General features: G+C 66.1%; 63 protein-coding genes (1 of these 63 cut by a window edge). 29 read left to right on the top strand and 34 right to left on the bottom strand.

Going from position 1 to position 53,062, the window contains the following annotated elements; all coding sequences use genetic code 11:
- Positions 1-85 precede the first annotated feature (85 nt).
- Both QQW98_RS05245 and QQW98_RS05240 read left to right on the top strand, forming a co-directional pair.
- Complete coding sequence (locus QQW98_RS05245) at positions 86-1,873, top strand: AMP-dependent synthetase/ligase (RefSeq protein WP_290136871.1); 1,788 nt, start codon at positions 86-88, stop codon at positions 1,871-1,873.
- A 130-nt stretch (positions 1,874-2,003) separates the two neighbouring features.
- Positions 2,004-2,276 (top strand): cupin domain-containing protein, encoded by a 273-nt coding sequence (locus tag QQW98_RS05240; RefSeq protein WP_290136484.1) that lies wholly within the window; start codon positions 2,004-2,006, stop codon positions 2,274-2,276.
- A 6-nt stretch (positions 2,277-2,282) separates the two neighbouring features.
- Here the strand turns inward: QQW98_RS05240 and QQW98_RS05235 are convergent, their stop codons facing one another.
- From QQW98_RS05235 to QQW98_RS05215, 5 genes are all read right to left on the bottom strand, one after another.
- The gene (locus QQW98_RS05235; protein WP_290136483.1) at positions 2,283-2,804 is read right to left on the bottom strand and encodes a hypothetical protein; all 522 of its coding nucleotides are present in this window, start codon (positions 2,802-2,804) and stop codon (positions 2,283-2,285) included.
- Between the two features lie 136 nt (positions 2,805-2,940).
- The gene (locus tag QQW98_RS05230; protein WP_290136482.1) at positions 2,941-3,111 is read right to left on the bottom strand and encodes a CsbD family protein; all 171 of its coding nucleotides are present in this window, start codon (positions 3,109-3,111) and stop codon (positions 2,941-2,943) included.
- 139 nt (positions 3,112-3,250) lie between these two features.
- Positions 3,251-4,051 carry a bifunctional sulfur carrier protein/thiazole synthase protein gene (locus QQW98_RS05225; protein WP_290136481.1) on the bottom strand — a complete coding sequence of 267 codons (801 nt, stop codon included), beginning with the start codon at positions 4,049-4,051 and terminating at the stop codon, positions 3,251-3,253.
- A gap of 58 nt (positions 4,052-4,109) precedes the next feature.
- A complete protein-coding gene (gene thiS, locus QQW98_RS05220) occupies positions 4,110-4,319 on the bottom strand; it encodes a sulfur carrier protein ThiS (RefSeq protein ID WP_290136480.1) in 210 nt (69 codons plus the stop codon).
- Positions 4,320-4,335: 16 nt separating this feature from the next.
- Complete coding sequence (locus QQW98_RS05215) at positions 4,336-4,707, bottom strand: MerC domain-containing protein (protein ID WP_290136479.1); 372 nt, start codon at positions 4,705-4,707, stop codon at positions 4,336-4,338.
- Positions 4,708-4,831: 124 nt separating this feature from the next.
- On the opposite strand from QQW98_RS05215, the gene QQW98_RS05210 reads away from it, so the two are divergent.
- The 4 genes from QQW98_RS05210 to rpsI all read left to right on the top strand — a co-directional run bounded on the left by QQW98_RS05210 (position 4,832) and on the right by rpsI (position 7,420).
- On the top strand, positions 4,832-5,890 hold the full coding sequence (locus QQW98_RS05210) for a COX15/CtaA family protein (protein ID WP_290136478.1): 1,059 nt from the start codon (positions 4,832-4,834) through the stop codon (positions 5,888-5,890).
- A complete protein-coding gene (cutA, locus tag QQW98_RS05205) occupies positions 5,887-6,210 on the top strand; it encodes a divalent-cation tolerance protein CutA (protein WP_290136477.1) in 324 nt (107 codons plus the stop codon). Before QQW98_RS05210 ends, cutA begins: the two co-directional genes overlap by 4 nt.
- 200 nt (positions 6,211-6,410) lie before the next feature.
- Complete coding sequence (gene rplM, locus QQW98_RS05200; protein WP_290136476.1) at positions 6,411-6,890, top strand: 50S ribosomal protein L13; 480 nt, start codon at positions 6,411-6,413, stop codon at positions 6,888-6,890.
- Positions 6,890-7,420: a 30S ribosomal protein S9 gene (gene rpsI, locus QQW98_RS05195; RefSeq protein ID WP_290136475.1), complete on the top strand. Its 531-nt coding sequence runs from the start codon at positions 6,890-6,892 to the stop codon at positions 7,418-7,420. Before rplM ends, rpsI begins: the two co-directional genes overlap by 1 nt.
- A gap of 78 nt (positions 7,421-7,498) precedes the next feature.
- Here rpsI and QQW98_RS05190 read toward each other — a convergent pair whose 3' ends face one another.
- Genes QQW98_RS05190 through QQW98_RS05175 form a run of 4 tightly spaced genes read right to left on the bottom strand, consistent with a single transcriptional unit; the run spans position 7,499 to position 9,782 of the window.
- On the bottom strand, positions 7,499-7,699 hold the full coding sequence (locus tag QQW98_RS05190; protein ID WP_290136474.1) for a hypothetical protein: 201 nt from the start codon (positions 7,697-7,699) through the stop codon (positions 7,499-7,501).
- 52 nt (positions 7,700-7,751) lie between these two features.
- The gene (locus QQW98_RS05185; RefSeq protein WP_290136473.1) at positions 7,752-8,633 is read right to left on the bottom strand and encodes a metallophosphoesterase family protein; all 882 of its coding nucleotides are present in this window, start codon (positions 8,631-8,633) and stop codon (positions 7,752-7,754) included.
- Positions 8,630-9,472: a diacylglycerol kinase family protein gene (locus QQW98_RS05180; protein ID WP_290136472.1), complete on the bottom strand. Its 843-nt coding sequence runs from the start codon at positions 9,470-9,472 to the stop codon at positions 8,630-8,632. Before QQW98_RS05180 ends, QQW98_RS05185 begins: the two co-directional genes overlap by 4 nt.
- A gap of 46 nt (positions 9,473-9,518) precedes the next feature.
- Positions 9,519-9,782 carry a hypothetical protein gene (locus QQW98_RS05175; protein WP_290136870.1) on the bottom strand — a complete coding sequence of 88 codons (264 nt, stop codon included), beginning with the start codon at positions 9,780-9,782 and terminating at the stop codon, positions 9,519-9,521.
- A gap of 213 nt (positions 9,783-9,995) precedes the next feature.
- Here QQW98_RS05175 and QQW98_RS05170 point away from each other — a divergent pair, with 213 nt between their 5' ends.
- Entirely contained in the window at positions 9,996-10,307 is a 312-nt protein-coding gene (locus tag QQW98_RS05170; protein ID WP_290136471.1) for a UrcA family protein, read from the top strand.
- Between the two features lie 80 nt (positions 10,308-10,387).
- Here QQW98_RS05170 and QQW98_RS05165 read toward each other — a convergent pair whose 3' ends face one another.
- The 3 genes from QQW98_RS05165 to QQW98_RS05155 form a co-directional block, all read right to left on the bottom strand.
- Positions 10,388-11,128: a LytR/AlgR family response regulator transcription factor gene (locus tag QQW98_RS05165; protein WP_290136470.1), complete on the bottom strand. Its 741-nt coding sequence runs from the start codon at positions 11,126-11,128 to the stop codon at positions 10,388-10,390.
- Complete coding sequence (locus tag QQW98_RS05160; protein WP_290137080.1) at positions 11,121-12,368, bottom strand: sensor histidine kinase; 1,248 nt, start codon at positions 12,366-12,368, stop codon at positions 11,121-11,123. The genes QQW98_RS05165 and QQW98_RS05160 overlap by 8 nt, the downstream gene beginning before the upstream one ends.
- A gap of 79 nt (positions 12,369-12,447) precedes the next feature.
- A complete protein-coding gene (locus QQW98_RS05155; RefSeq protein ID WP_290136869.1) occupies positions 12,448-13,965 on the bottom strand; it encodes a fumarate hydratase in 1,518 nt (505 codons plus the stop codon).
- A gap of 206 nt (positions 13,966-14,171) precedes the next feature.
- Between QQW98_RS05155 and QQW98_RS05150 the strand changes: the two genes are divergently transcribed.
- From QQW98_RS05150 to QQW98_RS05130, 5 genes are all read left to right on the top strand, one after another.
- Positions 14,172-14,780, top strand: a complete 609-nt coding sequence (locus QQW98_RS05150; RefSeq protein ID WP_290136468.1) for a protein-L-isoaspartate O-methyltransferase family protein — start codon at positions 14,172-14,174, stop codon at positions 14,778-14,780.
- 1 nt (position 14,781) lies between these two features.
- Complete coding sequence (locus tag QQW98_RS05145) at positions 14,782-16,230, top strand: TolC family outer membrane protein (RefSeq protein WP_290136467.1); 1,449 nt, start codon at positions 14,782-14,784, stop codon at positions 16,228-16,230.
- Between the two features lie 51 nt (positions 16,231-16,281).
- Positions 16,282-16,740, top strand: a complete 459-nt coding sequence (locus QQW98_RS05140; RefSeq protein WP_290136466.1) for a DUF2497 domain-containing protein — start codon at positions 16,282-16,284, stop codon at positions 16,738-16,740.
- A 74-nt stretch (positions 16,741-16,814) separates the two neighbouring features.
- Complete coding sequence (locus tag QQW98_RS05135) at positions 16,815-18,920, top strand: alpha/beta hydrolase family protein (RefSeq protein ID WP_290136465.1); 2,106 nt, start codon at positions 16,815-16,817, stop codon at positions 18,918-18,920.
- A gap of 10 nt (positions 18,921-18,930) precedes the next feature.
- Positions 18,931-19,341, top strand: a complete 411-nt coding sequence (locus QQW98_RS05130; RefSeq protein WP_290136464.1) for a (2Fe-2S) ferredoxin domain-containing protein — start codon at positions 18,931-18,933, stop codon at positions 19,339-19,341.
- Positions 19,342-19,345: 4 nt separating this feature from the next.
- Here the strand turns inward: QQW98_RS05130 and QQW98_RS05125 are convergent, their stop codons facing one another.
- On the bottom strand, positions 19,346-19,681 hold the full coding sequence (locus tag QQW98_RS05125) for a hypothetical protein (protein WP_290136463.1): 336 nt from the start codon (positions 19,679-19,681) through the stop codon (positions 19,346-19,348).
- 125 nt (positions 19,682-19,806) lie between these two features.
- Between QQW98_RS05125 and QQW98_RS05120 the strand changes: the two genes are divergently transcribed.
- The 3 genes from QQW98_RS05120 to xth are packed head-to-tail and all read left to right on the top strand — an operon-like array spanning position 19,807 to position 21,396.
- Positions 19,807-20,235 (top strand): CBS domain-containing protein, encoded by a 429-nt coding sequence (locus QQW98_RS05120; protein WP_290136462.1) that lies wholly within the window; start codon positions 19,807-19,809, stop codon positions 20,233-20,235.
- 31 nt (positions 20,236-20,266) lie between these two features.
- The gene (erpA, locus tag QQW98_RS05115; protein ID WP_290136461.1) at positions 20,267-20,602 is read left to right on the top strand and encodes an iron-sulfur cluster insertion protein ErpA; all 336 of its coding nucleotides are present in this window, start codon (positions 20,267-20,269) and stop codon (positions 20,600-20,602) included.
- An 8-nt stretch (positions 20,603-20,610) separates the two neighbouring features.
- Positions 20,611-21,396 (top strand): exodeoxyribonuclease III, encoded by a 786-nt coding sequence (xth, locus tag QQW98_RS05110; protein WP_290136460.1) that lies wholly within the window; start codon positions 20,611-20,613, stop codon positions 21,394-21,396.
- A 61-nt stretch (positions 21,397-21,457) separates the two neighbouring features.
- On the opposite strand, the gene QQW98_RS05105 is transcribed toward xth, so the two are convergent.
- The 10 genes from QQW98_RS05105 to QQW98_RS05060 form a co-directional block, all read right to left on the bottom strand.
- On the bottom strand, positions 21,458-22,153 hold the full coding sequence (locus tag QQW98_RS05105) for a cell wall hydrolase (protein ID WP_290136459.1): 696 nt from the start codon (positions 22,151-22,153) through the stop codon (positions 21,458-21,460).
- Positions 22,154-22,361: 208 nt separating this feature from the next.
- On the bottom strand, positions 22,362-22,712 hold the full coding sequence (locus QQW98_RS05100; protein WP_290136458.1) for a DUF1491 family protein: 351 nt from the start codon (positions 22,710-22,712) through the stop codon (positions 22,362-22,364).
- A 10-nt stretch (positions 22,713-22,722) separates the two neighbouring features.
- Positions 22,723-23,199, bottom strand: coding sequence for a PaaI family thioesterase (locus QQW98_RS05095; protein WP_290136457.1), 477 nt, complete (start codon positions 23,197-23,199; stop codon positions 22,723-22,725).
- Entirely contained in the window at positions 23,189-23,659 is a 471-nt protein-coding gene (locus QQW98_RS05090; RefSeq protein ID WP_290136456.1) for a PTS sugar transporter subunit IIA, read from the bottom strand. Before QQW98_RS05090 ends, QQW98_RS05095 begins: the two co-directional genes overlap by 11 nt.
- Before the next feature lie 117 nt (positions 23,660-23,776).
- Positions 23,777-24,352 carry a ribosome hibernation-promoting factor, HPF/YfiA family gene (gene hpf / locus QQW98_RS05085; protein ID WP_290136455.1) on the bottom strand — a complete coding sequence of 192 codons (576 nt, stop codon included), beginning with the start codon at positions 24,350-24,352 and terminating at the stop codon, positions 23,777-23,779.
- Positions 24,353-24,408: 56 nt separating this feature from the next.
- On the bottom strand, positions 24,409-25,098 hold the full coding sequence (gene dnaQ, locus QQW98_RS05080) for a DNA polymerase III subunit epsilon (protein ID WP_290136454.1): 690 nt from the start codon (positions 25,096-25,098) through the stop codon (positions 24,409-24,411).
- A gap of 48 nt (positions 25,099-25,146) precedes the next feature.
- Positions 25,147-25,740, bottom strand: a complete 594-nt coding sequence (gene coaE / locus QQW98_RS05075) for a dephospho-CoA kinase (protein ID WP_290136453.1) — start codon at positions 25,738-25,740, stop codon at positions 25,147-25,149.
- Positions 25,737-26,591, bottom strand: coding sequence for a shikimate dehydrogenase (gene aroE / locus QQW98_RS05070; RefSeq protein ID WP_290136452.1), 855 nt, complete (start codon positions 26,589-26,591; stop codon positions 25,737-25,739). The genes coaE and aroE overlap by 4 nt, the downstream gene beginning before the upstream one ends.
- Complete coding sequence (locus tag QQW98_RS05065; protein ID WP_290136451.1) at positions 26,588-27,166, bottom strand: Maf family protein; 579 nt, start codon at positions 27,164-27,166, stop codon at positions 26,588-26,590. Before QQW98_RS05065 ends, aroE begins: the two co-directional genes overlap by 4 nt.
- Complete coding sequence (locus QQW98_RS05060) at positions 27,163-28,005, bottom strand: pyruvate, water dikinase regulatory protein (protein ID WP_290136450.1); 843 nt, start codon at positions 28,003-28,005, stop codon at positions 27,163-27,165. Before QQW98_RS05060 ends, QQW98_RS05065 begins: the two co-directional genes overlap by 4 nt.
- 335 nt (positions 28,006-28,340) lie before the next feature.
- On the opposite strand from QQW98_RS05060, the gene hemE reads away from it, so the two are divergent.
- From hemE to QQW98_RS05035, 5 genes are all read left to right on the top strand, one after another.
- Positions 28,341-29,363 (top strand): uroporphyrinogen decarboxylase, encoded by a 1,023-nt coding sequence (gene hemE, locus QQW98_RS05055; RefSeq protein ID WP_290136449.1) that lies wholly within the window; start codon positions 28,341-28,343, stop codon positions 29,361-29,363.
- A gap of 20 nt (positions 29,364-29,383) precedes the next feature.
- Positions 29,384-29,824, top strand: coding sequence for a CopD family protein (locus QQW98_RS05050; RefSeq protein WP_290136448.1), 441 nt, complete (start codon positions 29,384-29,386; stop codon positions 29,822-29,824).
- 191 nt (positions 29,825-30,015) lie between these two features.
- Entirely contained in the window at positions 30,016-31,272 is a 1,257-nt protein-coding gene (rho, locus tag QQW98_RS05045) for a transcription termination factor Rho (RefSeq protein WP_290136447.1), read from the top strand.
- 12 nt (positions 31,273-31,284) lie between these two features.
- Positions 31,285-31,800, top strand: coding sequence for an AAA family ATPase (locus tag QQW98_RS05040; protein WP_290136446.1), 516 nt, complete (start codon positions 31,285-31,287; stop codon positions 31,798-31,800).
- On the top strand, positions 31,797-32,330 hold the full coding sequence (locus tag QQW98_RS05035) for an AAA family ATPase (protein WP_290136445.1): 534 nt from the start codon (positions 31,797-31,799) through the stop codon (positions 32,328-32,330). The genes QQW98_RS05040 and QQW98_RS05035 overlap by 4 nt, the downstream gene beginning before the upstream one ends.
- On the opposite strand, the gene QQW98_RS05030 is transcribed toward QQW98_RS05035, so the two are convergent.
- Together QQW98_RS05030 and QQW98_RS05025 are read right to left on the bottom strand one after the other, a co-directional pair.
- Positions 32,331-33,911, bottom strand: a complete 1,581-nt coding sequence (locus QQW98_RS05030) for an FMN-binding glutamate synthase family protein (protein WP_290136444.1) — start codon at positions 33,909-33,911, stop codon at positions 32,331-32,333.
- A 12-nt stretch (positions 33,912-33,923) separates the two neighbouring features.
- Positions 33,924-34,622 carry a dienelactone hydrolase family protein gene (locus QQW98_RS05025; protein WP_290136443.1) on the bottom strand — a complete coding sequence of 233 codons (699 nt, stop codon included), beginning with the start codon at positions 34,620-34,622 and terminating at the stop codon, positions 33,924-33,926.
- Positions 34,623-34,719: 97 nt separating this feature from the next.
- Between QQW98_RS05025 and QQW98_RS05020 the strand changes: the two genes are divergently transcribed.
- From QQW98_RS05020 to QQW98_RS04995, 6 genes are read left to right on the top strand one after another with little or no spacing between them, the layout of a single operon-like run.
- A complete protein-coding gene (locus QQW98_RS05020; RefSeq protein WP_290136442.1) occupies positions 34,720-34,977 on the top strand; it encodes a DUF6489 family protein in 258 nt (85 codons plus the stop codon).
- Between the two features lie 16 nt (positions 34,978-34,993).
- Positions 34,994-36,265 carry a tRNA uridine-5-carboxymethylaminomethyl(34) synthesis GTPase MnmE gene (gene mnmE / locus QQW98_RS05015; protein ID WP_290136441.1) on the top strand — a complete coding sequence of 424 codons (1,272 nt, stop codon included), beginning with the start codon at positions 34,994-34,996 and terminating at the stop codon, positions 36,263-36,265.
- Positions 36,266-36,325: 60 nt separating this feature from the next.
- Complete coding sequence (mnmG, locus tag QQW98_RS05010) at positions 36,326-38,182, top strand: tRNA uridine-5-carboxymethylaminomethyl(34) synthesis enzyme MnmG (RefSeq protein WP_290136440.1); 1,857 nt, start codon at positions 36,326-36,328, stop codon at positions 38,180-38,182.
- Positions 38,179-38,802 carry a 16S rRNA (guanine(527)-N(7))-methyltransferase RsmG gene (gene rsmG / locus QQW98_RS05005; protein WP_290136439.1) on the top strand — a complete coding sequence of 208 codons (624 nt, stop codon included), beginning with the start codon at positions 38,179-38,181 and terminating at the stop codon, positions 38,800-38,802. The genes mnmG and rsmG overlap by 4 nt, the downstream gene beginning before the upstream one ends.
- Positions 38,799-39,575, top strand: coding sequence for a ParA family protein (locus tag QQW98_RS05000; RefSeq protein ID WP_290136438.1), 777 nt, complete (start codon positions 38,799-38,801; stop codon positions 39,573-39,575). The genes rsmG and QQW98_RS05000 overlap by 4 nt, the downstream gene beginning before the upstream one ends.
- A complete protein-coding gene (locus tag QQW98_RS04995; protein ID WP_290136437.1) occupies positions 39,572-40,501 on the top strand; it encodes a ParB/RepB/Spo0J family partition protein in 930 nt (309 codons plus the stop codon). Before QQW98_RS05000 ends, QQW98_RS04995 begins: the two co-directional genes overlap by 4 nt.
- Positions 40,502-40,580: 79 nt before the next feature.
- On the opposite strand, the gene QQW98_RS04990 is transcribed toward QQW98_RS04995, so the two are convergent.
- Together QQW98_RS04990 and QQW98_RS04985 are read right to left on the bottom strand one after the other, a co-directional pair.
- Positions 40,581-41,336 carry a glycine zipper 2TM domain-containing protein gene (locus tag QQW98_RS04990; RefSeq protein WP_290136436.1) on the bottom strand — a complete coding sequence of 252 codons (756 nt, stop codon included), beginning with the start codon at positions 41,334-41,336 and terminating at the stop codon, positions 40,581-40,583.
- 147 nt (positions 41,337-41,483) lie between these two features.
- Positions 41,484-41,972, bottom strand: a complete 489-nt coding sequence (locus QQW98_RS04985) for a GAF domain-containing protein (RefSeq protein ID WP_290136868.1) — start codon at positions 41,970-41,972, stop codon at positions 41,484-41,486.
- Positions 41,973-42,033: 61 nt separating this feature from the next.
- Here QQW98_RS04985 and QQW98_RS04980 point away from each other — a divergent pair, with 61 nt between their 5' ends.
- Positions 42,034-43,473 (top strand): PQQ-dependent sugar dehydrogenase, encoded by a 1,440-nt coding sequence (locus QQW98_RS04980; RefSeq protein WP_290136435.1) that lies wholly within the window; start codon positions 42,034-42,036, stop codon positions 43,471-43,473.
- 39 nt (positions 43,474-43,512) lie between these two features.
- Here the strand turns inward: QQW98_RS04980 and QQW98_RS04975 are convergent, their stop codons facing one another.
- A complete protein-coding gene (locus tag QQW98_RS04975; RefSeq protein WP_290136434.1) occupies positions 43,513-45,252 on the bottom strand; it encodes an acyl-CoA dehydrogenase in 1,740 nt (579 codons plus the stop codon).
- A 74-nt stretch (positions 45,253-45,326) separates the two neighbouring features.
- On the opposite strand from QQW98_RS04975, the gene QQW98_RS04970 reads away from it, so the two are divergent.
- Positions 45,327-46,289, top strand: coding sequence for an L-threonylcarbamoyladenylate synthase (locus QQW98_RS04970; protein ID WP_290136433.1), 963 nt, complete (start codon positions 45,327-45,329; stop codon positions 46,287-46,289).
- An 18-nt stretch (positions 46,290-46,307) separates the two neighbouring features.
- Here QQW98_RS04970 and QQW98_RS04965 read toward each other — a convergent pair whose 3' ends face one another.
- The 6 genes from QQW98_RS04965 to QQW98_RS04940 all read right to left on the bottom strand — a co-directional run bounded on the left by QQW98_RS04965 (position 46,308) and on the right by QQW98_RS04940 (position 52,054).
- Positions 46,308-46,967, bottom strand: a complete 660-nt coding sequence (locus tag QQW98_RS04965) for a GIN domain-containing protein (protein WP_290136432.1) — start codon at positions 46,965-46,967, stop codon at positions 46,308-46,310.
- Between the two features lie 180 nt (positions 46,968-47,147).
- Positions 47,148-47,675 carry a CarD family transcriptional regulator gene (locus tag QQW98_RS04960; protein WP_290136431.1) on the bottom strand — a complete coding sequence of 176 codons (528 nt, stop codon included), beginning with the start codon at positions 47,673-47,675 and terminating at the stop codon, positions 47,148-47,150.
- A gap of 221 nt (positions 47,676-47,896) precedes the next feature.
- Positions 47,897-48,682 (bottom strand): YihY/virulence factor BrkB family protein, encoded by a 786-nt coding sequence (locus QQW98_RS04955; protein WP_290136430.1) that lies wholly within the window; start codon positions 48,680-48,682, stop codon positions 47,897-47,899.
- 65 nt (positions 48,683-48,747) lie between these two features.
- The gene (gene fdxA, locus QQW98_RS04950; RefSeq protein WP_290136429.1) at positions 48,748-49,086 is read right to left on the bottom strand and encodes a ferredoxin FdxA; all 339 of its coding nucleotides are present in this window, start codon (positions 49,084-49,086) and stop codon (positions 48,748-48,750) included.
- The gene (locus QQW98_RS04945) at positions 49,083-49,427 is read right to left on the bottom strand and encodes a S4 domain-containing protein (protein WP_290136428.1); all 345 of its coding nucleotides are present in this window, start codon (positions 49,425-49,427) and stop codon (positions 49,083-49,085) included. The genes fdxA and QQW98_RS04945 overlap by 4 nt, the downstream gene beginning before the upstream one ends.
- Positions 49,424-52,054, bottom strand: a complete 2,631-nt coding sequence (locus QQW98_RS04940) for a helicase-related protein (RefSeq protein WP_290136867.1) — start codon at positions 52,052-52,054, stop codon at positions 49,424-49,426. The genes QQW98_RS04945 and QQW98_RS04940 overlap by 4 nt, the downstream gene beginning before the upstream one ends.
- A 169-nt stretch (positions 52,055-52,223) precedes the next feature.
- Here QQW98_RS04940 and QQW98_RS04935 point away from each other — a divergent pair, with 169 nt between their 5' ends.
- Positions 52,224-53,062, top strand: partial view of a M23 family metallopeptidase gene (locus QQW98_RS04935; protein ID WP_290136427.1) — the 5' portion only. The gene runs 748 nt beyond the window's last position; the window shows 839 of its 1,587 coding nt (coding positions 1-839); it begins with the start codon at positions 52,224-52,226; its stop codon lies off the right edge, out of view.

The raw sequence follows: 53,062 nt of genomic DNA, 5'->3' as shown, positions 1-53,062 counted from the left end.
AACCCCGCCATCCGGTTGCCATTGCAACTATTGCATGTCGCACAGAACGAGAGGTGCCGCTTTGGCCGTCATCGACATCGAAGCCATGGACCGGGTCAGCAGCCTGGTCGAACTGTTCTTCCAGCGCGCCGACGCCAAGGGCGACGCCCCGTTCCTCGGCGCGAAGCGCGAGGGCGGCTGGCAGACGATGAGCTGGCGCGAAGTGGCGGACCAGGTCTGCAACCTGGCCGAAAACCTGCGCAGCCTGGGGCTGGAGGCTGGCGATCGGGTCATGATCGTGAGCGAGAACCGCCCTGAATGGTGCATCGCCGACCTCGGCATCATGGCCGCCGGCTGCATCACCGTGCCCGCCTACGTCACCAATACGGAACGCGACCACCAGCACATCCTCGACAATTCGGGCGCGCGGGCCGTCATCGTGAGTTCCGACAAGCTCGCCCAGCCGTTGATCCCCGCCATGATGCGTTCCGGCGCGGCGGAACACATCATCCCGATCGACGGCGTGAAGCGCAGCCAGTCGATGGGCTTCACCTGCCACGCATGGAGCCAGATGGTCAGCGGCGACGCGGCCGCCAACCGCAAGGCGGTGGACGAGCGGATGAAGGGCATCGGCCGGGCCGACACCGCCTGCATCATCTACACCAGCGGCACCGGCGGCGCCCCGCGCGGCGTGTTGCAGCACCACGGCGCCATCCTGACCAACGCGACCGGCGCGGCCGACATCCTGCAGGAAGACTTCGGCATCGATGAAGAGCGTTTCCTGTCCTTCCTGCCCCTCTCCCACGCCTACGAGCACACCGGCGGGCAATTCCTGCCGATCGCGGTCGGCGCGGAAATCTACTATGCCGAAGGGCTGGAGAAGCTCGCCAGCAATATCGAGGAAACGCGCCCGACGATCATGGTCGTGGTCCCGCGCCTGTTCGAAGTGCTGCGCACGCGCATCATCAAGCAGGTCGAGAAGCAGGGCAAGGCGGCCAATTACATGATGGATCGCGCGCTCGGCATCGTGGAGCATTCCCGCGACGGCAAGACGCGGCTGCGTGACAGGCCGATGGACTTCATCCTCGAAAAGACGCTGCGTCCGAAGATCCGCGACAAGTTCGGCGGGCGGATGAAGGCGATGGTTTCGGGCGGCGCGCCGCTCAATCCCGAAGTCGGCAATTTCTTCCAGGCGATGGGCCTCACCATGCTGCAGGGCTACGGCCAGACCGAAGCCGCGCCGGTAATCAGCTGCAACCGGCCCGCTGCCGGGCTCAAGATGGACACGGTCGGCCCGCCGATGCGCGGGGTCGAGGTGAAGATCGCCGACGACGGCGAGATCCTCGTGCGCGGGGAACTGGTGATGCAGGGCTATTGGCAGAACCCGGCGGAAACCGCGCGCACGCTGCAGGACGGTTGGCTTCACACCGGCGATATCGGCCATTTGGACGACAAGAACCGCATCGTCATCACCGACCGCAAGAAGGACATGATCGTCAACGACAAGGGTGACAATGTCGCCCCGCAAAAGGTCGAAGGCATGCTGACCCTGCAGCCGGAGATCGCGCAGGCGATGGTGGCGGGCGACAAGCGGCCCTACATCGTCGGGCTGATCGTGCCCGATGCCGAATGGGCGGTGGAATGGGCGCGCGCCAATGGCGAGAAGTTCGACATGGAAGCGCTGCAGCAGCTGCCCGCCTTCAAGACCGCCGTGCGCGCCGCCGTCGACCGGGTGAACAAGGAACTGTCGGTGATCGAGAAGGTCCGCCAGTTCGCCTTTGCGGACGAGCCCTTCGCCATCGAGAACGAGGAAATGACCCCCTCAATGAAAATCCGCCGCCACAAGATCCGCGACCGCTACCAAGAACGGCTGGACGGGTTGTACCGGAGTTAGCTTGCGACAATCACTACCGAAAATCGTCGCCTGCACTGCGTTGGCGCTCCTGGGCGGCTGTGCGACCGCGACCGCTCCAGGAAGCGATTCCCTGCCCGGCGCACTAGAGGCCGGGTGGGCTGGCGAGAGCGTGTGCGAGGGCCTTTACCAGACTTCCGACCGCCGGGTCTTGCGCTGCACCTTTCCGCCGGGTGTCGGGCACGAGCGGCATTTCCACCCCGCCCATTTCGGCTACGCCCTCAGCGGGGGGACGATGAAACTCGTGTCCGCGGACGGAGAGCGCACGGCGACCATCGAGACCGGCTCCAGCTATTCGAGCGAGGGTGTCGCCTGGCACGAAGTGGTCAATGTCGGCGACACTACGGTCACCTACCTGATTTTCGAAGAGCTGAACGGGGAGTAGCCCGGCTCAGGCCGCGTCCAGCTCGACCTGTTCCGGGAAGAACTGCGGCTCGGTCTCGCTCCAGCCGGGCGCGGTGGCGGCGGCTTCGCTGAGCGATTGCAGCAGGTCCTTGCGGCGCGGCGGGTCAATCTGCGGCAGGGCGGCGGCCGCGCAGAAGGCGGCCGGCAGCCACGGGCGCACGGCAGCACCCAGCAGGCGTTCGTACAGGAAGCGAAAGGCCGAAAAGCTCTGGATCGCGCCGCACGACAGGTCGAACCGGGCAAGGCCGATCAGCTCCGCCATGAAGCAATCGAGCTCGTCGAGCGAATAGGCCGCCGGGATCGTGCCGCGCAGCGCCTTCAGCTGCTGGTAGGCGATGTAGTGGCGACGCGTTGCAGTCGCATCCTTGCCCATCGGGTCGCGGAAGGCATCGCGCCGGGCGAGGCCGATGTCGAGCGCGCGTTCGATATAGGCCTGCTCGGCCCCGCTGAAGCTGGCGAACTCCCGCCACTCCGCGATTGCCAGCGATCCGTTTGCCATAACGCCCATCGTCGCATTCCCCCCTGAAATTCCAAGGGAGACTGTCGCGCAATATGGTTAGCGAAGCGTAAACGCGCGTCGGGGGGCATACGGAAAGGGCCGCGGTAATCCCCGCGGCCCCATTCGTGTCAGCTATGGCTTTCGATCAGATGTCGTTGCCGAGCGCGCCTTCGACTTCGCCCTTCACCTGCTGGGCTTCGCCCTTGCGTTCCTGAGCGCGGCCTTCGGCGCGGGTTTCGGGATTGCCCGATTCCTGCTTCACGTTGCCGATGGCTTCGTTGGTGTTGCCTTTGATCTTCTCGGTCAGTTCGCCCATGATATGTCTCCGTTCTTCGAGGGTGCAGCGGGCCTGGGGGGCGGTCCGGTGCAAGTCGCCGGGGGGCGGCTCGAATAGTTAACGGTTTGAAACGGGGCGATGTTCCGCCTGCTTGCGACGGATGGAAAGCCTGTTGCGCTCAGATGAGGCCGGCGAGCGGGCTGCTGGGATCGGCGTATTTCCGCGTGGCCATACGGCCCGCAAGATAGGCCTCCCGCCCGGCTTCCACCGCCAGCTTCATCGCGCGGGCCATGCGCACCGGGTCCTTCGCTTCGGCGATGGCCGTGTTCATCAGGACGCCGTCGCAACCCAATTCCATCGCCACGGCCGCATCGCTCGCCGTGCCGACCCCTGCGTCGACCAGCACCGGCACGCTCGCGCCTTCCACGATGAGGCGGATCGTGACGCGATTCTGGATGCCGAGGCCGCTACCGATGGGTGCGCCGAGCGGCATGATCGCGACCGCGCCGGCATCTTCCAGCTGCTTCGCCGCGATCGGATCGTCGGCGCAGTAGACCATCGGTTGGAAACCCTCTTTCGCCAGCACCTCGGTCGCTTTCAGCGTCTCGCGCATGTCGGGATAGAGCGTGCGCGCTTCGCCGAGCACTTCCAGCTTCACGAGATCCCAGCCGCCCGCCTCGCGCGCCAGGCGCAGCGTGCGGATCGCCTCGTCCGCCGTAAAGCAGCCCGCGGTGTTCGGCAGGTAGGTGACCTGCTTGGGATCGATGAAGTCGGTCAGCATCGGCGCCTTGGGGTCCGAAACGTTGACCCGGCGCACCGCCACGGTGACAATTTCCGCCCCGCTGGCGGCCAGCGCGTCGGCGTTCTGGCGGAAATCCTTGTACTTCCCCGTGCCTACGATCAGGCGCGAGGTGAAGGTCCGTCCGGCTACGGTCCAGCTATCGGTGGCTTGCTTGTCGGAATTGGGGCTTTGGGTCATGGGTGCGCGATAGGCGCAGGGCCCGGCCAAGCCAACCCTCTTGCCCGCCGCTTACTCCCTATCCGCCGCCGACGAAGTGGACGATTTCCAGCACGTCGCCGTCGCCGAGCGGGGCAGCGCCGAGCGTGGAGCGCGGCACGATCTCCCCGTTCCGCTCGACCGCGATCTTCGCGGGATCGATCTCCAGCTCCAGCGCAAGTGCGCCGATCGTCGCCGCCACAGTGGAGCGCGGTTCGCCGTTCAGGATGATGCTGCGGGGTTCGGCCATGTTGCCGAGATAGGCGCTAGTGGGAGTGACGCAAGTTCAGGATGTGGCCGATGGCCACCAGGGTCACGCCGATCACGGTCAGCACCGCCTCGTCCGTGCCGTGCCCCACGGCCAGCGCGCCACCCATGAAGGTCAGGCCCATCATGGCGACCACGAAAGGCAGCGGGCGATTGTGCCGCACGGCGCCGATGCCGATGGCCACCGCGACGATGAGCATGGCGATGGCGAGGCCGATTTCGTGAAAGATCGGATCGAGCAGGAACGAACCGCCCAGACCGATTCCGGCCACCAGCAGCACGCTCAGAACGCAGTGCACCGCGCACAGGGCGGATAGCCAGATGCCGGCACGGTCGAGCCTGCGGCGAATCGGGGTCTGGGTCTGCGTCATGACTTGGTGGCCTATTTATGTGATACCATAACACGTTTCAAGGGCGCCACGGTTCCGGGCGAAATGCGCAAGCCGCGCAGGTAACGCTCTTGCGCGGGGGCGCGGCGCTCCCCATGGATGCCGCATGGGCGCAGCGACCGGGCAGATATCCGCAGATTCGATAGCGACAGGCGGCGCGCGGCCTTGGCCAATCGCGCGCTGGCTGCTGATCGTCGCCGCGATGGTCGTGCTGATCGTGGCCGTGGGCGGGATCACCCGCCTCACCGAATCGGGCCTGTCGATCACCCAGTGGCAGCCGGTGACCGGCACGCTCCCCCCGCTGACGGAAGCGCAGTGGGAAGCCGAATACGCCGAATATCGCGCCACGCCCGAATACCGGCTGGAGGCGGGCCCGGCGGGCATGACGCTGTCCGATTTCAAGTTCATCTTCTTCTGGGAATGGTTCCACCGCCTGCTCGGCAGGCTGATCGGCATCGCCTTTGCCGTGCCGCTGGCGGTCTTCTGGGTGCGCGGCATGATCCCGCGCGGGTACAAGCCGCGCCTGCTGGCGCTGCTCGCGCTCGGCGGGCTGCAAGGCACGTTCGGCTGGCTGATGGTCCGCTCCGGCCTGTCGGGCGAGATGACCGACGTCAGCCATTTCTGGCTTTCCATCCACCTCCTGACCGCGCTCTTCACGCTGGCCGGTCTGGTGTGGACGGCCCTCGACCTGCGCGCGCTGGCCCGCGACGGGGCCTCCCGCCCGGCGCGCCTGACCGGCTTCGCGGCGATCGTCGGGCTCGTGCTGTTCGTCCAGTTGCTGCTGGGTGCGTGGGTCGCGGGGCTCAACGCCGGGCTCGCGTCCGACACGTGGCCGCTGATGCAAGGGCGCCTGGTCCCCGAAGTCGACTGGTCGCGCGGCGCATGGAGGGCCTTCACCCACGATCCGTTCTGGCTCCATTTCCTCCATCGCTGGTGGGCATGGGCTGCGGTCGCCGCCCTGGTCGTGCTGGCGCGCAAGGCCAGGCCTGCCGACCGCCGTGCATCGGTGGCGGTCCACGCCGCGTTCGGGACGCAGATCCTGCTCGGCATCTTCACCGTGACGAGCGGCGTGGCCCTGTGGCTCGCCGCCTCGCACCAGGTGGTGGGCGCGCTGCTGGTGGCGGCGACCGCCTGGGCCGCCCATGCCATTGGCAGGCGCGCATGAGCAGCGCCATGATCTGGTGCCCTTTCGCGACGCTCGAGGATGCAAGGGCGGCCGCGCGCGAATTGCTCGACCGCAATCTGGTGGCCTGCGCCAACATCGCTCCCGGTGTCGAATCGCTCTTCCGCCGGGAAGGGGAGGTGCAAACCGCGCGCGAGGTCGGGGTCTTTTTCAAGACGAGCGAGGCACGGCTCGCGGCGGCGTGCGAAATCCTCGCCGAAATCCACCCTTACGACGAGCCTGCCGTGATCGGGTGGCAGGCCGATGCCGTGCCGGGCGTGACGGGGCAGTGGCTGGACAGCGCGACGCTCCAGGACCTTTAATGATCGTCCCGGCGCCCAAATAAGGCGCGCGATTTTCGCGACGGTATTATTTTACCTCTCCGCAAACCCGCTGTTTCGCTTGACTTGCGGCGCTTTTCTGCAAGAAGCGCGCCTTCGAAACGGATGGCAGCCCGGATTCGCGCACGCAGTCCAGCCGCCCGCCGCTCGCCCATTCATTCCAGCAACGGAAACCACCAGCCATGAAGGCGCTCAGCAAGCAGACCCGGTCGATCAAGCCGGCCGAGGTCGAGAAGAACTGGCACATCATCGATGCCGACGGCCTCGTCGTCGGCCGCCTCGCCGCGATCATCGCCAATCACCTGCGCGGCAAGCACAAGCCGAGCTACACCCCGCATGTCGATTGCGGCGACCATGTCATCGTCATCAATGCCGACAAGGTGAAGTTCACCGGCAAGAAGATGAACGACAAGGTGTATTACAAGCACACCGGTTATGTCGGCGGCATCAAGGAAACGACTCCGGCCAAGGTGCTGGAAGGCCGCTTTCCGCACCGCGTGCTGGAAAAGGCCGTGGAGCGCATGATCCCGCGCGGTCCGCTCGGCCGCCAGCAGATGAAGGCGCTGCACCTCTACAACGGCACGGAGCATCCGCACGACGGGCAGAAGCCCGCCACGCTCGACGTTGCCTCGATGAACCGCAAGAACAAGGCTTCCGCGTGATGGCTGACGAAAAGAACACCGTGTCCGACCTGTCGGACCTGAAGGACATCGCCGGCGACGCTCCGGCAGCCGATGCAATCGCCGCGGCCGAAGGCGCTGCCGAAACCAGCTCCGCCCCGCTGCGCGAGCAGGAAGTCGACGCCCAGGGCCGTGCCTATGCCACCGGTCGCCGCAAGGATGCGGTCGCCCGCGTCTGGCTGAAGCCCGGCAGTGGCCAGGTCACCGTCAACGGCCGCGACCAGGAAGTCTACTTCGCCCGGCCGACCCTGCGCCTGGTTCTGAACCAGCCGTTCCAGGTGACCGAGCGCGAAGGCCAGTACGACATCGTCGCCACCGTCAAGGGCGGCGGCCTGTCGGGCCAGGCGGGCGCCGTGAAGCACGGCATCAGCCAGGCACTCGCCAAGTACGAGCCGGCCCTGCGCAGCACCGTAAAGGCCGCCGGCTTCCTCACCCGCGACAGCCGCGTGGTGGAGCGCAAGAAGTACGGCCGCGCCAAGGCGCGTCGCAGCTTCCAGTTCAGCAAGCGCTGATCCTTCCGCGCGATACGGATACGAAAAGGGCGGCTCCTCGCGGGGCCGCCCTTTTTCCGTGTCCGGTCCGGATGCGCGTTATTTTTGCAGCGACATGATCCCCCAGGCGAGCAGCGTGCCGATGCCGAACAGCGGCCACGACCACAGCACCGTGTGATCGACGATCTCGATCGGCCTGATATCCAGCTGGCCGCCCGATGCCCCGCCCGAGCCTGCAAAGATGCACACGACCCACGTCAGCAGTCCACCGAGCGGGATGGCCTTGAAGAAATTGATCATTTCGCCCCCACGATGGTCGGAGGCAAACTCGCACACGGCGGTTAAGAACGCGTTAGTGAACCGGCGGGTCGGTGCGCGGTATGCGGCCAACCGGGGCCACGGGCTCGCCCGGCTCGCGCGGGGGGAGCGCATCTTCGGGCACGTCGTCGATCATCATATCGCGGCTGGAAACGTGCTCCAGGTTGCGGACGGACACGTTCAGCTCCTGCCCGTCCCAGCGCAATTCGTTGAAACTGGGCGGGGTCGAGCGCGTCCGCTTGGACAGGGTGCCGGCTCCGATCATCCGCACCGGACCGTTGGGCGTCGGCTCGACCAGGTCGAAGGCGTCGTGCACATGGCCCGACAGGACCGCGAGCACGTTGCGCTTCGCAAGCTCCGCCAGCGCCCGCTCGCCATTTTTGGTCAGGGCGGTGCCTTCCGTGCCCACCTCGCGCAGCGGATGGTGCACTGTCACCAGCGCGCTTGTGCCGGGCGGCAGGGCGTCGATCGCATCGAGGCATTTCTTCAACGCCCGGTCGGTGACCCAGCCCTTCGACCAGTTGAGGCGCGGTTGCGCGCGTACCGCGGTCTTGAGGGGGATCACCGCGATGCCGGGCAGGTCGACCTCGCGCTCGACCAGCTGCTCCATCCCCTTGAACCGACTGTACGGCGCGAAGAACCGCTCGATCGGATTGAAATAGGGCATGTCGTGGTTGCCGACCTCGACCGTGACCGGCGCTTCCAGCGACAGGATCCAGTCCTTGGCAGCGGCGAATTCGCGGTGCCGGGCGCGCATGGTGAGGTCGCCGGTGATCGCCACCGCGTCGGGGCACTGACGCGCGATCTCGTCCCTCGCCCAGTCGAGCGCCTCGTTGTCCTCCAGCCCGAAATGAATGTCGGAAAAGTGGAACAGCAGTGCTTTATCGCGGCCTTGCGGGCCGTTGCCATCGGTCATGCGCGGGTCGCTACCAGATCGACACCGGACCGCGCCACGACAAATGTTTCCTCGCGCTTGCCCTCCTGCGGCTCGCCATCGACCGACAGGGCGATATCCTCGTCCGCGCCCAGCGACACGCTGTCGGCATGGCCCAGTACCTCGTGCGGTCCTTCGCGGAATTCGCGCTTCAGCATGGCCCACCCCTGTTCGAGGTAGCCGCCCAGCGTCGCGGCCGTGAAGGCAACGATGCGGATTCCCTCCTCGCTCGGTTCGAGTTCGATGAGTGGATAGCCGGTGTCGCGGCCGAGTGCAGGTTCCACGCAGTGCACGAAGGGTCCCACAATGGTGGCGCTTGCCGCATCGGCTGCATCACCGACCAGCTGGCCGATGGACAGGTCGCGCATGTCCTCGCGCACGTCGTACCACTTGGCGCCGGGTCCGGCGGATATGCCGACGAGCGCCTGCCGTTCGCCATGGCAGATGATCGGCATGTCGCGCGCCGTCACCTCGCCTGCCAACCGCGCGACGATCTGGCATTCGTCCACTTCGCCGTGGAGGCGACCGGAGAGCAGGTTCATCGTTCCGCCGGGCAGCACCAGCACCTTGCCGCCCCATCCGCCAAGCCCGGCCACGATCGAGCTGATCGTGCCGTCGCCGGTGAAGATCGCTGCCAATCGGATCTCCGCTTCGTCGAATTGCGCGGGTGTGGGCGCCTCGTCCGTGGGGATGCGCACCATGCGGCGTGCCGGAAAGCCGGCGGCGTCGAAGGCTTCAGCCAGCGCCTGCACGGCGTCCTCGCTGAAGCTTCCGCTCTTTTCGTTGACTATCAGCCAGATGGGTTGCGGCTCTATGCGCATGCACGGGGAACGAGCCGCGGTTCGCGCGGTTCCGCTCCGCCCGCGGTCAGATCCGCTGCGACAGCACGAGCCAGGCCGCCACCCCGTTCGCCCCGCTGTAGATGGCGTAAGCCCAGATCACGCCCGGCGAACCGTTCGCCGCAAAGAGCATCGCGGCGAGGAGCACGGCGAACTCGAAGCCGAGCGAAACCATGCCCTTGCCGCCGAACAGGCCGGGGAACTGCGCCACCAGCTCGTGCCCGCTGTCCAGCACGGCGCGGTTGAGCGCGAAGTTGGCGATGCCCAACGCGAAGATGATGGCCACGATCATGCCGCCATCATGCATATTTTTCGTCGCCTGTCATCGGCCGCTGGTGGAGCGGATCGGGGCGTTGGGCGGAAGCGCGGGTCCTTGGTCGATGCGGCGCACGCGGTGATCGAGCAACAAAAGCCAAGTGGCGCCCCGTTGTCTAGGAACATTCCTGCGCCGCGGCTCTCCCAGGCCCTTCTTGCCGCGGCGCACCCTGAAACGAGGAGACGACCAATGAAAACTATCGCCCTCTTTGCCGCAGCAGCCGGCATCACCCTCTCCCTGGCAGCCCCCGCGACCGCGGGCACCCGCTCCATCGAGCGCACCGTGCACGTGGACACGTCGGATCTCGACCTGTCGCAGGCGAAGGATCGCGCGAAGCTGGAGCAGCGCGTCGACATCGCGGCGCGCAGCGCATGCGGCTTCGGCCAGACAAGCATGCGGCAGATCGACCAAGCCGCGGCGCGCGCCTGTTACGAGGGGGCCAAGGCAAAGGCGCAGCTGCGCATCGCCGCGATCGAGCAGGAGCTTGCCAAGGGCGGCTGAGCCCGCCCGGCCCTATCCTGTCCCAAGCAAAAAGGCGCCCCGCAGCGGGCGCCTTTTCCTTCCGCCAAGCGGTGGGCGCGTCAGCGACCGGCCATCGACTTGACCCTGGCAAGATAGGTCCGCCCGATGCGGATCGGCTCGCAGTGGTCCATTTCCGCACACCACACGCCCATGCCCTCGTGCCGCAGGCCGGTGATTTCGCCGCGCTTGAGGATGGTGGAGCGGTGGACGCGGATGAATTCGTCGGGATCGAGCTTCGCTTCCAGCCCGGCGATGGTCTGCAGCATCAGGAAACTGTGGTCGCCGACATGCAGGCGGACGTAATCGCGCTCCGCGTCGATCCGCCAGACGTCGGCGGTGGGGATCCGTTTGAGTTCCGAGCGATGCGGCACCCAGAATTCGCGTAGCCAGCTTTCGCCGCCGCCCGCCCCGCTCCGCCGCCGGTCGAGGGCGCGGCCGATGGCGCGTTGCAGCCGCTCCGCCGTGACCGGCTTCAGGACATAGTCGATGGCTTCCAGGTCGAAGGCCTCGACCGCGAAATTGTCGTGCGCGGTGACGAAGATGACCGCCGGTGAATTCTCCAGCTTGCCGAGCGCGGCGGCGACCGTCAGCCCGTCCATTTCGGGCATCGTCATGTCGAGCAGGACGAGATCGGGCTTCAGCGCCTCGACCAGCCGCAGGGCGGACGCGCCGTCGCTGGCGGTGCCCTTGACCTCGATATGGTCGATCCCGGCGCAGATGACCTGCAGCCGCTCCACCGCCAACGGCTCGTCGTCGACGATCAGCGTGGTCAGGGTCCGAATGGTCGTATCGTCAGACATCGGTATTCACCGGGATCCGCAAGTGGGTGGCGTAGCCATCGCCCGTCACGCCGGAGACGATGTGTGCTTCCTCCCCGAAACGGGCGTGGAGGCGCTGGCGGACGTTGGCGAGGCCGATGCCGGTGCCGTGGGCTTCGCCCGCGCCGTCTTTCAGCCCGGGGCCGTTATCGGTCACGCTGACAACCAGCCGGCCGTATTCCTGCCGCGCCGAAATGGTGATTGTGACCGGCCCCGTGCTGCGCGCCACGCCGTATTTGACCGAGTTTTCGACCAGAGGCTGCAGGATCATGCCGGGCACGCGCAGGTCGAGCAATTCTTCCGGCACGTCGATCGCCGTGCGCAGGCGCTTGGGAAATCGCATTTCCTCGATCTCGAGATAGAGCCTCTGCAGCGCGATCTCCTCTTCGAGCGTAACGTCCGCGGTCGGCGCATCGTTCAGGCTCTGGCGGTAGAATTCGGCAAGCGTCTGCAGCATCGCCTCGGCCCGGTCGTTCTTGCCCGTCAGGATCAGGCTGGAGAGCGAATTCAATGTATTGAACAGGAAATGCGGGTTCACCTGGTAGCGCAGCGATCGCAGCTCTGCCGCGCGGGCGGCGGCGCGGAATTCCGCCTCGCGCCGCTCCGCCATCCGGGCCCGCTCGCCCGCCAGCATCGCGAAATAGAGCGCGCACCAGGCGAGCATAACGAAATAATGGCCGAGCCCGGTGTCGATCAGCTGCTGCCAGCGGCTGCCGGCAAAGCGCGATTTGGCAGGGGGCGCGGTGTTGTCGGCCTGGTCGCTGCCAGCGCTGGCGCGAATGGCCGCCGTGTCGAGTTCGAGCTGGCCTTCCTCGTTCCGGCGCAGCGGCACGTTCTCGGCCTCGGCCCGCTCGGTAATGATGCGCTCGTTGATCGGAGTGAACAGCGTGACGCTCGCCTGCGCGAGGCACAGCGCGACCGGCAGGGCGACCACCACCGCGACTCCCACGCGCACCGGCAGGCGGAAGCGGTCAAACAGGCGGATGATGACCCACAGGCCCAGCGTCAGCGCCACCGCGATGGCGAACAGCTGCAGCCGCAGGAAGACCAATTCGCCCTGGTATTCAAAATCGAGCAGGATCGCGCGGATCGTGATGAAGGCGAAATTGAGGAACCACAGGATCGCGATCGAGCCGATCACCACCCGGAAGGGCACGCTCGGCGACTGGTCGCTCGCGGGAGGCGCGGCCTCTTCGGCACGGATCTGTGTCATCACGTTCATCTCGCGCTCATGTGCCAAATCGGCGGAAAGCGCGCCAGTCCCGCCGTCGAGCGGGCAAAGGCGTTGATCGAAAGCCGGCTCAGCCCTTTTCGAGCAGTTTTTCCTTCGCGATCCGGTCCTTCCAATGCGCCGGGGCGAGCGTGTGAACATTGTTGCCGCGGCTGTCGACGGCGACCGTCACGGGCATGTTCTCGACCGTGAATTCGTAAATCGCTTCCATGCCGAGTTCCTCGAAAGCGACCACCCGCGCCTCCTTGATTGCCCGGCTGACGAGATAGGCCGCACCGCCGGTCGCCATCAGGTATGCGACCTTGAAGCGGCTGATCACTTCGACCGCGTTGTGCCCGCGCTCCGCCTTGCCGATCATGGCGAGAAGGCCGAGGTCGAGCATCATTTCGGTGAACTTGTCCATCCGGGTGGCCGTGGTCGGGCCGGCGGGGCCCACGACTTCGCCCATGACCGGATCGACCGGGCCGACGTAGTAGATCGCGCGGCCCCGGAAATCGACGGGCAGTTCCTCGCCCTTGTCGATCATGTCCTGGATGCGCTTGTGCGCGGCATCGCGCCCGGTCAGCATCTTGCCGGAAAGCAGCAGGCGGTCGCCGTTCTCCCAGCTTTCCACCTCTGCCGGTGTCAGATTGTCGAGATCGACGCGCTTCGCCTCCGCATCGGGCTGCCAGTTGACCTTGGGCCACGCGTCGAGGTCAGGCTTTTCGAGATAGCTCGGCCCGCTGCCGTCGAGCGTGAAATGCGCGTGGCGGGTGGCGGCGCAATTGGGGATCATCGCCACCGGCTTGCCCGCGGCGTGGCACGGCCAGTCGAGGATCTTCACGTCGAGCACGGTCGAAAGCCCGCCCAGCCCCTGCGCCCCGATGCCCTGCGCGTTCACCGCATCGAAAATGTCGATCCGCAGCTGCTCGATATCGCTTTTCGCCCCGCGCGCCTTCAGCTGCCCCATGTCGATCGGTTCCATCAGGCTCTGCTTGGCGAGCTTCATGCAGTGTTCCGCGGTGCCGCCGATGCCGATGCCGAGCATGCCCGGGGGGCACCAACCGGCGCCCATGCTGGGGAGCTGTTCGACCACCCAGTCCACGATATTGTCGCTGGGGTTCATCATCTTGAACTTGGACTTGTTCTCGCTGCCCCCGCCCTTGGCGGCGACATCGATGCTCACGGTGTTGCCCGGCACCATTTCGACCGACAACACGCAAGGGGTGTTGTCGCGCGTGTTGCGGCGCGTGAAGGCCGGGTCGGCAAGGATGCTGGCGCGCAGCTTGTTGTCCGGATGGTTGTAGGCGCGGCGCACGCCTTCGTCCGCAACCTCCTGCAGGCTGCGCGAGGCGTCGAGACGGCAGTCCTGCCCCCACTTCACCATCACGTTGACGATGCCGGTGTCCTGGCAGATCGGCCGGTGGCCTTCGGCACACATGCGGCTGTTGGTGAGGATCTGCGCGATCGCATCCTTGGCCGCCGGACCCTGCTCCGCCTCGTACGCCTCGCCCAGCGCGCGGATGTAGTCCATCGGGTGGTAGTAGCTGATGAACTGCAGCGCATCGGCGATGCTGTCGATCAGGTCGTCCTCGCGGATGGTCACCATCGCGGCAGGGGATTCGGTCGCGTCGTTCATCGGTCCACCTTGGCTTTGCGCAGAAAGAGGGTTCCTCTAGTCCTTGTGTACCCCTCTGGTCAAAGCGCTTGGAAGCAACCGGCCTTGTCTCTATTGCAAGACCTGTTGCCAAGGCGTATTATGGTGATAATACAGTGCGCCGATGGTCCGATGGACGGCCATGAAAAGGAATGCGAATGACAACCGTCGCCGAAGACGCCGGGACAGCCGCCGGAACAGGGACTGCTCGCCGCGCCATGATCGACAGCCAGCTGCGCACCAGCGGGGTCACCACCCCGCGTGTCGTGCGCGCGATGGAAGCGGTCCGGCGCGAGGATTACCTGCCCGCCGAAAAGCGCGGCCATGCCTATATCGACCGCGCCATCCCGCTGGCCGATGGCGGCGCGCTGGCGGCTCCCGTAGTGCAGGGCAAGATGCTGGAGGAAGCCATGCCGCAGGCGGGTGAAAAGGTGCTCGTGCTGGAAAACGGCAGCGGCTATCTTGCCGCGCTGGTCGCCGAAATGGGCGCCGAGGTGACGAGCGAGGCGGCCGCATCCGCCGCGACTTCGAAGAAGAAGGGCGATTTCGACCTCATCCTGGTGGACGGCGCGGCCGAACAGCTGCCGCCTGCCATCGCCAAACGGCTCGGCCCGGATGGGCGCATCGTGACCGGGATCGTCGAGAAGGGCGTCACCCGGCTGGCGCGCGGAAAGCTGGCCGGCAAGTCGGTCGCCCTCCTCCCGGTCGGCGATGTCGGGATGCCGGTGATCGCTGCCTTTGCGGCCGAGAAAAGCTGGACGTTCTGACATGGTGAAGGGGGGTTTCGCTCTTTTGTGCGGCGCGGCGCTGGCTGCTGTCCTTGCCGTGCCGGCCTCTGCCGACACGCTGAAGGAAGCGTTGGCGGAGGCTTACCGGAACAACCCCACGCTGGAGAGCGCGCGGGCCCAGCAGCGCGCGCTGGACGAGAACGTGCCGATCGAGCGCGCCGACGGGCTCCCCTCGGTCTCCGGCACTGCAAGCTATTTCGAATTTCTCGAAGGCCAGGGCAACGCCGCGCGTAGCGCGGGTGCCGGCATCGATCTGGGCGTGCCGCTGTACACCGGCGGCGCGGTCCGCCGGTCGGTGCAGGCGGCCGAAACGCGGGTCGAGGCCGGCCGCGCGGATTTGCGCGGCACCGAAAGCTTCCTTTTCACCCAGGTCGTCGGCGCCTACATGGACGTGATCCAGAACGAGGCGATCGTCGGCCTTTCGCAGGCCAACGTGAACGTCCTGCAGGTCAATTTCGAAGCCACGGGCGACCGCTTCGAAATCGGCGACCTGACGCTGACCGACGTGGCGCAGTCCGAATCGCGCCTTGCCCTGTCGCGCAGCGACCTGCGCTCCGCCCAGTCGAACCTTATTAATGCGCGCGAACGCTATATCCAGCTGGTCGGCTCCGAACCCGATGACCTGCAGCCGCCGCCGCCCCTGCCCGGCCTGCCCACCTCCCCCGAGGAAGCGGTGGCCATCGCGCTCGACAACAACCCGGACCTGATCGCCGCAGTGGAACGCGCACGGGCCGCCGGGCTAGACGTCGATATCGCGCGTGCGGGCCGCCTGCCGAGGGTCGAAGGCTTCGTGAACGCAGGCTACGACAACACGCTCGGCTCGGTCGATACGGACGGGCTGCCGGTCGGCGTGGTCGTGACCGACGGTTCCACCACCGTGACCGCGGGCGTGCGCGCCTCGATCCCGATCTTTACCGGGGGGCGCACGGGCGCCTTCATCCGCCAGTCGCAGGCCCGGCGCGAAGCCGCGCTGGAGCAGGTCATCGCCGTGGAGCGCGACATCATCGCGCAGGTCCGCGGCGCCTATGCCAGCTGGGAAGCGGCCAATGCGATCATCGCATCGACGCAGGTCGCGGTCGACGCGGCGGAGCTGAGCCTCGAAGGCGTGCGCGCGGAAAACAGCGTCGGCAACCGCACCGTGCTCGACGTTCTGAACGCGGAACAGGAGCTGCTCCGCAGCCGCGTCCAGCTGGTGACCGCGCGGCGCAACGCCTATGTCGCGGGCTTTTCGCTGCTGGCCGCGATGGGCCGCGCCGAGGCGCGCGACCTGGGGCTGGAGGAATACGGCCCGCTTTACGATCCGGCGCTCAATCTCGAGCGGGTTCGCGGGCAGGTGTGGGACTGGTCGAACGATCCCGATCCGGTCGCCAGCGCCACAAGGACCGTTGACACCGAAGCGCAGGACGGCGAAATCTCCGACCAGCCCTGAGTCATGGTTAACCGCCATCGGGGCAGTGTCGGGGCCAACCGGGGACAAGCCATGCCGCACGAAAGCGAACCGTCGGTCGAGGAAATCCTCGCCTCCATCAAGCAGGTGATCGCGCGCGACAACCGCGACGCGGCGCAGGCGCGCAAGGAACGGCTGGGCGACCGGATGGACGCCGTGCCCGAACCCGTCGATGCGGACGAGGCCGAAGACATCCTCGACCTCTCCGATGCCGGCGAGATGGTGTCCCGCGAAGACGACATCCCCCCGGAAGGCGGCCTGATCGACGAGCAGGTCGAACGCGGCATGCGCGACAGTTTCGCCGCGCTCTCCATGCTCGCCGAACCGGGCGCGAAGCCGCAGATCGTGCGCTCCGGCGAAACCTCGTTGGAAGGGCTGGTGCGCGAGATGCTGCGCCCGATGCTGGCCCAGTGGCTCGACCAGAACCTGCCGCCGATGGTGGAGCGGATGGTGCAGGCCGAAATCGCGCGTATCGCGGGCAAGCGCGGCTGAACTACGCCGCGCAAAGGCGCCCTCCCCCAATCTGTTAGTTTGCCAGCGCGCGCCGCGGTGCTAGTCAGGCGCGCATGAAAACGTTCCTGTCCAGCGCCGCCGTTGCGCTCGCCCTCACCGCCGCCCTCGCCGCTTCCCCCGCCTACGCCGACGACCATGACGACGATCCGCGCCCGATGACGGCTCTGGACCTCGTCACTGCGCCCCGGCTCGGCTCCCCGGTCGTCTCCGCCGACGGAGCCATGCTGTGGACCGTCACCACCACCGACCCGGAAAGCTTCGCCCGCAGCACCGCGATCCATTACGTCCCCACCGGCGGCGACACCGATGCGCCGATGACGCTCAATTTCGCGGGCGACGCCTCCAGCTTCGAATTCGCGCCCGACGGCTCGGTCTATTTCCTCTCCTCGCGCATGGAAGGGCGCAGCCAGCTGTTCCACGCGGTGCTGGGCAGCGATGGCGTGTCTGCCATCCACCAGGTTTCCCGCGTCGATGGCGAAGTGGCGGGCTTCGACCTGTCGGGCGATGGCAGCAAGGTTGTGCTGATGGGCACGTTTTCGCGCGAATGCGCCACTTTCGGCTGCGGCACACCGGCAACCAGCCTGCCCGGCCCCGGCACCGGTCGCCTCTATGACGGCGAGGGCGGCTTCTACCGCCACTGGGACGGCTGGGAGCAATCCGGCATCTACAACCGCGCCTTTGCCTTCCCCATCGCCAACGTCGTGACCGGCGCGGGCACCCCGCTCGACGGGCCGGCGGGCGACGGCGCGCTCGTGGCGAACACGCCGACCATGCCTTTCGGCGGGGGCGAGGATATTGCCTGGGCTGCCGACGGCGGCAGCGTGTTCTTCGCCGGCCGCGTGTCCGACGGCGGGGAGCCCGCCTCTACCAACGTCGACATTTACCGCACGGACCTTGCCACCGGCGCGGTCCGCAACCTGACCGACGCGAACGATGCCACCGACACGATGCCGGCGCCGTCGCCCGACGGGCGCTACCTGGCCTATCTCGCGATGGCGCGGCCCGGTTACGAATCGGACCGGCTGGTGGTGCAGCTGCACGATCTGGCGACCGGCGAGACCCGCGCTCTTACGCAGGATTTCGACCGCAGCTTCCATTCGCTCAACTGGACGCCCGATTCGCGCTGGATCGTGGCGACGGCAGGCGACGTGCTGGACGATCCGGCCTTCCGCATCGATCCGCGCAGCGGCGAAGTCACCCGGCTCGACCTCGTCGAAGGCAACGAGGCGCGCATCGGCGTGGCCGCCATCCTGCCGGGCAACCGCATCGTTTTCACCCGCAATTCGGTCGCCGCGCCGAGCGAGATTTACCTCTCGGACGGCTGGCAGGGCTCCCGTCGCCTGACCGACGTGACTGCGTCCGATTTCGAGGCGCTGGCGCAGGTGGAAACCACCCGCTTCAATTTCGCAGGCGCCGGCGGCGATACCGTTTGGGGCATGATCCACAAGCCGGCATGGGTCGAAGGGCCGCTGCCGGTCGTGCTCTACGTGCACGGCGGGCCGCAGGGCTCTTTCAACGACGGCTGGTCCAGCCGCTGGAACCCGCGCGTGGTGGCGAGCCAGGGCTATGCCGTGGTCTCGATCGATTTCCACGGCTCCACCGGGTACGGCCAGGCCTTCACCGACAGCATCAACCGCGACTGGGGCGGCAAGCCGCTGGAAGACCTGCAGCTCGGCCTTGCCGCCGCCCTGGCGGGCGACAGCCAGCTCGACGGCACCCGCGCCTGCGCCATGGGCGCGTCCTACGGCGGCTACATGATGAACTGGATCGCGGGGAACTGGGCCGACCGGTTCGACTGCCTGGTCCAGCATGACGGCCTGTTCGACATGCGCAGCTTCTATTACACGACGGAAGAGCTGTGGTTTCCCAAATGGGACTTCGGCGGCAGCTATTCGGAGCAGAAGGCGCTATACGAACGCTGGAACCCGGTGAACTATGTCGACAACTGGCAGACGCCGATGCTGGTCATTACCGGCGAGATGGATTTCCGCGTGCCCTATACGCAGGGTTTGGCCAGCTTCACCGCGCTGCAGGAGCGCGGCATCGACAGCCAGTTGCTGGTCTTCCCGGACGAAAACCACTGGGTGTTGAAGCCGAAGAACTCGCTGCAATGGCACAACACGGTGTTCGACTGGCTCGACAAGCACCTGTCGCAGTGAGCCAGCGGTCTTGAGTCATTCCAAGAACGGGGGCATCGCCAAGGCGGAAAAGGCGCTGGCGAAGATCGGTGGCGGCCAGATCGAGCGCCACATCTTCATCTGCGCCATTTCCGACAAGCAGAAATGCTGCAAGCGCGCGGAAGGCGAAGCGGCGTGGAAGTTCCTGAAGAAGCGGATGAAGCAGCTGGGCCTCGCCGGGCCGCGCCGCGATCCCGCGCTCGGCAAGGGGCCGGGCGGCTTCCAGCGAACCAAGGCAGATTGCCTGCAGGTGTGCGAGCAGGGGCCCATCGCGGTCGTCTGGCCCGACGGCATCTGGTACCACAGCTGCGACGAGACCGCGCTCGAGCGGATCCTGCAGGAACATTTCGTCGGCGGCGTGCCGGTGGAGGATTACCGGCTCCGCCCGGCCGTGAAGGAATAGGCGCTCAGTCCTTCTTGCCCCAGTCGCCGTCTAATTCGTCTTCCAGCGGGTCTTCGACCGATTCGTCGTGACCGGTGCCGCTGGAAAGGAACACCAGCCCCATCAGCGCCGATGTCGCCAGCATGGCAAAGCCGATGCCAAGCGCGGTTGCGATGTAGAAATGCACCGAAATCAGCCCATTACTGCGGTAAAGCAGCACGAGTGCGATCACGACGACGCCTATCGTGATTGCCAGCATCAGCCGCATCAGGCGGCGGAACCGCGCCCAGGCGAAGGCGGCATTTTCGGGGCTCTCGAGCGGCGACTTGCGCTTCGGTCGTCTGGGGGTCTTGTCGGGCATGGCTGCACAGATGGCGGTTCTGCGCGCGGTTTTCTAGCCCCGCCGTTACTCGAAGCCGGGGCCAATCTGGCAAAGCGCACCGATTTCTGGCATGCTCCTGTCACCCGGAAGTGAGGAGGCAGCCCATGAAGATTTCGCAATTGCTCGGCCAGATGGAGCGCGAAGTCATCGGCTGTTCGACCGGGGAGACCATGGCCGAAGCCGCAATGATCCTCGCCGACAAGCGGATCGGAGCCATGCCCGTGTTCGATTCGGGGCAGGTGGTCGGCATCGTGTCCGAACGCGACATCCTCTACGGCATCGCCAACGAAGGCGCGGCGATCCTGCAGAAGACGGTCGGCGAATGCATGACGTCGCCGCCCATCACCGTCGATCCCGAAGCAAGCATCAACGAAGCCCTCGGCCTGATGACGCGGCGCCGCATCCGCCATTTGCCGGTGATGCGGGGCACGGAGATGATCGGCTTCCTGTCGATCGGCGACCTCGTCAAGAACCGCATGGACGAGATCGCGGGCGAGGCCGACGCGATGCGCGAATATATCGCCACGGCTTGAGCGCGCGCCCTTCCCTCCCTACATCGTCTCCATGGCCGATACCCAAGCCCCGACCCTGACGGATTCCGCCGCCAAGCGCGTGGCGTGGATCGCGGAGCGGCAGAACAAGCCCGCGATCCTGCGTCTTTCGGTCGAAGGCGGCGGTTGTTCGGGTTTCCAGTACAAGTTCGATCTCGCCGAAGGGCAGGAAGACGGCGACCTCGTCAGCGAAACCGCCGGGGTGAAGCTGGTCGTCGACCCGGTCAGCCTCGATCTCGTTTCCGGCAGCGAGGTCGATTTCGTCGAATCGCTCGGCGGCGCGGCGTTCCGGGTCGAGAACCCGCAAGCGGCGGCCGGCTGCGGCTGCGGCTCCAGCTTCGGTATCTGACGCCCCTCGTGCGCATCGCCAGCTTCAACATCAACGGCATCAAGGCGCGCTTGCCGCGGTTGAAGGAATGGCTGGAGGAAACGCGGCCCGCCGTCGCCTGCCTGCAGGAAATCAAGACGATGGACGAAGGCTTTCCCGCGTCCGAGTTCGAGGAGATCGGCTACAAGGCGATCTGGCACGGGCAGAAGAGCTTCAACGGCGTTGCCATCCTCGCCGACGGCACGGCGCCGGTGGAAACGCAGCGCGGCCTTGGCATCGACGGCCCGAAGGAGGGCGAGGGCGAACAGGCCCGCTATCTCGAAGCGGATGTGAACGGCATTCGCATCTGCAACCTCTACCTGCCCAACGGCAATCCGCAGCCCGGGCCGAAATTCGACTACAAGCTTGCATGGATGGAGCGGCTGCGCGCCCGCATGGCGGAGCTTTCCGCGCGCGAGAAGCCGACCGTCGTGCTCGGCGATTTCAACGTCATTCCGCGCGACAGCGATGTCTGGTCGGTCAAGGCCATGCAGGACGATGCGCTGATGCAACCCGAATCGCGCGATGCCTTCTTCCGCATGCTCGGCGACGGGTGGACGGACGCCATCGGCAGCCTGAACCCGCGCGGCGGCGTGTGGACCTATTGGGATTACCAGGCCGGCGCGTGGCAGCGGGATCACGGCTTTCGGATCGACCACCTGCTCCTTTCGCCCGAAGCCGCCGACCGGATGGTAGCCGCCGGGGTCGACAAGGAATATCGCGGGCGCGAGAAAGCGAGCGATCACACGCCGGTCTGGGTCGAACTGACCGACTGATGCATGAAAAACCCCCGCCCGGGCGAACCGGTCGGGGGCTGCATTGGAATTGCGCTGAAGCTCAGCGGTAGAAGATGTGGTTGTTCACTTGCGCCACGCGGGTCAGGCGCCAGCGCGGATTGACGTAGACCGCATGGAAGAACGTCGCGCCCTTCGCCGGGCTGTCCCACAAATCCTGGTGCGCGACGCGGGCGATTGCCTTGGCGTCGCGCCAGGCCTTGCTCGACGTGTTGATCGCGGGGATCGCCCCGCCGCGCACGAAGGAGAACTGCGAACGCTGCAGCACCACGCCGCAATAGCTGTCGGGCCAGCGGCTCGATTCGGTACGGTTGACGATGACGCGGCCCACGGCCAGCTGGCCGGCGAGCGGTTCGCCCTTGGATTCGAAATAAATCGCGCCAGCAAGGCAGTGCATGTCGCGCGAAAGCTCGCCCGAGGTGTCCATACCGGCCACTAGTTCACGCAGCGAGGCGGCCTGCGCCGGCGTCGCGTTGGCGGCCGCATCGGCAGCGACCTGCTCGGGATCGAGGGGCTGGACCACCGGCTCGGACACAAAAACGATGTCGCTTTCGTTCGTTTGCGCCTCGGTGGCCGGATCGGCGGCTGCGCCTTCAACAGGGGCCGCCGTGGAAACAGTGGTTTCGCTTGCTTCGGTCGCCGCATCCTGGGCGAGGGCGCCGGGGCCTTCGGCCCCTGCAAGCGTGGCAAAAATCGTGGTCGCCACCCCGAGGGTGACGGCGCGCTTCATGAACTTCATTTTCCAGAATACTTAGGGCGGTGGTCGGACCTGCGCAGGCTGACGGTTACCGGCCGCATCCCATTCGCGGCTTATATTATGGGTTCCGTCGTTCTTCGGCCTGCCGGCCGGCCCCCGTCTGCGTGCTAATGCTGCTCACCGAATTGTGAGCGCGCACCGCCTGCGCATCCAAGTTGCGGGTGGCCAAGTAGCGGCCTTTCCCCAAACGTCAACTTTCGGTTCCCGTAATTCCGACGAACCGTTCACCATTGTCGATATCCAGTTCCAGGACCCAGCAATCGGGATCCGATTTAGCCCTGCGCTGCCAGTATTCGGAAAATTCCAGAGGTTTTTCAAAGCCTTCCGATTTGGTCAGGGTCCATTTGCGGCCGCCGTCCAGATCAGGCATCCGTTCATAAAGTCTCCCGTTACGGCCGTTCTCGCAACAAATGACAAGGATTGTACCGGCGTCGCGTTCACCTTTGGAAAGCACGCTCGCAAAACCGCCTTCAGCCTGGACCGCGCGGATTAATCCCGAGATTTCGACGTGGGCGGGCAGGCGCGCTTCTCCGTCGTTCATCCGATTCGCCTCAACGGGCGGGGCCATAGCCGGGCAGGCCCGACAGCGGGATCCGGCTGCGCATGAAAGTGCCGGTACCGCGCCCGATTTCCTCGCCATCGGCATCGACCAGCCGCGATTCCGCCACCAGCACGCGCCGCTTGCCGCTCACCCAGCGCCCTTCTGCGGTCACCAGTCCTTCGCGCACCGGCTTGGTGAAATGGAGGTTGAAACCGGTGGTCAGCAGGAAGCGGTCGCTCACCAGCGTGTTCGCGGCATAGAACGCCGCATCGTCGAGCATCTTGAAATAGATCGTCCCGTGGGCCGCGCCGGCGGCGTGGTAGACCTTGTCGGTCACTTCGAAAGTGATCCGAGCCTCGCCCTGTCGCTCGATTTCCAGCCGGGAGGCGAAAAGTTCGTTGATCGCGGCAGATGCGTAAAGGCCTTCGAGCGCGCGCCAGTGGCTCGCCGCGCCTGCGGCAAGGGCGGGATCGCCTTCAGGCGGCATCGCGCTCCCCGGCATCGGTCATCACGCCGCGCAGCGTATCGCTGGTTTCGGCCGCCAGCAACCGCTCCAGCAGCGCATCGTCCCTGAGCATGCGGGACATGGCGGCGAGGGCATGGAGGTGCGTGGCGCCCGCATCGGTGGGCGAAAGCAGGGCGAAGACCAGTTCCACCTTCATCGCATCGGCGGCGGCAAAGTCGATCGGCTCCGGCAGGCGGACCAGGGCGGCGACCGGGCGCTTCAGCCCGGCGTAGCGCGCGTGCGGCATGGCGATCCCGCGCCCGAAGCCGGTGCTGCCCAGCCTCTCCCGCTCTTCCAGCCCTTCGAGCACGGTAGCGGAATCGAGCTCGTAAACCTCGGCAAAACATGTCGAGAGCAGGCCCAGGATATCGGATTTGGTCGCAATCGACCCGTCGGCGGCCAAACGGATCGCCTTGGGGTCGAGCAGGAAATTGGCAGGCATCGCGTAAACTTCGTCGTATTCGATCGTTCCGCAGCGAGGGGCGGGCCACGAAGCGGGCCCGCAAGCGCTGCACCTTTCGGTGGGGTCCGGCCTCGCTCTCCCAGCAAGGCCGCGGCGTCAGGACGGTTCGACCCAGCCGATCGATCCATCGCGGCGGCGGTAGACCATATTGTGCGAGCCGGTGCCAGCATTTTTGAAGAACAGCGCGTCCGTGTCGCGCAGGTCGAGCATCATCACGGCATCCGAGACGCTCGCTTCGGGAATGTCGCAGCGCGTTTCCGCGACGATAGCGGGCGCGTCGGCAATTTCCTCCACCTCGTCCTCGTCACTGTCGTCGCGCGCGGCGAAAACGGTGTAGGCCGCCTCCTCCTCGCGCGCGCTGAACTGGGCACGTTCGTGGTTATCGGTCAGGCGGCGCTTGTAGCGGCGGACCTGCTTGTCGATCTTGGCCGCCGCCTGGTCGAGCGCCTGGTGCGCATCATGCGCTTCGGCATGGGCTTTCAGCACCAGCCCCTGGATCACGTGGGTCACGATATCGCAGGCAAACGCACCGGCGGGCGCCTTGGAGAACGTGACCTGCGCGGAAATGGCCTTGCTGAAGTACTTCTCGACAATGGAGGACAGCCGCTCCTCGGCATGTTCCTGCAGCGCTTCGCCGGTTTCGACCTGGTGGCCTGACACGCGAATTTCCATCGTGGTTCTCCTTCTTCGATGGCCCGGTGGGGACGGGCCGGTGATTGCGTCCGCCGTCAGCTTTGCCAGGCGGGCTTGTCCATCCTGCCGATAAACTCCGCATGGCGGGCAAGTTCCTCGGCGCTGGCGAAATGGGGGCGGGCAGGGCGCACCTCGCGGTCCGCGCGCGGGGTGTAAACGTGGCGCTCGGGGGTGGCAGCGCCGCTCTCTTCCGCGGCAAGCTCCAGCCCGATCTGCCGACCGCCGGTCAGCTCGACATAGACCTGCGCCAGCAGTTCGGCATCGAGCAGCGCGCCGTGCTTCGTCCGGTGGCTGCGGTCGATCCCGTAGCGGGTGCACAGCGCATCGAGCGAGAGTTTCGCGCCGGGGTGCTTCTTGCGCGCGAGCGCCACCGTATCGACCATCCGGTTGAGCGAGACTTCCTCGGTATTGCAGAGGCGCAGTTCGTTGTTGAGGAAGCCGAAATCGAACCCGGCGTTGTGCGCGACAAGCGGGGAATCGCCGATGAAATCGAGCAATTCGCGCGCCTTTGCGGCGAACAGCGGCTTATCGGCCAGGAAGGCATCGCCGAGCCCGTGCACCGCCTCGGCCTCGACCGGCATGGTCCGCTCGGGATTGAAATAGGCGTGGTAGGAATTACCGGTCGCAACCCGGTTGACCATCTCGATACATCCGATCTCGACCATGCGGTCGCCCGTCTTGGGGTCGAGGCCGGTCGTTTCGGTATCGAAGATGATTTCTCGCATCGGTCCTGTCGATATCGGCGCTGCATGGGCCGCTTGCAAGGTGCCGAATCAGCCTGCGCGCAATTTCGCGACCAATTCGCGCACCGCCTGCCGTGTTTCGGCAAGGCTGGTGCCGGTGTCGACGACATGGTCGGCCCGCGCGCGCTTTTCCGCATCGGGCGTCTGGAGAGAGAGGATATGGGCGAACTTCTCCGCCGTCATGCCGGGGCGGGCGAGGACGCGGGCCCGCTGCACGTCGTCGGGCGCGGACACGACCACGACCGTGTCGACCGCCGCATGGCCGCCCTTTTCGAACAGCAGCGGGATGTCGAACACCACCAGCGGCGCGCCGGCATGTTCCAGCAGGAACTCGGCCCGCGCCTCCGCCACCGCGGGATGGACGATGGCCTCCAACCGGGCGAGCGCCTCGGGGTCGGCGAAGACCTGCCCGCCGAGCGCGTTGCGGTCCACGCCGTCCTTGCCCGTCGAGCCGGGAAACGCGGCTTCGATCGCGGGGAGGAGCGCGCCGCCGGGGCCCTGCATCCGCCGCACTTCGGCATCCGCATCGAACACCGGCACGCCTTCTGCGGCGAACATGGATGCAACGGTCGACTTGCCCATGCCGATCGAACCGGTGAGCCCGACGATGCGCGGATGGCTCATGCGACCAGCCGCTCGCGCAATTCGGCATCGTATTCGCGCGGGGCTGGCTGGCCGAAGAAGCGTTCGAAGGCGGCGGTCGCCTGGCCGACCAGCATTGATACCCCGTCGATGGTTTGAAAACCGGCCGCGCGGGCATCGGCCAGAAAGACGGTTTCGACCGGGTCGGTAACGATGTCGTAAGCGATGCTGCCGGGCGGGGCATGGCTCCAGTCGAAGGGGAGGGCGGGCTGGCCCCGCATCCCGAGCGGAGTCGCATTGACGACAAGGTCGCAGCACCCCTCGCGGTCGTCGAAGGCAAAATCGGTCGGCCCGGCGAAATGGGCGAGCGGGGCGGCGTGATGTTCCCCCTGCGGTGCAAGTTCGGCGAGCAGCAGGTCGGCCTTCGCCGGATCGCGCGCGGCGACCACGAGGGTGAACCCCGCATCAGCCAGTGCGGCGACGATCGCCCGTGCCGCGCCGCCTGCGCCGAGGATGCGCGCCATGCGGAAATAGTCCCGGCCGGCCAGGGTTTCGCGCAAGGGCTCGAGGAAGCCCCTCGCATCGGTGTTGCCGCCGACCAGTGTCTCGCCATCGCGATAGACTGTGTTCACCGCGCCGATGCGCCGCGCGATATCGTCAATCCGGTCGAGATGCGGCAGGATCGCCTGCTTGTGCGGCATGGTGACGTTGCAACCGCGCCAGTCCGGGTCGGAACGCCGCGCGGCGACATATTCTTGGAGTTCGGCCGGCGCGACACGATGGGCGCGGTAGTCCGCATCGATACCCAGTTTCTCCAGCCAGAAATTGTGGATGGCGGGCGATTTCGACTGGGCGATCGGGTCGCCGATCACCTCGGCGTAGGGCCTGCTCATGCCGGCAGCTCTTCCAGAGCCCGCAGCGCGCCGAGGACCGGCAGCAGCGGCATTCCGAGGACGGTGAAGTGGTCGCCTTCGATCCGTTCGAACAGCTGCACGCCCATCGCCTCGATCCGGAACACGCCGACGCACTGGCCGACCTCCGGCCATTCGGCAGCAAGGTAGCGGGTTATGAAATCCTCGCTCAACGGGCGCACGACGAGCCGCGCTTCTTCCACGTGGCTCCAGCGCAAGTGCCCGCCGAGCGCGAGGGCCGCGCCCGAATGGAGGTGCATCGTCTTGCCGGAGAAGAATCGCAAATGCTCGGCCGCCTGCGCGCGGCTGGCCGGCTTGTCGAAGCGGCGTCCGCCCACCGACACCACGGAGTCGCTGCCGAGCACCGGTCGCATCCCGCCGTCGGCCGACAGCGCTTTCGCTTCTGCCAGGGCGAGCGCCACGCTTTCCGGCGGGACCGCGCCCAGCGACGCTTCCAGCGCGCGTTCGTCCAATGCGGCAGGCACGGGCGTGAAATCGACCCCTGCGGCTTCGAGCATGGCGCGGCGCGACGCGCTCTTGGAAGCAAGCACGATCATCCCGAAATCCCTACTCTGTCGCCTGCGGTCTGCGCATCGCGCTCGCTGATCAGGCGGATGATCGCCGCGGCGGTTTCCTCGATCGAACGGCGCGTGACGTCGATCACCGGCCAGCCGTTATCGGCGAACAGGCGGCGGGCGAAGCGCACCTCCTCCTGCACGCGCTGCGCATCGATATAATCGGTCTGCTCCTGTTCGTTCAGCGACAGCAGGCGGTTGCGGCGGATCTGCACCAGCCGTTCCGGCGCCGTCGTTAGGCCGACGATCAACGGCCGCTTCAGGCTGAAAAGCTTGTCCGGCGGCGGGCTTTCCACGACCAGCGGGATGTTGGCGGTCTTGTAGCCCCGATTGGCGAGGTAGATGCTGGTCGGAGTCTTCGAGCTGCGCGACACGCCGGCGAGTAATATGTCCGCTTCCTCCCAGTTCTCCCAGCCGATCCCGTCGTCATGGGCGATGGTGAACTGTATCGCCTCGACCCGGCGGAAATAGGCGGCGTCCATCGCGTGCTGGCGGCCCGGCCGACCTTTCGCTTCCTGGCCAAGGTGGCTGGAAATCGCGTCCGTCACCTTGTCGAGCGCATCGACCGCGGGCAAGCCGAGCGTCCGGCACTTCTCGTCCAGCGCGCGGCGCACGTCGGGATTGACGAGGGTATAGATGACGAGGCCGGGCTTCGCCGCCACATCCTCGATGATCCGGTCGAGCTGGGCCTGGCTGCGCACCATAGGCCAGAAATGCCGGACGACATCGGTGTCCTCGAACTGCGCGAGGCTGGCCTTGGCGATCATTTCCAGCGTTTCGCCGGTGGAATCGGACAGGAGGTGGAGGTGGGTCTTGCTCAAGCGGAATCCGGGTCTTCAGCGGGGCACAAAGCCCCTGTGCACAGACATGGGCATAAACCACGGGATATGCCTGCCGACAAGTTCGGGACGGATTTGCTGCCCGTTTCCCGCTTACGGGCGAGCAGGGTTGCACCCATGTGGGCGGGCTTTTGGACAGGCTGTGGGCAACGGGGACAGGTTTCGTTTGACTCCGGAGTCAGCCAGAGTCGCATCGCCTCCGCCCCCTGTTCATCGCGGGAGAAATCGGGCAGGGCGCTGCAATCCCCGCTTTCCACAGGGCCAACAGACTCCATCTACCTTTCATAAAATCATTTTTAATTGGATTGATCACCTCGATGCCTGGTCCTCTCCTCGACACATTGCGCGGAAATATCGCGTCCACGCCCCCGGTCTGGTTCATGCGACAGGCAGGACGCTACCTGCCGGAATACCGCGAATTGCGGGCAGAGAAGGGCGGGTTCCTGGAACTGGTCTACGACACCACTGCCGCGGCCGAAGTGACCGTCCAGCCGTTGCGCCGCTTCGCTTTCGACGGGGCGATCCTGTTTTCCGACATCCTGATCGTGCCCTACGCCATGGGCCAGGACCTGCAGTTCCTTGCCGGCGAGGGGCCGCACCTGTCGCCCCGGCTTGCCGATACGGCGCTGGAGGACCTGTCGCCGGCGATGGAGCGCCTGTCGCCCATCTATGACACGGTGAGGCAGGTCCGCAGCATGATCGCGCCGGATTGCACTATGCTGGGCTTTGCCGGCTCCCCGTGGACGGTCGCGACCTACATGGTGAACGGCGAGGGATCGAAGGACCAGATGGCAGCGCGCAGGATGGCCTATGCCGACCGGGACCGCTTCGCCGCGCTGATCGACCGGATCGCGGATGTCACCGTGGAATATCTGTGCGGCCAGATCGAAGCCGGTGCGGAAGCCGTGCAATTGTTCGACAGCTGGGCGGGCAGCCTCGCCCCGCGCGAATTCGACCGCTGGGTGATCGAGCCCAACGCGGCCATCGTCAGCGCCGTGCGCAAACGCCATCCCGACGCGCCTATCATCGGCTTTCCCAAGGGTTCCGGTGCGAAGCTGCCCGATTATGCCGCGGGGACCGGTGTGGACGGCCTGGGCCTCGACGAGACGGTCGATCCCCAATGGGCCGTGCGGGTCCTGCCCACCGGCCTGCCGCTGCAAGGCAATCTCGATCCCCTGTTGCTGCTTGCAGGCGGGGCCGCGCTCGATCGCGGGGTCGATGCCATCCTTGAGACGTTCGCGGACCGGCCGCATATTTTCAACCTTGGCCACGGCATCGATCGGACGACACCCATCGCCCATGTCGAACGCGTGCTGGAGCGGGTTCGCAACCGCGCCTAGAGCGCCTATAGGCACGCGTCATGGACCTGCTCAACACGCTCTATTTCTGGCTCAAGGCCGCGCACATCATCTTTGTCATCTTCTGGATGGCGGGCCTGTTCATAGCGCCGCGCCAGCTCGTCTACATGCACGCCGCACCCGCAGGATCGGACGAGGAAGCCCTGTGGGCGGAACGCGGGGCGACGCTGCGGCGCGTGATCCTGACGCCGTCGCTGGTGGTCGTATGGGTCATAGGCCTGCTGCTGGCGGTCACAATCGGCGCATTCGACCAAGGCTGGTTCCATGCCAAGCTGCTACTGGTGCTGGCCATGTCGGCCTATCACGGCTGGATCGTCAGCCGCTCCAAGGCGATGGCGCGGGGTGAGCGGCCGCTCACCGAACGCCAGCTGCGCCTGTGGGGCGAGGTGCCGGCAGTGCTCGTGACGCTGATCGTCATCCTGGTGATCGTGAAACCCTTCTGAGCCGGTAAAGCGGCAGGTCGTGCCGCGCATACCGCCGCGCGATGCCGCGGTGAATTGACGGGCCATCCCGGGCGGCCTATCTCGAACCGACCGGTGGACTCGCAACTTTCGTTCGCGATGTCCGGCCTGCTTTCTCCAAGCCCTTACGGCCCGCCGGCTCTCACGACTTTCGAATACGGAAAACACGACACATGCATCTTAAAGAACTCAAGCAGAAAGCGCCCGCAGAGCTGGTCGCGATGGCCGAGGAAATGGGCGTCGAGGGCGCCAGCACCATGCGCCGCCAGGACCTGATGTTCGCCATCCTGAAAGAGGTGGCGGACGACGGCGAGGAAATCATCGGGATGGGCACGATCGAAGTGCTCAACGACGGTTTCGGCTTCCTGCGCAGCCCCGAGGCGAACTATCTGGCCGGGCCCGACGATATCTACGTCTCCCCCAACCAGGTCCGCAAATGGGGCTTGCGCACCGGCGATACGGTGGAAGGCGAAATCCGCGGGCCGAAGGACGGCGAACGCTATTTCGCGCTGACCAAGCTGCAAACGGTCAATTACGAAGACCCCGACCAGGTTCGCACCCGGACCAATTTCGACAACCTCACGCCGCTCTATCCGGAAGAGAAGCTGAATCTCGACACGCTCGACCCGACGGTAAAGGACAAGTCGGCCCGCGTGATCGACATCATCAGTCCGCAGGGCAAGGGCCAGCGCGCACTGATCGTGGCGCCGCCGCGGACCGGTAAGACCGTGCTGCTGCAGAACATCGCCAAGGCGATCACCGACAACCATCCCGAAGTGTTCCTGCTGGTCCTGCTGGTCGACGAACGGCCGGAGGAAGTCACCGACATGCAGCGCAGCGTGAAGGGCGAAGTGATCTCCTCCACCTTCGACGAGCCTGCCACGCGCCACGTGCAGGTTGCCGAAATGGTGATCGAGAAGGCCAAGCGCCTTGTCGAGCACAAGAAGGACGTCGTCATCCTGCTCGATTCCATCACCCGCCTCGGCCGTGCCTACAACACCGTCGTGCCGAGCTCGGGCAAGGTGCTGACGGGCGGTGTCGACGCCAACGCCTTGCAGCGCCCGAAGCGCTTCTTCGGTGCGGCGCGCAATATCGAGGAAGGCGGCTCGCTGTCCATCATCGCCACCGCGTTGATCGATACCGGCAGCCGCATGGACGAGGTGATCTTCGAAGAGTTCAAGGGCACCGGTAACAGCGAAATCGTGCTCGACCGCAAGGTGGCCGACAAGCGCATCTTCCCGGCACTGGACGTCGGCAAGTCCGGCACCCGCAAGGAAGAGCTGCTGGTCGACAAGGACAACCTGTCCAAGATGTGGGTCCTGCGGCGCATCCTGATGCAGATGGGTACGATCGATTCGATGGAATTCCTCCTCGACAAGATGAAGGATTCCAAGACCAACGAAGATTTCTTCGCCACGATGAACCAGTAAGGGAAACGCGCGGTGGCAGCGGACATCGTCATGGTGGTCGGCTGCACCGGCGCGGGCAAGACGACCTATGCGCGGACCCTGGCCGACGAGATCGGCGGGGTCCGCTATTCCATCGACGAATGGATGAAGACGCTGTTCTGGGCCGACAGCCCGCAGCCGAGTGAGTTCGCCTGGACGATGGAGCGGGTGAACCGCTGCGAAGCGCAGATTTTCGCGCATGTGCAGCAACTGGCGAGCCGCGGGGTGCCCGCCGTGCTCGACCTGGGCGTCACGAAGAAGGACCACCGCGACAAGTTCCGTGCGCTTGCCCATGACACGGGACTCTCGGACGTGGTGCATTTCGTCGACGTTCCGGCTGATGAGCGCTGGTACCGTGTCAATCGCCGCAACAAGGAGCGCGGCGAGACCTTCGCGATGGAAGTCACCCGCGACATTTTCGGCTTCATGGAAGGCCTGTGGGAGCCGCCGGACGAGGCCGAATGGAGCGACGGTGGCGGACGCCGCGTCGACGGCTCCTCCCCGCGATGACCCATTCCCGCCCGAACTTCGCCGTGGTCACCGGCGCGCCGGGCGGGGGCAAGTCGACCTTGCTAGATGCAGTCGCGGCCAAGGGGGTCACAACCGGACCCGAAGTCGCACGGACCATCCTGCAGGCACCCGGCGGGATGGAGCTACGCGCGTCCGATCCCGTGGGCTTCGCGCATGCGATGCTGGACGCGCAACTCGAAAGCTGGACGCGGTTCTCGGATAGCGACGGACCCGTCCTGTTCGACCGCGGATTTCCCGACATTGTCGGCTTCCTCCGCGTCGAAGGCCTGGCGGTGCCGGGCGAGATCGATCGCGTGTGCCGCGAATATCGCTATGCCGGGCCGGTTTTCCATGCCGCCGCGTGGCGGGACATCTACCGCCAGGATGCTGAGCGGATACAGACATGGGAGCAAGCCGTCGCCAGCGATCGTGCAGTTAGGGCCGCGTGGCGCGGCTATGGCTACAAGCTGATACCGTTACCCGAAACGGACCCGGTGGACAGGGCCGCTTTCGTTCTCGAACGGTTCTGATCAGCCAGCGGGCTGGCAGTCGAAACTCTCCGCACTCGCCGCGTTCCATGCAAAGGCGAGCGGGGTGGAATCGGCATCGTCCAACAGTTGGCCGGGCTCCACGAACGTGTAGATCCGGTCGATGGCCGAAGATTTCGCACCGTTAAGCCGCTCGCGCATGTCTGCCGGGGTGATCGACCAGGGATCGGGTAATCCCATCGCCACCACGATTTCACGCAGGGAATGCAGGGTCTGTCGCTGAAAGCGGGCAACGCGCGGTGCCTTGTCCTCGATCACGAGGCCTTGTTGCCGCCACGACTCCTGCGTCGCGACGCCCGTCGGGCAGTTGCCGGTATGGCACTGCATCGATTGGACGCAGCCGAGCGAGAACATGAAAGGCCGCGCGGCGTTGCACCAATCGGCACCCAGCGCGAACATCTTGGCCATCTGCGCGCCCGAGTGGATCTTGCCCGAAGCCGCGATCTTCACCGCATCGCGCTGACCCGTCCCGACGAGTGCGTTGCGGACCCAGATCAACCCTTCGCGCAGCGGCATGCCGACCGAATTCGAGAGCTCCAGCGGCGCCGCGCCCGTTCCGCCTTCGGCCCCGTCCACGGTAATGAAATCCGGCGTGAGGCCGGTCTTCCGCATAGCCTTGGCCAACGCCATCACCTCGTGCGGCTTGCCCACGCACAGCTTGATGCCGACCGGCTTGCCGCCGGACAGCTCGCGCAGGCGGGCCAGCCATTCCAGCAGCTCGATCGGCGTCGAGAAGGTCGAGTGTGCCGCCGGGGAGTTCACCGTCTGGCCCACGGGAACGCCGCGTGCCTCGGCAATCTCTTCCGTGACCTTGTCGCCGGGGAGAACGCCGCCGTGGCCCGGCTTTGCGCCCTGGCTCAGCTTGACCTCGATCATCTTGACCTGCGGATCGGCGGCATTGTCGGCGAATTTGGCTGGATCAAAACTGCCGTCGTCCGCGCGGCAACCGAAATAGCCGCTCCCGATTTCCCAGGTCAGGTCGCCGCCGTGCTTGCGGTGGTAGCGACTGATGCTGCCTTCGCCGGTGTTGTGCAGGAAATTGCCCTGCTTCGCGCCCAAATTGAGCGCCTCGATCGCGCGGGCGGACAGCGAGCCGAAGCTCATGGCGGAAATATTGAGCAAGGCGCTGGAATAGGGCTGGGCGCAAGTCCCCCGCCCGATGTCGAGCCGCCACGTATCGGGAACGTCGGCCTTGGGCACGATCGAATGGCTCAGCCACTCGTATTCGTCGGAATAGACGTCGAGCTCGGTACCCATGGGATGGGCGTCGAGATCGCCCTTGGCACGGGCATAGATGAGGGCGCGTTCCTGGTGGCTGAAAGGCCGCCCGTCGAGATCGTCCTCCACGATATAGGCCTGCGCGAACGGCCGCAGGTCTTCCATGATCCAGCGGATGCGCGCGACGAGCGGGTAATTCCGCCTAAGCGTATGATCAGACTGGAAAAAGTCCCAAATCGCCAGCGCCAGCGCCGGGCCGAGAAGGAACAGCGACGGCCACCACAGCCATGCCCCCAGCGCACACAGCGCCAGCAAGATCAGCGGGATTGCGTGGCGCCAAGGCATCGCCTGCCTGCCTTATCCCAGGTGCTCCTTGAAGAAGGCATCGGTGCGGCTGTCAGCAAGCTGCGCACCTTCCTCGTCACGCCGCTCCCCGAACTGAGTGGCGAAGCCGTGGTCGAGGCCGGGATAATCGTAAAGCGTCACCTTGGGGTGGTCGTCCAGCCCTTCGTGCATCGCCTTTTGCGTGTCCTTGTCCACGAAACCGTCTTCTTCCGGGATATGCAGCATCAGCGGGTTCGCGATGGAGGCTTTCTCCCCCAGCAGGTTGTCCACCCCGACCGCGTAGTAACCAACCGTCGCGTCACTGTCGGTCCGCGCCGCGGTCATGTAGGCGAGCCTTCCGCCGAGGCAGTAGCCGACCGCGCCGACCTTGCCGCATCCCTCGTTTTCACGGATATGCTTGATCGTCGCCTCGATGTCGCGAACGCCATGATCCTGGTCGAATTTCTCGAAGTAATCCAAGGCCTTGTTCATTTCCGGCTCGATATCGGGGTCGAGCTCGATGCCGGGTTCGAACTGGTGGAACAGGTCGGGCGCGACGGCGAGATAGCCTTGCTCGGCCAACAGGTCGCACTTGCGCCGGATACCCGCATTCACGCCGAAGATTTCCTGGATCACTACGATGGCCGCAGTCGGCGTGTCGGCCGGCCGGGCAACGTAGGCTTCGAACGTATGGCCGCCATCGAAGGAATTGATGGTAACGTTGGTGGTCATCTCGGCTGGTCCTTCCCGCTGGTCAATTATCGCCGCCCGCCCTTGGCAGGGGCGCGTGTTTCCACCATCTAAGCGTCATGTTGCAAAGGGGGTTCCCATGAAAGTCAATATCGAGATCGACTGCACACCTGAAGAAGCGCGCCAGTTCATGGGGCTTCCCGATGTCGACAAGGCCAACGCGGTGTATGTCGAGCAATTCACGAAAGCGATGAAGGGCGTCTCCAACCTCGACCAGCTGCAGGACTATGCCCGGCAGATGGCGCCGATGGGCCAGATGGGCCTGAAGCTGTTCCAGGATTTCGTCCAGGCGAGCTCCCGCCCAGCCGGCGGCAAAACCGACAAGACCGACGACTGAGTTCGAATTCACGGCAGTGACGGACACGATCTACGCCCTGTCGAGCGGCGCGCCGCCCGCTGCCATCGCGGTCATCAGGATCTCCGGCCCCGCCGCGGGTGAGGCGCTGTCGAGCCTGACGGGTCGGTCTTTCGAGCCGCGTCGCACCGCCCTCGCTCGCCTGCGCGATGGCGCGGGTGCGACGCTCGACGAAGCACTTGTGCTGTGGCTGCCGGGACCGGACAATGCGACGGGCGAGGATACGGCGGAACTCCATTGCCATGGCGGGCGGGCGGTCGTCGCGGCGGTCACGTCGGCGCTGTCCGAGATGGAGGGCCTGCGTCCGGCCGAGCCGGGCGAGTTTACCCGGCGCGCCTTTGCCAATGGCCGGCTCGACCTGGCCGAGGCGGAAGGGCTGGGCGACCTGCTCACCGCGGAGACGGAGCTGCAACGCCGCGCCGCGATGGATTTCGCCGGGGGAGGGTTCTCGCGTCAGATCGGGGCATGGAACGAGCAGGTTCTTCGCCTGTCGGCCGAAGTCGAAAGCGCGCTCGATTTTTCCGATGAGGACGATGTGCCGGAGCCGGACGCCGAATTTCGGCGGCGGGTGGCCGCACTTCGCAGCGAACTGGACACGTGGCTGGAACGGCCTGCGGCCGAAAAGTTGCGCGAAGGATACCGTGTTGCGCTCGCGGGTCCGCCCAATGCCGGGAAATCGACGCTTTTCAACGCTTTGATCGAGCGGGAAGCAGCGATCGTCTCCGACATCGCGGGTACAACCCGCGACGTGATTGAGGCCCCGGTGGCGCTCGGCGGAGTGCCGTTCACTTTCGTTGATACCGCCGGACTGCGGTGCGAGACCGACGACGTTATCGAGCGCATCGGCATCGATCGCGCCGATGCCGAATTGGCGCGCGCCGACTGCGTATTGTGGCTCGGTGAAGAAGGCGGGGGGCCCGACAGTGCCGTCGAGATTTCGCCATTCGCGGATCTGGCGGGTAAGGGCAAGGCGGACGGTCTTTCGGTATCGGCCATCACGGGGCAGGGTATCGGCGAGTTGAAAGCCATCTTGATCGAACGGGCGCGGCAGGCGTTGCCGAAGCCGGGGGAGGCCGCCCTCAACGCGAGGCAGCGGACGCATCTGGTGGCGGCTGCGGAGGCGCTCGGACGTGCAGCCGGCAAAGCGGACTGGATCTTGCTCGGCGAGGAATTGCGGACCGTCCGCGCCGCGTTCGATCGCTTGCTCGGGCGCGCCTCTACCGAGGATATGCTCGACACCCTGTTCGCGCGCTTCTGCATCGGGAAATGATGTTCCACGTGGAACACACAAGTCTTTGACCGCCCTTGCCGACGCGCCTATTGCGTCGCCATGCAAACTTTCGATGTCCTTGTCGTAGGCGGCGGTCACGCTGGCTGTGAGGCGGCTGCTGTCGCGGCGAGGATGGGCGCGCGCGTTGCCCTCGTCAGCTTCGATCTCGAAAAGATCGGCGCGATGAGCTGTAATCCCGCAATCGGCGGCCTTGGCAAGGGGCACCTGGTCCGGGAAGTCGACGCATTCGACGGTCTCATTGCACGGGCGGCAGACGCCGCAGCGATCCATTACCGCATTCTCAATCGTTCCAAGGGCACGGCCGTGCAGGGGCCGCGCGTCCAGGCCGACCGCGAGCTTTTCCGGGCGGCGGTTCAACGGGAACTCGAGTCGCTTGCGAACCTCGAGCTGTTGGAGGGAGAGGCGGCCTCATTGATCCTCCCCGGCGGGCGAGTGAACGGCGTCGCCTTGGCCGATGGCACCAGGGTTGAAGCACGGTCGGTGATCCTGTGCACCGGCACATTCCTAGGCGGCAAGCTCTTCCGCGGGGAAGAGCGTTTGGAAGGCGGACGCATCGGCGAGGGCGCTGCCCATCGCCTTGCCGCACAGCTTCGCGATGCCGATTTGCCGCTGGCGCGCTTGAAAACCGGCACGCCGCCACGCCTCGACGGGCGAACGATCGACTGGGCCGCACTCGATGTGCAACCGTCCGACAGCGAGCAGTGGACCATGTCCGCTGCGACCGATGCCCGGATCAATCCGGAAGTGTTTTGCGCCATCACGCGCACAAATGAGCGCGCGCATGACATTATTCGCGCCAATCTCGACCGTTCGCCCTTGTTCGGCGGCGATATTGCCGGGCAGGGGCCGCGCTACTGCCCCTCGATCGAGGACAAGATTCATCGCTTCGGGGACCGCGACGGGCACCAGGTGTTCCTCGAACCCGAAGGTCTTCGCACCCATCTGGTCTATCCTAACGGGATCAGCACCTCGTTGCCGGTCGACGTGCAGCTCGGCATGTTGCGGGCGATGGACGGCCTGCAGGCAGTGGAGATGGTGGTGCCGGGCTATGCGGTCGAATACGACCATATCGATCCGCGCGCTCTCGATCGCTCGCTTGAGGTTAAGGCCCTGCCGGGGCTCTATTGCGCCGGCCAGATCAACGGCACGACGGGTTACGAGGAAGCGGCGGCCCAAGGCTTGGTGGCGGGGATGAATGCGGCGGCCGCCGTGCTCGGCAAGGATGCGCCCGCGCTCGACCGGGCAAATAGTTACATGGCGGTGATGATTGACGACCTGACCCTGCAGGGGGTGAGCGAACCATACCGGATGCTCACGTCGCGCGCCGAGTATCGCTTGTGGCTGCGGGCGAACAATGCAGTGACGCGGCTGTCGGGGATTGCCGGGCAGCTCGGATGTCTCGGCGCCGAACGGCGCGGGTGGCTGGAGAGGCGAAAGGCCCGTTGTTCCACGTGGAACAATGCCTTGGGCGTTCCGGTCTCCGCCAACGCGCTCGCCCGATCGGGTCTTCACGTCCGGGCGGATGGCGGTAGCAAGACGCTGCGAGAGTGGCTGGGCCATGCGGATATTGGCTTGGGCGACTTGGCAGCATTCCTGCCTGAAGGTTTGCAACCTGACGACGCCGTGGGCGAGGAGCTGGCGGAAGACGCGCTCTATGCGCCGTATCTCGCCCGCCAGGCCGCGGAGCTTCGCGATCTTCGTGCGAATGAACACGTGCCTCTTGCGGCGGATTTCCCTTATGCGTCCGTTGCCGGCCTGTCGTCGGAAATGATCGAGCGGCTATCCGCTGCTGCGCCGCCCACGCTTGCCGCGGCGGGCCGCGTTCCCGGCGTGACTCCTGCTGCCCTTGCAGCGCTTCTCGTTCACGCGCGCCGGGCGCAGGCCCGCGCCGCATGATTGCCAGTGAAGAGCAGGCCCGAGCCTTCGTGGCGGGTATTGGTGGCGAGGGCGCCATTGCGAGGCTTGACCAATTTTCCGCCATGTTGCGGGTGGAAAATGAGGAACAGAACCTTGTGGCCCAAGCGAGCCTCGATAACGTCTGGGTCCGCCATATCGCCGATAGCGCCCAGCTCGTCGTTCATGTTTCACGTGAAACATCCCCGTGGCTCGACCTGGGCACAGGCGCGGGTCTTCCCGGCCTGGTGGTGGCCATTCTCTGCCCCCAGCGAAAAGTCATCCTCGTCGAGTCGCGTCGCCGCCGGAACGACTGGCTGGAGCGTTGCATAACGGGACTAGCCCTCAATAATTGCCGGGTGGAGGGGAAGCGCCTCGAGTTCGTGGATTCCTTCGAAGCCGCGGTAATCTCGGCGCGCGCCTTCGCTCCGCTGCCCAAGCTGCTCGATTTATCCGCCCGTTTCTCCACAGCACGCACCGAATGGGTCTTGCCGAAAGGCCGCTCTGCCGAGCAAGAATGGGCTGCGCTGAAGCCGAAGCGCCGCAAATTGTTCCACGTGGAACAATCTTTGACGGATGAAGAGGCGAAAATCCTCGTCGGGAAGGGAAGAGTCGCACCATGATAACCATTGCGGTCGCCAACCAGAAGGGCGGGGTGGGCAAGACCACTACCGCCATCAACATCGCGACGGCCATGGCGGCGACGGGCTGGAAAACGCTGCTGGTAGATCTCGATCCGCAGGGCAACGCGTCAACGGGAGTGGGGATTTCCAGCGACCGGCGTACTTCTTCGAGCTACGAGCTGATCGTTGACCAAGCGCCGCTCGGCGAATGTATTTTCGACACCACCATCCCCGGCATGCAGGTCGTCCCCGCTACGGTCGACCTGAGTGCGGCGGAAGTCGAGCTCGTCGGTATCCAGGATCGTTCCTATCGCTTGCGGGATGCGCTGGCCGGGCATCGCGGCCATGACGTGTGCCTGATCGATTGCCCGCCATCGCTCGGCACGCTCACGCTGAATGCGCTGACCGCCGCTGACACGCTCCTGATCCCGCTGCAATGCGAATTTTTTGCGCTCGAGGGGTTGAGCCAGCTGCTGCAGACGGTCGAGCAGGTGCAGCAGTCGCTCAATCCCAATCTCGGCATTATCGGGGTTGCGCTGACCATGTTCGACCGCCGCAATCGCCTGACCGATCAAGTCGCCGACGATGTGCGCGATTGTCTTGGCAATCTGGTGTTCGAGACCGTGATTCCGCGCAATGTGCGCCTGTCGGAAGCGCCGAGCCACGGGTTGCCCGCGCTCATTTACGACCACAATTGCCGGGGAAGCCGCGCCTACATGGCGCTGGCGCGCGAGTTGATCGGGCGCTTGCCGAAGGAAAGGAAGGCCGCATGAGCGAGGACACCGACAAGACCAAGCCGGCGCAGCGTCGCAAACTCGGCCGGGGCCTCGGTGCCTTGATGGGCGAAGCCCGGCGCGAAGAACCGCTGGTGGTGTCGACCGACAGATCGAGCAGCGAGGGCGAAAACGACCTCAAGACCATCGCCGTGGCTTCCATTGAGCCGCATCCCGAACAGCCGCGCCGCTATTTCGACGAAGATGCGCTGGCCGAACTGGCCGCTTCCATCGCGGCCCGCGGCGTTATCCAGCCAGTCATTGTCCGGCCCCTGAGTGGCGGTCGCTTCCAGCTGGTGGCCGGCGAGCGGCGCTGGCGCGCGGCGCAGAAGGCGCGGTTGCACCAGATCCCCGCGATTGTACGCGATCTGGAAGAGCGCGATGTGATGGCCCTCGCGCTGATCGAGAACATCCAGCGCGAAGACCTCAATCCCATCGAAGAAGCGCAAGCTTATCAAAGGCTTGCCGAATATGAGGACATGACTCAGGCGGACATCGCCAAGCTGGTCGACAAGTCGCGCAGCCATGTCGCGAACCTCCAGCGTCTGCTGTCGCTCCCGCAGGAGGTGATCGATCACGTCGCGGAAGGGCGGCTATCGATGGGCCACGCCCGCGCGCTTGTGGGCCATGACGACGCGGCCGAACTGGCCGAGACGGCCATCGCGAAGTCGCTCAACGTCCGCGAGCTGGAAAAGCTCGTACGCGGCGGTCGTCCGGCGAAATCGCGCAAGTCTGCGGCAACTGCCGGCGCAAGCGAGGCCAACGCCGACATCCTCGCCGTGCAGCAGCACCTCGAGGATTTTCTGGGACTGTCGGTGAAGATCGCCGCCGATGCCGACCCGCGATCGGGTGCGGTGACGATCCGCTATCGCACGCTCGACCAGCTCGACCTGGTGTGCCAGCGCCTGACGGGCGAAACCGTTTAATTCCATGTAGATACGAAAAATCGCGCCGCGCGAAAAGTTGCGCGGCGCGATTTTCTGGCGCTCGGCATATGAGTCCGCTTTACTTGCGAGAACGCAGCCGCTTGGTCGGCTGGGTCTTGATCTCGACGCGCTTGGTCGGTTCCGGGGCGACTTCTTCGCGAACCGTTTCGTAGACCACGTCCTCCACCATCACCGTCTCTTCGATTTCTTCCTCGAAGATGTCTTCGGCATACTCGACCCGGCCGAAGCGATAGGTTGTGATCGGGACCATGCGGGTCGCCATGTAGCCCTGGCAACCGCAGCCGGCGTAGTAGCCGGAGTGGCCATATCCATAAGCCGACTGGTAGCCATAGCCGCCGTGACCGCTGGCCATGTAGCGGTCCAGATAGGCCTCGCATTCGTCGGCATAGCCGCCTTCCGCGCTATCGATGGCCGCACCCGCCGCAGCGCCCACGACACCGCCGACGACAGTGCCGATCCGACGGTTGCCTTCGCCCGCGATCCGGTTGCCGGCGATCCCGCCGATCACGCCGCCGATGATGGCGCCTTCGATATTGCTGTCGCGGTCGCGGCTGCGGCATTCGTCGAGCCAGGCGTCGCGCGTGGCCGGATCATAGTAGGGACGGTCCCGATAGGCGGCGGGCCCGTCATAGGTGCCGGTCCATTCGCCCTGGTAGCGGTCGTCCTCGACCCACTCGCCCTGCCATTCGCCTTCGTACGTGGTCTGCTCGGTGCCGGGAAGCGGCGGCAGCGGGTCGTAATCCTGCGCGGCGGCGGGCGCTGCAGCGGCAAGGCCGGCAGCGGCAAGCACGGCGGCGAGCTTGGGGTGGGTCATGCGTGGCTCCTCTCAGGCATAGCGGACGGGGAGCCACAGCGGCGCCGCAGCCCGATCCATTAACCCGAAACTTACCATCGCGATCCGCACGCAACCAAGGGTTTGCGCGGGCGTGCCCCGATTCGGAACGCTAGTGACGGACCGGCGTCAGCCCGAAACCGCCGGGGCGATGCGCTGCGCGAGCGCCTCTATCCCCGCGCGGTCATCCTGGTCGAAGCGGGCGAGAGAGGGGCTGTCGAGGTCGATCACTGCGATGACCTCGTCGTTTGCCATCACCGGGACCACCAGTTCCGACTTCGTCTCGCCATCGCAGGCTATGTGGCCGGGAAACGCCTCGACATCGTCCACCAGCTGCGTGCACCGTTCGGATACGGCCGTACCGCAAACTCCGCTGCCGACCGCGATGCGGATGCAGGCCGGCTTGCCGACGAAGGGGCCTAGCACGAGTTGGCCGTCGACCATGCGGTAGAACCCGGCCCAATTCAGGTCGGGCAGGAATTGCCACAGCAGGGCGGCAATGTTGGCCATGTTAGCGACCGGGTCGCGCTCACCGGCGACCAGGGCACCGGCCGCGCTCAGCAAGTCGTCGTACAGGACAGCCTTGGGCTGATCGGGATCGGGCTGGAAATCGAACATGGGTGCGACATAGGGCGGTGGCCCATTGCCGCAAGTCCCGCCCGGGTCTATTCCGCCGGGCATGAAGAAAAAGCTGCTGATCACCCTGCTCGTCATCGCCCTGATCCTCGCCGCGCTGTTGGTGTGGATCTGGCGCGGTGACCCGGCGGAACTTTCGGTGGACGAGGTTTCGGGCACCGATCCGACCCTGGTCGAGGGGGATTCGCAGATGATCCCGACCGTCGCGATCGCGGAACCGGTGGGCTGGGCCGAGGGAGAATTGCCCGACGCGCCGGCCGGCTACACCGTGAACCGCTTCGCAGAGGGGCTGGAGCATCCGCGCGTGCTTTACACACTGCCCAATGGCGATGTGCTGGTGACCCTCACCCGCGCGCCGGCGGGCGAGGGCGGTGGCTTGATGGGCTGGATCGCGGGCAAGCTGATGAGCCGCGCTGGGGCAGGGGGTGTTTCGCCCGACCAGCTGGTGCTGCTGCGCGATGCGGACGGTGACGGCGTGGCGGAAGTGCGCACGGTGCTTCGTGACGATCTGGCGTCACCTTCGGGCGTCGCGTGGGAAGACGGCAAGCTGTGGATTGCCAACCACGATGCGCTGCTCGAATTCGATTACGCGCTGGGCGCACCGAAAGTCACCGGCACGCCTCGCAAGCTGATGGACCTGCCCGCGGCGGGCAATCACTGGATGCGCAATATTGCCAAGGATCCGGACGAGCCCCTGCTGTACATTGCGGTCGGGTCGGCCTCCAACATCGGCGAGAACGGACAGGAACCCGAAGAGGGCCGGGCGATGATCTGGTCCTACGATCTCGACAAGAAGCGCCAGGCGCCGTGGGCGGTCGGCTTGCGGAATGCGAACGGCCTCGCCTTCGCGCCGTGGTCGGGCCGCTTGTGGACCACGGTGAACGAGCGTGACATGCTCGGTTCCGACCTCGTGCCGGATTACCTCACCGATGTGCCCTTCGGCGCGAATTACGGCTGGCCGTGGGTCTACTGGCGGTTCGAGCGCGACATGCGGGTCGACTGGCCGATGCCGCGATTCCTCGAGGAATATGCGCGCAAGCCGGTCTACGCCATGGGCCCGCACGTCGCGGCGCTGGGCCTTGCCTTCACGCCGGAAGGCCACCGGATGGGCGAGACCTTCGGCAGCGGCGCGTTCGTGGCGCGGCACGGGTCGTGGAACCGCAAGCCGCCGTCGGGCTACGACGTGGTTTTCGTCGATTTCGACGAGCGCGGTCGACCGGTCGGCACCCCGCAGACGGTGCTCGGCGGCTTTTTGACCGGCGAGGGGACGACGCGCGGGCGGCCGACCTGGGTTGCATTCGACAACACCGGTGCGCTCATCGTCAGCGACGATACGGCGGGCATCATCTGGCGCGTTATCAAAGAAGATGCGGAGCCTGCCCCCGCCATCGAGCGGCTGAATTACGGCCGCCTGCCGAGCCGTGCGACCGGTGCAAACCCGGCCGGCGCGAGTTTCGGCGAGGACTACGCCCGGACCAACTGACGGAAGCGGGGCCGTGCTGCCTCGCTCCGCAGCCTGCGGTCAGGCCACCAGCGCGTCGGCGTCGAGTTCGTATAGTAGCGTCGCGCCGTCCATCGCTGCCGCTTTCAGGCCGCGCGCTTCGGGCACGACGTGGTCGAGCATGTAGCGGGTGGTAACTGCCTTGCGCTTGGCGATCCCGGGCGCAAGCTCCGGCGCAGCCGCGGCCTGCTTCGTCATCTGCCACGCGGCAACCGCGACCGCGGCCATGGCCGTGAAGGGCACGCTCCCGGCCAGCCTGTCGTCAAGCGATGCGTCGTCCAGCATCCAGCGGCCGATCGCGGTGCAATCCTCTGCCAATGCCTTCAGCGCCGGTTCTCCGGCGGCATCGCGGGCAATCTCGCCCATCAGCGCTTCCAGCACGCCGCCATTCTCGAAGCCCAGCTTGCGCGTGACGAAGTCCGCGGCCTGGATGCCGTTCGTGCCTTCGTAAATCGGCGCGATGCGCGCGTCGCGGTAATGCTGCGCGGCGCCCGTTTCCTCGACGAAGCCCATCCCGCCATGGACCTGCACGCCAAGGCTGGCGACTTCGATGCCGCTATCGGTCGCCCAGGCCTTGAGCAGCGGCACCAGCAAGTCGCCGCGCGCCTTTGCATCGGCGTCGCCCAGCACGCCGCGATCGGTCTGGCCGGCGGTGTAGTAGAGCAGGCCACGCATCGCTTCGGTCAGGGCGCGCATGCGCAGCAGCATGCGGCGCACGTCGGGATGCTCGATGATGGCCACCGGCGATTTGTCGGGCGATCCGGCGCGCGCGCTCTGGATCCGCTCGCGGGCGTAGTGTTGCGCCTGCTGCAGCGCGCGCTCGGCAATTTCCACGCCTTGCGCGCCGACATTGATACGCGCGTTGTTCATCATCGTGAACATGGCGGCAAGACCGCGGTTTTCCGCCCCGATCAGCTCGCCCACGCATTCACCGTTGTCGCCGTAGCTCATGACGCAGGTCGGCGAGGCGTTGATGCCCAGCTTGTGTTCCAGGCTGACCGGCCGCAGGTCGTTGCGCGCGCCCAGCGAGCCATCGTCCTTCACATGGTACTTGGGCACGAGGAATAGCGAGATCCCGCGGCTTCCTTCCGGCGCGCCGGGCGTGCGGGCGAGCACGAGGTGGATGATATTCTCCGCCAATTCGTGATCGCCCCATGTGATGTAGATTTTCTGGCCCTGGATCGACCACTTGCCGGCATGCTCGCCGTCCTTGATCGGCCTCGCGGTGGTGCGCAGCGCGCCGACATCGCTCCCGGCCTGCGGTTCGGTCAGGTTCATGGTGCCCGACCACTTGCCGCTGACGAGGTCGGGGAGGTACTTCGCCTTTTGCGCATCCGCCCCGTGCGCCTCCAGCGCCTCGATCGCGCCGACCGACAGCATCGGCAGCAGGTTGAAGGCCATGTTCGCGGTGCCGAGGTTCTCCAGCACGTTGCACGACAGCGTGAAGGGCAGGCCCTGTCCGCCATATTCCACCGGGCCCGAAATCGCGTTCCAGCCCTGCTCGACATAGGAGCGGTACGCCTCGGCATAGCCATCGGGCAGGCGGACCACGCCGTTTTCGAGCTTCGCGCCCTCGGTATCGCCGATACGGTTGAGCGGGGCGAATTCGCCGGCGGCGAACTGGCCGACGCCTTCGACGATGGCTTCGACGAGATCGCTTTCGGCCGCCGCGAAACGCTCCGCCTCGGCCAGCTCCCCGATCCCCGCATTCACCCGAATGGCGAGCAGCTGGTCCTGGGTGGGCGGGGTGAACGTATCCATCTTTGCGGTCCTCTAGTCGCGGTTTCCGGCGGAAATCCTTGGCTTCGGCGTGGTCCCGATATAGCGCGCGAGTCATGGCCGACAAGCACGCCGCTGCCGACGTTACGGAAACCGTGCCCGCCGACGCGGATGGCATCGCGCGGGCGGCCCAAATCCTGCTCGACGGAGGAATCGCGGCTGTCCCGACGGAGACGGTTTACGGCCTCGCCGCCCGGGCCGACAGCGCCGACGCGGTTGCGGGGATCTATCGCGCCAAGGGCCGACCCAGCTTCAACCCGTTGATCGTGCATGTCGGATCGGTGGACCAGGCGCGCCGAATCGCGGTTTTAGGCGAGCGGGCTACGCAACTGGCTGCGCAATTCTGGCCGGGGCCGCTGACGGTGGTGCTGCCGCTGCGCGAGGATGCCGGCATCGCGCCCGCCGTCACCGCCGGGCTGCCGACGATCGCCCTGCGCATGCCGGCCCATCCGGTGATGCGGCAGCTGCTGGAGGAATGCGGCGTGCCACTCGCGGCGCCCTCCGCCAATCGCAGCGGCGCGGTCAGCCCGACGAGCGCGGCGCATGTCGGGGCGACGCTTGCGGGGAGGGTGCCGCTGGTGCTCGATGGCGGCGCGACGTCGGCAGGCCTTGAATCGACGATAGTTGCGCTGCGCGACTCCGGCTGGTCGCTGCTGAGGCCGGGTCCGGTTACGCTCAGCGCACTGACCGAGCTGCTCGGGCCCCCCACACCGGTCGTCAGTGCGAAGGTGGAAGCGCCCGGGCAGCTCGCCAGCCACTATTCGCCGGGGAAACCCGTGCGGCTGGACGCGGTGCAGGGCAAGGCGGACGAATTCCTGATCGGTTTCGGGCCGGTCGCGGGCGATGCGAGCCTGTCGGCCTCCGGAGACCTGGCGGAGGCCGCGGCCCGGCTGTACGCGCTGCTGCATCGTGCCGCCGCCTCGGACAAGGCGGCGGTGGCTGTGGCGCCCATTCCGGACGAGGGGATCGGCGCGGCGATCAACGACCGCCTTCGCCGGGCGGCCGCCGACCCGTCGTAAGGGCAGGCGGCATCCGGATCAGGCGTCGGGGGGCTTGCGGAGCGTTCGGGCTTTAGGGAGCGTCGGGCGACTCGCCTGCTTCCGGCGGTTCGGTTGCAGCAGGGGCGGCTTCGGCGGCGCTGCGGCTTTCACCCGCCTTGCAGCGCAGCGTACCCGAACCCATCGAGCTGACTTCGCACGTGGCGCTGCCGCGCAAAGTGATGTTGCCGAACCCATGATGCTGGCATCGACCTTGCCATCGGACGCGAATTGCGCATCGCCCGATCCCATCACATTCACGCCGGCATTGCCGACCTTGAGGCCGGAAAGGTCGCTGTTGCCGCTACCCATGATCGACATTTCGAGCTTGTCCGCCGTGCCGGACGCCTTCAGCGATCCGGAACCGGCGATGTTGATTTCCAGTTTCGAGGCCGCGACCTTGGCCACGTCGACCCGGCCCGATCCTAACACGTTGATCTCGGCCTCGTCGTCCAGCGATTCGCTGGTGATGGTGCCCGAAACGGTGATCGCGAATTCCGAACCCTCGGTGATCGTGACGATGTCCGGCCCCATCAGCGCAACTTCGGTCGGCGCCGGGCCTGAGAGGTCGATCTCCGCCAGCGGCTTCCCGTCGAAGTCGCTGCCATTGATGTTCATCTTGATATTGTCGCAGCCCGACACGCCTGCCGCGAAGGCCATCGCGACGACCCCTCACTGTATTAACTGCATAAAACAGTAAGGCGGTCGGGATTTCATTGATAGTGATCCGTCGCCGAACGTCCGACCGGCGCGCACGAACGGACTTTCATCGCCAGACCGGGTACGAACAAAAAGGGCCACCCGTTGCGGGGCGGCCCTTCGATCAGGTTGGCGGAGGGATTACTCCTCGTCGCCGTTGTTGTAATACTGCGGCGCGTGTTCTTTCAGCACGTCCAGGATCTTGGCGAGCGCGGTCGGCTCGTCGGTCTTTTCCATCGCGGCCAGTTCGCGGGCGAGGCGGCTGGAGGCCGCTTCGAAGATCTGCCGTTCGGAATAGCTCTGCTCCGGCTGGTCTTCCGGGCGGAACAAGTCGCGCGTGACTTCGGCGATCAGGACGATTTCGCCCGAATTGATCTTCGCTTCGTATTCCTGGGCGCGGCGGCTCCACATCGTGCGCTTGACCTTGGGCTTGCCTTTCAGCGTGTCCATCGCTTCCTTCAGGGTCTTGTCGCTCGACAGCTTGCGCATGCCGATCGCTTCGACCTTGTTGGTGGGGACGCGCAGGGTCATGCGCTCTTTTTCGAACCGCAGGACGTAGAGTTCCAGCTGCATGCCGGCGATTTCTTCGTTCTGGAGTTCGATCACACGGCCCACGCCGTGCTTGGGATAGACGACGTAGTCGCCGACATCGAAGGCAATGGCTGCCATAAGGTACCTTTCTGTGTCCGGCGCCCGTTGCAGCGTCAAATCGGTGCCGAGGCCGACAGATCCCTGTCGCCTTCACCAGCGAATTGTCCTGACTGTGGGGCTGCCTTTCCGTACTCACCCGGCCGCGCGGCGGAAAACCGGGCGGCGTCGGCCTATTATATAACAGATTCGCAACAAAATTGCGAGTCGCTGAAATTGCTGCGCTCCGGTTGGCTATCCGGTTACTCTGCGGCGCGGTCCGCAGCGACCAGTTCCGCCCCGATCAGGAGCAGGTAGGCAGACAGGTAGAACCACGTTAGCAGCACGATCACGCCGCCCAGCGCACCGAACGTGGCGTTGTAATTCCCGAAATTGGCGACATAGGCGCCGAACGCCGCGGTGAGTACAAGCCACCCGGTTGCAAAAAACACCGCACCCGGCATCACTTCCCGCCAGGTCGGCGTGACCCCGTGCGGCACCAGGCGATAAAGCGCCCCGCCGCCCAGGACTGCCCCGCCGAGCAGCACGGCATAGCCGAGATACTGGCCGATACCGTTCTCGATCGCGACCACCGCCGCAATCGTCACGGCCACCAGAACGATGCCGGCTACGCCGGCAATGGTGATACCGATGGCGACCAACTGGCTTTTCAGGAACCCCCGCCGCTCGCCGGTCTCGAAAGCTATGGTCAGGCCCCGCGCCACGGCGCCGCCGGCGTTCCGCGCGCCAAACAGGGCGAGCGCCAGCGCTGCCAGTAGGCCTAGCCCGGCCTTGGCGTCGTTGCTCTGCGTGACCGCACGCAATTGCCCCGCGATCAGATCGGCTGCGGATTGCGGGAGATTATCCGCCAGCGCCCTGATGTGGCTCGCCACCGTTTCCGGATCGGCGAAGACGCCGTAGGCGAGCACGCAGGCTGCGAGCATCGGCACGAGTGCGAGGAAGGCGTAATAGGCAATGCCGGCGGCGATGATGCTGGCATCGTGGCGACCGGCACGATCGAGGGCGGCCTTGAAACGGGAAAACTGCATGGCCGGGGAAGCGGATGGCGTGCGGGGTTGTTCCCGCGCGTCCCACGACCGCGATCAGGGCAGGCTCAGTCGCCTTCGCCGGGATCTTCGGTGAAGTATTTCTCGAACTTGCCCTCTTCGCCCTTGTGCTCGTCGGCGTCCTCGGGCGGATCCTTTTTGGTGGTGATGTTCGGCCACTCGGCAGAAAGCTTCGTGTTGAGCTCCAGCCATTTTTCAAGATTGTCTTCGGTGTCGGGCAGGATCGCCTCGGCCGGACATTCGGGTTCGCACACGCCGCAGTCGATGCATTCGCTGGGGTTGATCACCAGCATGTTCTCGCCTTCGTAGAAGCAGTCCACCGGGCAGACTTCCACGCAATCGGTGTATTTGCATTTGATGCAGGCGTCGGTGACGACATAGGTCATTGTGCGTCTGGTCCCCTATCCGGCCCCCATGCGGGGCCTTCGCCGCCTGATTGGCGAAGCGGGCGGCCAGCGTCAAGCACGCGGTAACATGCAGCAGCCTCATCCTTCGGCCCGCGCCGCACCGGCAGGGCGAGGAGCTCCACCACCATCACCTTGCCGGGAAAGGGCAGCGTGAGGACGTCGCCGGCACACGCATGCCGCGCCGGATCGTTCACCCGCTCCCCGTTGCGGCGGATGTGCCCTTCGCACACCCAGTCGTGCGCACGGGTGCGCGACGGGGCGAGGCGGAGGAAATAGAGCAGCCGGTCGAGCCGGAGCCCGCTCGCCCGCCCCTCGCTCAACGCAGCAGGTCCGCCAGGCTGTCGAACGCGCCGCTGCTGCGGGCGGGGCCATGATCGGGCTTGCGCCCTGCGCCGCGGTCATTCGTGCGCGGCCTGTCCCGGTCCCGACCTCGGCCCTGGCCCTTCTTGCCGCGCGGCGTTCGCTTGTCGTGCGCTTGCTGCCGCGGTCCGCCCTGGCGATCCTTGCCGAGCGGGCGCCACTGGTAGAGGTGCGGTGCAGGCGGCCCGAAAGCCCCTTCGGCGAGGTCGGTGCGCGGCTGGGCCTTGAAGCCGCCTTGGGAGAGCAGGCGCACCAGGCTGGCCTCGGTCAGGCCGATCGAAATGCCGAGCGCGTGGTCGACTGCGAACTTGCGCGCCTTCGACTTGGTCCGCGCATCGTGCGCGCTGCGCAGGATCCGCTCGCCCATGTCCATGCGGATCGCCTGCTTGCCGCAGGGCCGGTAGCCCGCGGGTGCCTTGCCATCGAGCGTGACGACGGATTCCATGCCGGGATTGAGCGGCCTGCGATCGAGGCCGAGCAGGCTCAGCATCGCGCGCGCGGCAGGCTTGAGCAAGGCGGGCACGAAGATGTCGAGCGCGCCGATATGCACGCCCAGCTTGCGCAGCACCTTGCGCCGGTCCGCGGGCAAATGGGCGAGCCCGCCGTCCTCGCGCCGGATCGTGCCGTTGCGGTCGATCAACGTGAGCAGCAGGGCGCGCGCCTCGCTCCCGGTTTCAGCGCTTTCGGCCGCTTCTTCCAGCAGGCGTAGGGGCGCGAGCGCCTGCAGTTGCGTGTCGAGCCACATTTGTAGCGCGTCTGCCAGCTCAGCACGCTTCGCTTCGTCCAGCGGGGCGAGCTCTTTCGTCAATAGCAGTCGCGGCGCGCTGCGATACTTGCCGGGTTCCAGCACGGCGATCGCCTGTCCGCCGCGGCGCACTTCGCCGTCTTCCAGCACCAGGTCGCCCAATTCCTCGTTCACCAGTTTCTCCGCTTTCAGCGCCAGCAGGCGCGGCATGTGTCTTTCGGCAGCCGCCAATAGCAGCTTGCGATCTTCCGCGCGCGCATCGCGATCGACCCGGAAGCGAAATCCGTCGAGCCGGCCGATCGCCTCGCCTTCGACCAGCACGTCGCCGGATTGCGCCAGCTCGACCTTCAGCAGCGCCGTGTCCTTGCCGATCGCTTTCATCAGCACCGATGTCCTGCGGTTGACGAAGCGTTCGGTCAAGCGGGCGTGCAGCGCGTCCGACAGCCTAGCCTCCACCGCGCGGGCGCGGGCGGCCATCTCGTCGCGGGCCAGAACCCAGTCGGGTCGCTGGCAGATATAGGCCCAGCTGCGAATGGCGGCGATGCGTCCCTGCAGCGTGTCGATATCGCCCTGCGGCCGGTCGAGGTCGGCGATGCGTGCCGCCACGAAGTCGGCACCGATGTAGCCACCGCGCAAATCCTGCCACAGCCGCGCGACGAAGCGGGCGTGCTGGTCCGCCCCTAGTTGGCGGAAATCGGGCAGCTGGCAGGTCTCCCAGAAACGCTGCACCGCGCCTGCCCCCTTGACGCCATCGGCAAGCCGATCGTCCGCCAGCTTGCGCAGGACGGCGAGGTCGATCGCTTCGGGCGCGGCTTTCAATTCGGGCCGGTCGGGCTTCATCGACAGGTCGGCGATAAGCCGGGCGATGCTGTCGAAGCGCGGTTCCGGGTTGCGCCAGTACATGTGGGTCAGCGGGGCGAAGCGATGTTCCTCGATGGCGAAGATCTCGTCCTCGGTGAACTCGCTTGCATGGCCGCCCGACAGCGTACCGAACGTGCCGTCCTTGTGGTGGCGGCCCGCCCGGCCCGCGATCTGCGCCATTTCCGCCGGGGTAAGCCGCCGTTGCCGCACGCCGTCGAACTTGCCGAGCGAGGCGAAGGCGACATGGTTGACGTCGAGGTTCAGCCCCATTCCGATGGCGTCGGTGGCGACGATGTAGTCGACCTCGCCCGACTGGAACAGTTCGACCTGGCGGTTGCGGGTTTCCGGGCTGAGCGCGCCCATCACCACTGCCGCGCCGCCGCGGTGCCGCCGCAGCGCCTCGGCCATGGCGTAGACCTGCTCTACGGAGAAGGCCACGATGGCGCTGCGCGGCGGCAGGCGGGACAGCTTGCGCGGGCCGATATGCGAGAGGGTGGAAAAACGCGGCCGCTCCGAAATCTCGGCCTTGGGCACGAGCGCGCGGACCATCGGCTCCAGCGTGGCGGAGCCGAGCAGCATCGTCTCCTCCCGCCCGCGCGCATGCAGGAAGCGGTCGGTAAAGATATGCCCGCGCTCGCGATCGGCACCGATCTGCGCTTCGTCCAGCGCGATGAAAGCGGGGGCATGGGGGCCGGAGACGACCGGCATCGCCTCGGCCGTGCACAGGAACCACCGCGCACCGGGCGGCTCGATCCGCTCCTCGCCCGTGATCAGCGCGACTTCCCTGTCGCCCTTGATCGCGCGGACCCGGTCGTAGACCTCGCGCGCCAACAGCCGGAGGGGAAATCCGATCGCCCCGCTCGAATGGGCGCACAATCGCTCGATGGCGAGATGCGTCTTGCCGGTGTTGGTCGGGCCGAGCACCGCCTTGACCGTGGAGGGTCCGCCGCGTGCCGTGGTGTCGGGAGGGAAATGCGCCACGCCCTGCTTGTAGGCGCGATGTGCGGGGTGCTGCAACCGGCGCGCATTTCGCCGCAGACATGCGTCGGCTGGCCTTTTGTTAGCGCGGAATTAACTTTAAACGCACCAAATCTGTGCAATTGGGGTCGCGGATCGATCGAGGTGATATCTCGAAAGGGGCGGGATTACGGTGTTTTTCAGGCCGGGCAAGCGGGACGAGGCAATCGATATTGCCGGCGGCAGCGGCGCTGCCGCTGCGGGCAGTGCGCTCGTGCTCGTCCGCCGCCCGTCGCTGGCCGAGCGTTACGATCACTGGCGCGAAGGCGTCTCCGCCCGGCTCCGGGATGTGGAACTGGCACCCGACCTCGCCCGCGACATCGGCGGGGCGAAGTGGTGGCGCGGCGTCGCCACGATGGTCGGCCTCGGCGCGCTGGCGCTGGCAGGCTGGCCCGATTTCGCGCCGCTTTACGCCGCGCCGCCGATGGACCTGACTGACGAGGCGCGCGACGAATTTCGCAGCCAGGTCATCATGCCGCTGGCGCTCGGCGCCGACAGTGGCCGCCGGATGGGCGCCTCGACCGCCGTCGCCGCGCTCGAAGCCGCGCCGGAACGCCCCTCGATCGAGGTGGTGGCGACGCTGGCGCAAGGCGACAGTTTCGAACGCATGCTCCGCCGCGCAGGTGTGGGGCGCGAGGAAGCGCAGCAGGTCGCGGCACTGGTCGGCAGCTCGGTCGGCCTCGACGAGATCGAATCCGGCACGAAAGTCGATATCACTCTCGGCCGCCGCACCAGCGTTGGCCAGCCGCGCCCGCTCGATGCGCTGGAATTCCGCGCGCGGTTCGACCTGCGGCTGGTGCTTGCGCGCATGGACGGGCGGCTCAGCGTGCGCCCGGTGCCGATCCGGGTCGATTCGACCCCGCTGCGCATTCGCGGCACGGTCGGCGACAGTCTCTTCCGCTCCGCCCGCGCGGCCGGCGCGCCCGGCCCGGCGGTGCAGGCCTACCTGCGTACGCTGCAGACCCAGATCGA

This window comes from Alteriqipengyuania flavescens (genome assembly GCF_030406725.1).
In the GTDB taxonomy this organism is placed as follows: Bacteria; Pseudomonadota; Alphaproteobacteria; order Sphingomonadales; family Sphingomonadaceae; genus Alteriqipengyuania_B; species Alteriqipengyuania_B flavescens.
This window is presented reverse-complemented; position numbering and strand designations above follow the sequence as displayed.

Excerpts from the sequence above, each read along its gene's own strand:
- QQW98_RS04965 (WP_290136432.1), bottom strand. The coding sequence starts at position 46,967 with ATGGCCTTCGCGGCAGGCGTGTCGGGCTGCGACAATATCAAGATGAAC.
- QQW98_RS05025 (WP_290136443.1), bottom strand. The coding sequence starts at position 34,622 with ATGACCACCAACGTTACCATCAATTCCTTCGATGGCGGCCATACGTTC.
- QQW98_RS05125 (WP_290136463.1), bottom strand. The coding sequence starts at position 19,681 with ATGCCCGACAAGACCCCCAGACGACCGAAGCGCAAGTCGCCGCTCGAG.
- QQW98_RS05210 (WP_290136478.1), top strand. The coding sequence starts at position 4,832 with ATGGGCGCAGCGACCGGGCAGATATCCGCAGATTCGATAGCGACAGGC.
- erpA (WP_290136461.1), top strand. The coding sequence starts at position 20,267 with ATGGCCGATACCCAAGCCCCGACCCTGACGGATTCCGCCGCCAAGCGC.
- QQW98_RS05145 (WP_290136467.1), top strand. The coding sequence starts at position 14,782 with ATGGTGAAGGGGGGTTTCGCTCTTTTGTGCGGCGCGGCGCTGGCTGCT.
- QQW98_RS05020 (WP_290136442.1), top strand. The coding sequence starts at position 34,720 with ATGAAAGTCAATATCGAGATCGACTGCACACCTGAAGAAGCGCGCCAG.
- QQW98_RS05235 (WP_290136483.1), bottom strand. The coding sequence starts at position 2,804 with ATGGGCGTTATGGCAAACGGATCGCTGGCAATCGCGGAGTGGCGGGAG.
- thiS (WP_290136480.1), bottom strand. The coding sequence starts at position 4,319 with ATGGCCGAACCCCGCAGCATCATCCTGAACGGCGAACCGCGCTCCACT.
- QQW98_RS05050 (WP_290136448.1), top strand. The coding sequence starts at position 29,384 with ATGGACCTGCTCAACACGCTCTATTTCTGGCTCAAGGCCGCGCACATC.
- QQW98_RS04980 (WP_290136435.1), top strand. The coding sequence starts at position 42,034 with ATGAAGAAAAAGCTGCTGATCACCCTGCTCGTCATCGCCCTGATCCTC.
- rpsI (WP_290136475.1), top strand. The coding sequence starts at position 6,890 with ATGGCTGACGAAAAGAACACCGTGTCCGACCTGTCGGACCTGAAGGAC.
- QQW98_RS04955 (WP_290136430.1), bottom strand. The coding sequence starts at position 48,682 with ATGCAGTTTTCCCGTTTCAAGGCCGCCCTCGATCGTGCCGGTCGCCAC.
- QQW98_RS05215 (WP_290136479.1), bottom strand. The coding sequence starts at position 4,707 with ATGACGCAGACCCAGACCCCGATTCGCCGCAGGCTCGACCGTGCCGGC.
- QQW98_RS05155 (WP_290136869.1), bottom strand. The coding sequence starts at position 13,965 with ATGGTGACCATCCGCGAGGACGACCTGATCGACAGCATCGCCGATGCG.
- dnaQ (WP_290136454.1), bottom strand. The coding sequence starts at position 25,098 with ATGCGAGAAATCATCTTCGATACCGAAACGACCGGCCTCGACCCCAAG.
- QQW98_RS05225 (WP_290136481.1), bottom strand. The coding sequence starts at position 4,051 with ATGACCCAAAGCCCCAATTCCGACAAGCAAGCCACCGATAGCTGGACC.
- QQW98_RS05165 (WP_290136470.1), bottom strand. The coding sequence starts at position 11,128 with ATGTCTGACGATACGACCATTCGGACCCTGACCACGCTGATCGTCGAC.
- rplM (WP_290136476.1), top strand. The coding sequence starts at position 6,411 with ATGAAGGCGCTCAGCAAGCAGACCCGGTCGATCAAGCCGGCCGAGGTC.
- fdxA (WP_290136429.1), bottom strand. The coding sequence starts at position 49,086 with ATGACCTATGTCGTCACCGACGCCTGCATCAAATGCAAATACACCGAT.
- QQW98_RS05185 (WP_290136473.1), bottom strand. The coding sequence starts at position 8,633 with ATGACCGATGGCAACGGCCCGCAAGGCCGCGATAAAGCACTGCTGTTC.
- QQW98_RS05090 (WP_290136456.1), bottom strand. The coding sequence starts at position 23,659 with ATGCCTGCCAATTTCCTGCTCGACCCCAAGGCGATCCGTTTGGCCGCC.
- QQW98_RS05150 (WP_290136468.1), top strand. The coding sequence starts at position 14,172 with ATGACAACCGTCGCCGAAGACGCCGGGACAGCCGCCGGAACAGGGACT.
- QQW98_RS04960 (WP_290136431.1), bottom strand. The coding sequence starts at position 47,675 with ATGGCAGCCATTGCCTTCGATGTCGGCGACTACGTCGTCTATCCCAAG.
- QQW98_RS04995 (WP_290136437.1), top strand. The coding sequence starts at position 39,572 with ATGAGCGAGGACACCGACAAGACCAAGCCGGCGCAGCGTCGCAAACTC.
- hpf (WP_290136455.1), bottom strand. The coding sequence starts at position 24,352 with ATGGAAATTCGCGTGTCAGGCCACCAGGTCGAAACCGGCGAAGCGCTG.
- rho (WP_290136447.1), top strand. The coding sequence starts at position 30,016 with ATGCATCTTAAAGAACTCAAGCAGAAAGCGCCCGCAGAGCTGGTCGCG.
- QQW98_RS05065 (WP_290136451.1), bottom strand. The coding sequence starts at position 27,166 with ATGATCGTGCTTGCTTCCAAGAGCGCGTCGCGCCGCGCCATGCTCGAA.
- QQW98_RS05120 (WP_290136462.1), top strand. The coding sequence starts at position 19,807 with ATGAAGATTTCGCAATTGCTCGGCCAGATGGAGCGCGAAGTCATCGGC.
- QQW98_RS05160 (WP_290137080.1), bottom strand. The coding sequence starts at position 12,368 with ATGAACGTGATGACACAGATCCGTGCCGAAGAGGCCGCGCCTCCCGCG.
- QQW98_RS05000 (WP_290136438.1), top strand. The coding sequence starts at position 38,799 with ATGATAACCATTGCGGTCGCCAACCAGAAGGGCGGGGTGGGCAAGACC.
- aroE (WP_290136452.1), bottom strand. The coding sequence starts at position 26,591 with ATGAGCAGGCCCTACGCCGAGGTGATCGGCGACCCGATCGCCCAGTCG.
- rsmG (WP_290136439.1), top strand. The coding sequence starts at position 38,179 with ATGATTGCCAGTGAAGAGCAGGCCCGAGCCTTCGTGGCGGGTATTGGT.
- QQW98_RS04985 (WP_290136868.1), bottom strand. The coding sequence starts at position 41,972 with ATGTTCGATTTCCAGCCCGATCCCGATCAGCCCAAGGCTGTCCTGTAC.
- QQW98_RS05105 (WP_290136459.1), bottom strand. The coding sequence starts at position 22,153 with ATGAAGTTCATGAAGCGCGCCGTCACCCTCGGGGTGGCGACCACGATT.
- QQW98_RS05190 (WP_290136474.1), bottom strand. The coding sequence starts at position 7,699 with ATGATCAATTTCTTCAAGGCCATCCCGCTCGGTGGACTGCTGACGTGG.
- QQW98_RS04970 (WP_290136433.1), top strand. The coding sequence starts at position 45,327 with ATGGCCGACAAGCACGCCGCTGCCGACGTTACGGAAACCGTGCCCGCC.
- QQW98_RS05170 (WP_290136471.1), top strand. The coding sequence starts at position 9,996 with ATGAAAACTATCGCCCTCTTTGCCGCAGCAGCCGGCATCACCCTCTCC.
- QQW98_RS05095 (WP_290136457.1), bottom strand. The coding sequence starts at position 23,199 with ATGCCGCCTGAAGGCGATCCCGCCCTTGCCGCAGGCGCGGCGAGCCAC.
- QQW98_RS05180 (WP_290136472.1), bottom strand. The coding sequence starts at position 9,472 with ATGCGCATAGAGCCGCAACCCATCTGGCTGATAGTCAACGAAAAGAGC.
- QQW98_RS05175 (WP_290136870.1), bottom strand. The coding sequence starts at position 9,782 with ATGATCGTGGCCATCATCTTCGCGTTGGGCATCGCCAACTTCGCGCTC.
- hemE (WP_290136449.1), top strand. The coding sequence starts at position 28,341 with ATGCCTGGTCCTCTCCTCGACACATTGCGCGGAAATATCGCGTCCACG.
- QQW98_RS05035 (WP_290136445.1), top strand. The coding sequence starts at position 31,797 with ATGACCCATTCCCGCCCGAACTTCGCCGTGGTCACCGGCGCGCCGGGC.
- QQW98_RS05140 (WP_290136466.1), top strand. The coding sequence starts at position 16,282 with ATGCCGCACGAAAGCGAACCGTCGGTCGAGGAAATCCTCGCCTCCATC.
- coaE (WP_290136453.1), bottom strand. The coding sequence starts at position 25,740 with ATGAGCCATCCGCGCATCGTCGGGCTCACCGGTTCGATCGGCATGGGC.
- QQW98_RS04990 (WP_290136436.1), bottom strand. The coding sequence starts at position 41,336 with ATGACCCACCCCAAGCTCGCCGCCGTGCTTGCCGCTGCCGGCCTTGCC.
- mnmG (WP_290136440.1), top strand. The coding sequence starts at position 36,326 with ATGCAAACTTTCGATGTCCTTGTCGTAGGCGGCGGTCACGCTGGCTGT.
- QQW98_RS05135 (WP_290136465.1), top strand. The coding sequence starts at position 16,815 with ATGAAAACGTTCCTGTCCAGCGCCGCCGTTGCGCTCGCCCTCACCGCC.
- QQW98_RS05230 (WP_290136482.1), bottom strand. The coding sequence starts at position 3,111 with ATGGGCGAACTGACCGAGAAGATCAAAGGCAACACCAACGAAGCCATC.
- QQW98_RS04975 (WP_290136434.1), bottom strand. The coding sequence starts at position 45,252 with ATGGATACGTTCACCCCGCCCACCCAGGACCAGCTGCTCGCCATTCGG.
- QQW98_RS05100 (WP_290136458.1), bottom strand. The coding sequence starts at position 22,712 with ATGAACGACGGAGAAGCGCGCCTGCCCGCCCACGTCGAAATCTCGGGA.
- QQW98_RS05030 (WP_290136444.1), bottom strand. The coding sequence starts at position 33,911 with ATGCCTTGGCGCCACGCAATCCCGCTGATCTTGCTGGCGCTGTGTGCG.
- cutA (WP_290136477.1), top strand. The coding sequence starts at position 5,887 with ATGAGCAGCGCCATGATCTGGTGCCCTTTCGCGACGCTCGAGGATGCA.
- QQW98_RS05245 (WP_290136871.1), top strand. The coding sequence starts at position 86 with ATGGACCGGGTCAGCAGCCTGGTCGAACTGTTCTTCCAGCGCGCCGAC.